The 56,730-nt window shown below is 44.9% G+C and carries 61 protein-coding genes and 1 tRNA gene (1 of these 62 only partly in view); 16 read left to right on the top strand and 46 right to left on the bottom strand.

The genetic code is table 11. The features are described 5' to 3' along the window. The 17 genes from UFB30_RS12925 to acpS form a co-directional block, all read right to left on the bottom strand. Positions 1-75, bottom strand: a tRNA-Asn gene (locus tag UFB30_RS12925). 399 nt (positions 76-474) lie between these two features. Beyond that, the gene (locus UFB30_RS12930) at positions 475-948 is read right to left on the bottom strand and encodes a SprT family protein (protein WP_322422115.1); all 474 of its coding nucleotides are present in this window, start codon (positions 946-948) and stop codon (positions 475-477) included. A 16-nt stretch (positions 949-964) separates the two neighbouring features. Beyond that, positions 965-1,378, bottom strand: coding sequence for a hypothetical protein (locus UFB30_RS12935; protein WP_322422116.1), 414 nt, complete (start codon positions 1,376-1,378; stop codon positions 965-967). 15 nt (positions 1,379-1,393) lie between these two features. Then, a complete protein-coding gene (locus tag UFB30_RS12940) occupies positions 1,394-3,565 on the bottom strand; it encodes a Tex family protein (protein WP_322422117.1) in 2,172 nt (723 codons plus the stop codon). A 93-nt stretch (positions 3,566-3,658) separates the two neighbouring features. Further along, on the bottom strand, positions 3,659-4,252 hold the full coding sequence (locus UFB30_RS12945; protein WP_322422118.1) for a PP2C family serine/threonine-protein phosphatase: 594 nt from the start codon (positions 4,250-4,252) through the stop codon (positions 3,659-3,661). Then, entirely contained in the window at positions 4,252-5,046 is a 795-nt protein-coding gene (gene sigB, locus UFB30_RS12950; RefSeq protein ID WP_322422119.1) for an RNA polymerase sigma factor SigB, read from the bottom strand. Before sigB ends, UFB30_RS12945 begins: the two co-directional genes overlap by 1 nt. Continuing rightward, complete coding sequence (rsbW, locus tag UFB30_RS12955) at positions 5,024-5,494, bottom strand: anti-sigma B factor RsbW (protein ID WP_322422321.1); 471 nt, start codon at positions 5,492-5,494, stop codon at positions 5,024-5,026. Before rsbW ends, sigB begins: the two co-directional genes overlap by 23 nt. Continuing rightward, the gene (locus tag UFB30_RS12960) at positions 5,494-5,829 is read right to left on the bottom strand and encodes an anti-sigma factor antagonist (protein WP_322422120.1); all 336 of its coding nucleotides are present in this window, start codon (positions 5,827-5,829) and stop codon (positions 5,494-5,496) included. Before UFB30_RS12960 ends, rsbW begins: the two co-directional genes overlap by 1 nt. Before the next feature lie 122 nt (positions 5,830-5,951). Next, positions 5,952-6,962, bottom strand: a complete 1,011-nt coding sequence (locus UFB30_RS12965) for a PP2C family protein-serine/threonine phosphatase (RefSeq protein ID WP_322422121.1) — start codon at positions 6,960-6,962, stop codon at positions 5,952-5,954. Between the two features lie 16 nt (positions 6,963-6,978). Next, the gene (locus tag UFB30_RS12970; protein ID WP_039807354.1) at positions 6,979-7,380 is read right to left on the bottom strand and encodes an anti-sigma regulatory factor; all 402 of its coding nucleotides are present in this window, start codon (positions 7,378-7,380) and stop codon (positions 6,979-6,981) included. 4 nt (positions 7,381-7,384) lie between these two features. Beyond that, entirely contained in the window at positions 7,385-7,741 is a 357-nt protein-coding gene (locus tag UFB30_RS12975) for an STAS domain-containing protein (RefSeq protein WP_039807352.1), read from the bottom strand. A gap of 3 nt (positions 7,742-7,744) precedes the next feature. After that, entirely contained in the window at positions 7,745-8,572 is an 828-nt protein-coding gene (locus UFB30_RS12980) for an STAS domain-containing protein (protein ID WP_322422122.1), read from the bottom strand. A 114-nt stretch (positions 8,573-8,686) separates the two neighbouring features. After that, a complete protein-coding gene (locus UFB30_RS12985; protein WP_039807348.1) occupies positions 8,687-9,037 on the bottom strand; it encodes a type II toxin-antitoxin system PemK/MazF family toxin in 351 nt (116 codons plus the stop codon). 4 nt (positions 9,038-9,041) lie between these two features. After that, positions 9,042-9,323 (bottom strand): CopG family ribbon-helix-helix protein, encoded by a 282-nt coding sequence (locus UFB30_RS12990; RefSeq protein ID WP_039807347.1) that lies wholly within the window; start codon positions 9,321-9,323, stop codon positions 9,042-9,044. A 154-nt stretch (positions 9,324-9,477) separates the two neighbouring features. Next, positions 9,478-10,626: an alanine racemase gene (alr, locus tag UFB30_RS12995; RefSeq protein WP_322422123.1), complete on the bottom strand. Its 1,149-nt coding sequence runs from the start codon at positions 10,624-10,626 to the stop codon at positions 9,478-9,480. 49 nt (positions 10,627-10,675) lie between these two features. Further along, positions 10,676-11,689 carry a LolA family protein gene (locus UFB30_RS13000; protein ID WP_322422124.1) on the bottom strand — a complete coding sequence of 338 codons (1,014 nt, stop codon included), beginning with the start codon at positions 11,687-11,689 and terminating at the stop codon, positions 10,676-10,678. 434 nt (positions 11,690-12,123) lie between these two features. Continuing rightward, positions 12,124-12,483 carry a holo-ACP synthase gene (acpS, locus tag UFB30_RS13005; protein ID WP_322422125.1) on the bottom strand — a complete coding sequence of 120 codons (360 nt, stop codon included), beginning with the start codon at positions 12,481-12,483 and terminating at the stop codon, positions 12,124-12,126. 65 nt (positions 12,484-12,548) lie between these two features. Here acpS and UFB30_RS13010 point away from each other — a divergent pair, with 65 nt between their 5' ends. Beyond that, the gene (locus tag UFB30_RS13010) at positions 12,549-13,145 is read left to right on the top strand and encodes a rhomboid family intramembrane serine protease (RefSeq protein WP_322422126.1); all 597 of its coding nucleotides are present in this window, start codon (positions 12,549-12,551) and stop codon (positions 13,143-13,145) included. Between the two features lie 34 nt (positions 13,146-13,179). Here the strand turns inward: UFB30_RS13010 and UFB30_RS13015 are convergent, their stop codons facing one another. Both UFB30_RS13015 and UFB30_RS13020 read right to left on the bottom strand, forming a co-directional pair. Continuing rightward, positions 13,180-14,691, bottom strand: coding sequence for a PH domain-containing protein (locus tag UFB30_RS13015; RefSeq protein ID WP_322422127.1), 1,512 nt, complete (start codon positions 14,689-14,691; stop codon positions 13,180-13,182). Continuing rightward, the gene (locus tag UFB30_RS13020; RefSeq protein ID WP_322422128.1) at positions 14,684-15,166 is read right to left on the bottom strand and encodes a PH domain-containing protein; all 483 of its coding nucleotides are present in this window, start codon (positions 15,164-15,166) and stop codon (positions 14,684-14,686) included. The genes UFB30_RS13015 and UFB30_RS13020 overlap by 8 nt, the downstream gene beginning before the upstream one ends. A gap of 161 nt (positions 15,167-15,327) precedes the next feature. On the opposite strand from UFB30_RS13020, the gene UFB30_RS13025 reads away from it, so the two are divergent. Beyond that, a complete protein-coding gene (locus tag UFB30_RS13025) occupies positions 15,328-15,885 on the top strand; it encodes a hypothetical protein (RefSeq protein WP_322422129.1) in 558 nt (185 codons plus the stop codon). Positions 15,886-16,283: 398 nt separating this feature from the next. Here UFB30_RS13025 and cshA read toward each other — a convergent pair whose 3' ends face one another. The 4 genes from cshA to UFB30_RS13045 all read right to left on the bottom strand — a co-directional run bounded on the left by cshA (position 16,284) and on the right by UFB30_RS13045 (position 21,772). Continuing rightward, entirely contained in the window at positions 16,284-17,741 is a 1,458-nt protein-coding gene (cshA, locus tag UFB30_RS13030) for a degradosome RNA helicase CshA (protein WP_322422130.1), read from the bottom strand. Positions 17,742-18,100: 359 nt separating this feature from the next. Then, a complete protein-coding gene (locus UFB30_RS13035) occupies positions 18,101-18,814 on the bottom strand; it encodes an alpha/beta hydrolase (protein WP_322422131.1) in 714 nt (237 codons plus the stop codon). 512 nt (positions 18,815-19,326) lie between these two features. Beyond that, positions 19,327-20,688 (bottom strand): UDP-N-acetylmuramoyl-tripeptide--D-alanyl-D-alanine ligase, encoded by a 1,362-nt coding sequence (locus UFB30_RS13040; RefSeq protein ID WP_322422132.1) that lies wholly within the window; start codon positions 20,686-20,688, stop codon positions 19,327-19,329. 13 nt (positions 20,689-20,701) lie between these two features. Continuing rightward, entirely contained in the window at positions 20,702-21,772 is a 1,071-nt protein-coding gene (locus UFB30_RS13045) for a D-alanine--D-alanine ligase (RefSeq protein ID WP_322422133.1), read from the bottom strand. Positions 21,773-22,067: 295 nt separating this feature from the next. On the opposite strand from UFB30_RS13045, the gene UFB30_RS13050 reads away from it, so the two are divergent. Continuing rightward, positions 22,068-23,255 carry a dicarboxylate/amino acid:cation symporter gene (locus UFB30_RS13050; RefSeq protein WP_322422134.1) on the top strand — a complete coding sequence of 396 codons (1,188 nt, stop codon included), beginning with the start codon at positions 22,068-22,070 and terminating at the stop codon, positions 23,253-23,255. Between the two features lie 225 nt (positions 23,256-23,480). Here the strand turns inward: UFB30_RS13050 and UFB30_RS13055 are convergent, their stop codons facing one another. Then, positions 23,481-24,560, bottom strand: coding sequence for an NAD(P)/FAD-dependent oxidoreductase (locus UFB30_RS13055; RefSeq protein WP_322422135.1), 1,080 nt, complete (start codon positions 24,558-24,560; stop codon positions 23,481-23,483). 136 nt (positions 24,561-24,696) lie between these two features. Here UFB30_RS13055 and UFB30_RS13060 point away from each other — a divergent pair, with 136 nt between their 5' ends. Next, complete coding sequence (locus tag UFB30_RS13060) at positions 24,697-26,427, top strand: ABC transporter ATP-binding protein (protein WP_322422136.1); 1,731 nt, start codon at positions 24,697-24,699, stop codon at positions 26,425-26,427. Between the two features lie 252 nt (positions 26,428-26,679). Here UFB30_RS13060 and UFB30_RS13065 read toward each other — a convergent pair whose 3' ends face one another. The 7 genes from UFB30_RS13065 to UFB30_RS13095 form a co-directional block, all read right to left on the bottom strand. Continuing rightward, a complete protein-coding gene (locus UFB30_RS13065) occupies positions 26,680-27,261 on the bottom strand; it encodes a CDP-alcohol phosphatidyltransferase family protein (RefSeq protein WP_322422322.1) in 582 nt (193 codons plus the stop codon). Positions 27,262-27,273: 12 nt separating this feature from the next. Next, positions 27,274-27,939, bottom strand: a complete 666-nt coding sequence (locus UFB30_RS13070; protein ID WP_322422137.1) for a TVP38/TMEM64 family protein — start codon at positions 27,937-27,939, stop codon at positions 27,274-27,276. Positions 27,940-27,962: 23 nt separating this feature from the next. Next, entirely contained in the window at positions 27,963-28,922 is a 960-nt protein-coding gene (locus UFB30_RS13075) for an ABC transporter ATP-binding protein (protein WP_322422138.1), read from the bottom strand. Beyond that, on the bottom strand, positions 28,919-29,710 hold the full coding sequence (locus UFB30_RS13080) for an ABC transporter permease (RefSeq protein ID WP_322422139.1): 792 nt from the start codon (positions 29,708-29,710) through the stop codon (positions 28,919-28,921). Before UFB30_RS13080 ends, UFB30_RS13075 begins: the two co-directional genes overlap by 4 nt. A 9-nt stretch (positions 29,711-29,719) precedes the next feature. After that, the gene (locus tag UFB30_RS13085; RefSeq protein WP_322422140.1) at positions 29,720-30,583 is read right to left on the bottom strand and encodes an ABC transporter permease; all 864 of its coding nucleotides are present in this window, start codon (positions 30,581-30,583) and stop codon (positions 29,720-29,722) included. Next, positions 30,564-31,823 (bottom strand): ABC transporter substrate-binding protein, encoded by a 1,260-nt coding sequence (locus tag UFB30_RS13090; protein ID WP_322422141.1) that lies wholly within the window; start codon positions 31,821-31,823, stop codon positions 30,564-30,566. Before UFB30_RS13090 ends, UFB30_RS13085 begins: the two co-directional genes overlap by 20 nt. 129 nt (positions 31,824-31,952) lie before the next feature. Beyond that, positions 31,953-32,708, bottom strand: a complete 756-nt coding sequence (locus UFB30_RS13095) for a hypothetical protein (protein WP_322422142.1) — start codon at positions 32,706-32,708, stop codon at positions 31,953-31,955. A gap of 232 nt (positions 32,709-32,940) precedes the next feature. On the opposite strand from UFB30_RS13095, the gene UFB30_RS13100 reads away from it, so the two are divergent. Beyond that, complete coding sequence (locus tag UFB30_RS13100; protein ID WP_322422143.1) at positions 32,941-34,122, top strand: FtsW/RodA/SpoVE family cell cycle protein; 1,182 nt, start codon at positions 32,941-32,943, stop codon at positions 34,120-34,122. Positions 34,123-34,163: 41 nt separating this feature from the next. On the opposite strand, the gene UFB30_RS13105 is transcribed toward UFB30_RS13100, so the two are convergent. Together UFB30_RS13105 and UFB30_RS13110 are read right to left on the bottom strand one after the other, a co-directional pair. Further along, positions 34,164-35,072, bottom strand: a complete 909-nt coding sequence (locus UFB30_RS13105; RefSeq protein ID WP_322422144.1) for a diacylglycerol/lipid kinase family protein — start codon at positions 35,070-35,072, stop codon at positions 34,164-34,166. A gap of 114 nt (positions 35,073-35,186) precedes the next feature. Beyond that, a complete protein-coding gene (locus UFB30_RS13110) occupies positions 35,187-35,321 on the bottom strand; it encodes an Lmo0850 family protein (RefSeq protein WP_248782141.1) in 135 nt (44 codons plus the stop codon). 257 nt (positions 35,322-35,578) lie between these two features. Here UFB30_RS13110 and UFB30_RS13115 point away from each other — a divergent pair, with 257 nt between their 5' ends. Continuing rightward, positions 35,579-35,986 (top strand): CBS domain-containing protein, encoded by a 408-nt coding sequence (locus UFB30_RS13115; protein WP_322422145.1) that lies wholly within the window; start codon positions 35,579-35,581, stop codon positions 35,984-35,986. A 167-nt stretch (positions 35,987-36,153) separates the two neighbouring features. Here the strand turns inward: UFB30_RS13115 and UFB30_RS13120 are convergent, their stop codons facing one another. The 3 genes from UFB30_RS13120 to UFB30_RS13130 are packed head-to-tail and all read right to left on the bottom strand — an operon-like array spanning position 36,154 to position 39,187. Beyond that, on the bottom strand, positions 36,154-38,574 hold the full coding sequence (locus UFB30_RS13120) for a heavy metal translocating P-type ATPase (RefSeq protein WP_322422146.1): 2,421 nt from the start codon (positions 38,572-38,574) through the stop codon (positions 36,154-36,156). A gap of 59 nt (positions 38,575-38,633) precedes the next feature. Continuing rightward, positions 38,634-38,840, bottom strand: a complete 207-nt coding sequence (copZ, locus tag UFB30_RS13125) for a copper chaperone CopZ (RefSeq protein WP_322422147.1) — start codon at positions 38,838-38,840, stop codon at positions 38,634-38,636. A gap of 23 nt (positions 38,841-38,863) precedes the next feature. After that, complete coding sequence (locus UFB30_RS13130; RefSeq protein WP_322422148.1) at positions 38,864-39,187, bottom strand: metal-sensitive transcriptional regulator; 324 nt, start codon at positions 39,185-39,187, stop codon at positions 38,864-38,866. Positions 39,188-39,460: 273 nt separating this feature from the next. On the opposite strand from UFB30_RS13130, the gene cls reads away from it, so the two are divergent. Continuing rightward, positions 39,461-40,930 (top strand): cardiolipin synthase, encoded by a 1,470-nt coding sequence (gene cls / locus UFB30_RS13135; RefSeq protein WP_322422149.1) that lies wholly within the window; start codon positions 39,461-39,463, stop codon positions 40,928-40,930. Positions 40,931-41,120: 190 nt separating this feature from the next. On the opposite strand, the gene UFB30_RS13140 is transcribed toward cls, so the two are convergent. The 4 genes from UFB30_RS13140 to UFB30_RS13155 all read right to left on the bottom strand — a co-directional run bounded on the left by UFB30_RS13140 (position 41,121) and on the right by UFB30_RS13155 (position 44,918). Next, complete coding sequence (locus UFB30_RS13140) at positions 41,121-42,104, bottom strand: NAD-dependent epimerase/dehydratase family protein (protein ID WP_322422150.1); 984 nt, start codon at positions 42,102-42,104, stop codon at positions 41,121-41,123. 18 nt (positions 42,105-42,122) lie between these two features. After that, a complete protein-coding gene (locus UFB30_RS13145) occupies positions 42,123-43,013 on the bottom strand; it encodes an ABC transporter permease subunit (protein ID WP_322422151.1) in 891 nt (296 codons plus the stop codon). Continuing rightward, positions 43,010-43,954, bottom strand: coding sequence for an ABC transporter permease subunit (locus UFB30_RS13150; protein ID WP_322422152.1), 945 nt, complete (start codon positions 43,952-43,954; stop codon positions 43,010-43,012). Before UFB30_RS13150 ends, UFB30_RS13145 begins: the two co-directional genes overlap by 4 nt. A gap of 148 nt (positions 43,955-44,102) precedes the next feature. Beyond that, positions 44,103-44,918: a M15 family metallopeptidase gene (locus UFB30_RS13155; RefSeq protein WP_322422153.1), complete on the bottom strand. Its 816-nt coding sequence runs from the start codon at positions 44,916-44,918 to the stop codon at positions 44,103-44,105. A gap of 340 nt (positions 44,919-45,258) precedes the next feature. Here UFB30_RS13155 and UFB30_RS13160 point away from each other — a divergent pair, with 340 nt between their 5' ends. The 3 genes from UFB30_RS13160 to UFB30_RS13170 all read left to right on the top strand — a co-directional run bounded on the left by UFB30_RS13160 (position 45,259) and on the right by UFB30_RS13170 (position 47,199). Further along, positions 45,259-45,675 (top strand): organic hydroperoxide resistance protein, encoded by a 417-nt coding sequence (locus tag UFB30_RS13160; protein ID WP_322422154.1) that lies wholly within the window; start codon positions 45,259-45,261, stop codon positions 45,673-45,675. A gap of 146 nt (positions 45,676-45,821) precedes the next feature. After that, positions 45,822-46,961 (top strand): MFS transporter, encoded by a 1,140-nt coding sequence (locus UFB30_RS13165; protein ID WP_322422155.1) that lies wholly within the window; start codon positions 45,822-45,824, stop codon positions 46,959-46,961. A gap of 64 nt (positions 46,962-47,025) precedes the next feature. Continuing rightward, complete coding sequence (locus UFB30_RS13170; protein WP_322422156.1) at positions 47,026-47,199, top strand: hypothetical protein; 174 nt, start codon at positions 47,026-47,028, stop codon at positions 47,197-47,199. Positions 47,200-47,420: 221 nt separating this feature from the next. Here UFB30_RS13170 and UFB30_RS13175 read toward each other — a convergent pair whose 3' ends face one another. The 4 genes from UFB30_RS13175 to UFB30_RS13190 form a co-directional block, all read right to left on the bottom strand. Beyond that, a complete protein-coding gene (locus UFB30_RS13175) occupies positions 47,421-48,020 on the bottom strand; it encodes a pyroglutamyl-peptidase I (RefSeq protein ID WP_322422157.1) in 600 nt (199 codons plus the stop codon). Positions 48,021-48,126: 106 nt separating this feature from the next. After that, positions 48,127-48,426 carry a DNA primase gene (locus tag UFB30_RS13180; RefSeq protein WP_322422158.1) on the bottom strand — a complete coding sequence of 100 codons (300 nt, stop codon included), beginning with the start codon at positions 48,424-48,426 and terminating at the stop codon, positions 48,127-48,129. Positions 48,427-48,542: 116 nt separating this feature from the next. Continuing rightward, on the bottom strand, positions 48,543-49,283 hold the full coding sequence (locus UFB30_RS13185; protein ID WP_322422159.1) for an SDR family NAD(P)-dependent oxidoreductase: 741 nt from the start codon (positions 49,281-49,283) through the stop codon (positions 48,543-48,545). Between the two features lie 188 nt (positions 49,284-49,471). Further along, the gene (locus UFB30_RS13190) at positions 49,472-50,371 is read right to left on the bottom strand and encodes a diacylglycerol/lipid kinase family protein (RefSeq protein ID WP_322422160.1); all 900 of its coding nucleotides are present in this window, start codon (positions 50,369-50,371) and stop codon (positions 49,472-49,474) included. Positions 50,372-50,497: 126 nt separating this feature from the next. On the opposite strand from UFB30_RS13190, the gene UFB30_RS13195 reads away from it, so the two are divergent. Both UFB30_RS13195 and UFB30_RS13200 read left to right on the top strand, forming a co-directional pair. Further along, positions 50,498-51,310 carry a DUF368 domain-containing protein gene (locus UFB30_RS13195; RefSeq protein ID WP_322422161.1) on the top strand — a complete coding sequence of 271 codons (813 nt, stop codon included), beginning with the start codon at positions 50,498-50,500 and terminating at the stop codon, positions 51,308-51,310. Positions 51,311-51,668: 358 nt separating this feature from the next. After that, a complete protein-coding gene (locus tag UFB30_RS13200; protein ID WP_322422162.1) occupies positions 51,669-51,989 on the top strand; it encodes a DUF4870 domain-containing protein in 321 nt (106 codons plus the stop codon). Between the two features lie 2 nt (positions 51,990-51,991). On the opposite strand, the gene UFB30_RS13205 is transcribed toward UFB30_RS13200, so the two are convergent. Continuing rightward, a complete protein-coding gene (locus UFB30_RS13205; protein WP_322422163.1) occupies positions 51,992-52,615 on the bottom strand; it encodes an FMN-dependent NADH-azoreductase in 624 nt (207 codons plus the stop codon). Between the two features lie 239 nt (positions 52,616-52,854). On the opposite strand from UFB30_RS13205, the gene pulA reads away from it, so the two are divergent. The 4 genes from pulA (at position 52,855) to UFB30_RS13225 (ending at position 56,418) form a co-directional block, all read left to right on the top strand. Further along, a complete protein-coding gene (pulA, locus tag UFB30_RS13210; RefSeq protein WP_322422164.1) occupies positions 52,855-55,389 on the top strand; it encodes a type I pullulanase in 2,535 nt (844 codons plus the stop codon). 33 nt (positions 55,390-55,422) lie between these two features. After that, complete coding sequence (locus UFB30_RS13215) at positions 55,423-55,608, top strand: YqaE/Pmp3 family membrane protein (protein ID WP_322422165.1); 186 nt, start codon at positions 55,423-55,425, stop codon at positions 55,606-55,608. Between the two features lie 245 nt (positions 55,609-55,853). Further along, entirely contained in the window at positions 55,854-56,081 is a 228-nt protein-coding gene (locus UFB30_RS13220; protein ID WP_322422166.1) for a DUF2164 domain-containing protein, read from the top strand. A 79-nt stretch (positions 56,082-56,160) separates the two neighbouring features. Next, the gene (locus UFB30_RS13225) at positions 56,161-56,418 is read left to right on the top strand and encodes a metal-sensitive transcriptional regulator (RefSeq protein ID WP_322422167.1); all 258 of its coding nucleotides are present in this window, start codon (positions 56,161-56,163) and stop codon (positions 56,416-56,418) included. A 292-nt stretch (positions 56,419-56,710) separates the two neighbouring features. Here UFB30_RS13225 and UFB30_RS13230 read toward each other — a convergent pair whose 3' ends face one another. Further along, positions 56,711-56,730, bottom strand: the 3' end of a protein-coding gene (locus UFB30_RS13230) for a DUF6366 family protein (protein ID WP_322422168.1). Its footprint extends 172 nt past the window's final position; 20 of the gene's 192 nt are visible here — the last part of the coding sequence; its start codon lies off the right edge, out of view; it ends in the stop codon at positions 56,711-56,713.

The following is a 56,730-nucleotide window of genomic DNA, read 5'->3' on the forward strand; positions in this document are numbered from 1 at the left end:
TGGCTCCACAGGTAGGACTCGAACCTACGACCGATCGGTTAACAGCCGATTGCTCTACCACTGAGCTACTGTGGAACGATGTAATTAAGTTGTTTGCAGCAAGCCTTTATGTAAGTGTTTCTCTTGGCGTCTCTCTTGCCGACGTTTAACATCATAACAGACATCCAAAACAAAAGTCAATCGTTTTTATAAAATAATTTTAAAAACATTTTCTCGTGTATGCCGTCCGCTTTAAAGGCTAGTGAATGTAATTTACCACATTTCACGGGTGATGTCAAAACGAATCCTTCCATTTCGTCAGGCTTTATTAAAGTGAGCTGTTGATGTCAGGTTCAGTCATACGGATGCTCCCCCACACCCTCATCTGATTCTTCCTGAAGCTTTATTCACTCTACTGTTATACCACCAGCTATTCAGAAGCCATAATAAAGAAAAAGCTGACGGAATGCTTTACGCACTTCCGTCAGCTCTATTCTATCCGATCGACTGATCCACACCTAAAAACCTGAGCTTCCCGCTGCACTTACCGCAGCGGTACTTACTTGTATCAAACCTTCTCTTCCGGTGATACATCTGACCGCAGCCAGTGCATTCATATACCTTATTACGAGGAAGACGTTTTTTCTTCTGTGATGGTAATGGCGTACAGAACCTTGGTGCGCCGACCTGTTTGATTAACTCCCTGAAGTCGCGGTCACGATGCTGATACCCTCTTCCTTCTATATGAAGGTGATAATGCGCGAGCTCATGCTTGATGATTCCGACAAGTTCATCGTAGCCGTGTTCATCAAGGTACTTCTTATTGATTTCGATATGATGGCTGACAAGCAGGTACCTCCCGCCTGTCGTTCTGAGCCGCCCATTGAAATACGCCTGGTGCTGAAACTTCTTCCCGAATGATTCGAGTGAGATCTGTTCAGTTAACTTTTGCAGCTCTTCGTTCGTCATGAACCGGTACCTCCTTTTAGATGAAAAGGAAGATGATTGCGATCAGCGGCATGGAAGTAATCAACTGCATACTGATCAGGGAAAATGAACGCACCTGACCTTTTGCTTCCGCCGGTACATCCTGTCTCATTCTCATCAGTACCTGCATGACGCCGAAAACTGCTGAGCCAATGATAATGATAAGCGGAATAACCGGCAGTCCCGTATCCGGTCTTTCCATTAGGGCATATACAAGTACAATCACGGCAAGCGGGACAAGCTCGATGATCATTGTTGAAAAGAAGAAGCGGGTAAGTACAGTTTGTACTGTCATTCCTTCATCACCGCGACCCTCGGCAGTCTTGATGATTGTGCCAAGGTGAGCGATATAGTTAAAAGTAATACCGAGTGTTGCTACCGCAGCTGCGATGGCAATAATATAATAAGCCATTTTGATTCCTCCAATTTAGTTAGTTTGTTCGGCAGGAGGAAGCATGGTGAGTGCAATTCTTCCCTTTTTCGCATCGACCTGTTCGATCCATACGGTTACGACGTCACCCAGCGAGACGACATCTAGCGGATGTTTGACGAATCCTTTTTTCAGCTTGGAAATATGAACAAGTCCATCCTGTTTGACGCCAATATCAACGAATGCGCCGAAGTCTACTACATTTCGCACGGTTCCCTGCAGTTCCATGCCCGGTTTCAGGTCTTCCATTTTCAGAACGTCTTTTTTCAGGATCGGCTTATCAAGTTCATCACGCGGGTCACGTCCCGGGCGGATGAGGGCCTCAATGATATCTTTCATTGTATGAATCCCGATACCTGTATCTGCTGACCATTGTTCAGGTGTTTTCTGGATAATCGCCTGCTTCAGCTCTTCTGAACCGATTGCATTCAGATCGAATCCAGCCTGTTTGATCATTTTTTCTACATCCTGATAATTTTCAGGGTGGATGGCTGTGCGGTCGAGCGGGTTTTCACCTTCTGCGATGCGCAGGAAGCCGATACACTGTTCATATGTTTTTGCACCAAGGCGCGGGATTTTCTTCAGCTGCTTGCGGTTGATGAATTTTCCTGCTTCGTCACGTGCTTTAACAATATTCTGTGCCACTGTTTTTGACAGGCCGGCTACGTATTGAAGCAGCGATGGTGATGCTGTGTTTACATTGACGCCAACTTTGTTAACAGCTGTTTCAACGACGAATGTGAGCGATTCGTTTAACTTTTTCTGAGAAACGTCGTGCTGGTATTGTCCGACTCCGACTGATTTAGGATCAATTTTGACAAGTTCAGCAAGCGGATCCTGAAGACGTCTTGCGATTGACACTGCACTTCTTTCCTCTACCTGAAGATCCGGAAATTCTTCGCGTGCGATATCAGAAGCCGAGTAAACACTCGCTCCCGCTTCATTGACGATCAGATAATACACTTCCTGGTCGAGTTCCTGCAGCTGGTCTGCAACGAATTGTTCGGTTTCACGGGATGCTGTACCGTTTCCGATCGCAACAAGCTCAATGCCAAAGTCTTTCACAACTTTTTTAAATGTAGCAGCGGCTTTCGATGGATCCTTTGTCGTGTGCGGGTAGATCACACCAATATAAAGCATCTTCCCAGTTTCATCTACCACTGCAAGCTTACAGCCGGTGCGGTAGGCAGGATCGACGCCAAGTACTTTTTTACCTTTAAGCGGCGCCTGAAGCAGCAGATTTTTCAGGTTCTCTGAGAAGATGTGGATTGCCTGATTTTCTGCTTTCTCTGTCAGCTCATTTCTGATCTCCCTTTCAATAGAAGGAAGAATCAGGCGCTTATAGCTGTCTTCGATCGCTTCAGCCACCTGGTCTGCTGAGACGGACTGTGGATATTTGACATGCTTTCGCTTTAATTCAGAAAGAATTCTCTCCTGATCCGGCTGAATGGATACGCGAATTACTTCTTCCTTTTCACCCCGGTTCAGCGCGAGCGTGCGGTGTGGCACGATCTTTGAAACGGGTTCTTCGTATTCATAGTACATTTCGAAGATTCCTTTTTCATCAAGCTCTGCTTTTTTAACAGCCGAGGTGATTTTCCCGTTTCTGAATGTCTGATTTCTTATGTATTCACGGATTTTTGCATCGTCTGCAAGCATTTCAGCGATGATATCTCTCGCGCCGGCAAGTGCTTCCTCTGTATCAGCTACTTCCTTTTCTTCTGAAATGAATTCAGAAGCTTTTTCTTCTACGCTGCCTGTTTTCGGGAAAGATAGCAGCCATTTTGCAAGCGGCTCAAGTCCTTTTTCCTTTGCTTTTGTCGCACGGGTTCTTCTCTTTTGCTTATAGGGACGGTAGAGGTCTTCCACTGCCTGAAGCTTATCTGCTTTTATAATGGATTGCTTTAATTCTTCCGTTAACTTGCCCTGTTCTTCAATGAGGCGAAGCACTTCTTCTTTTCTGGTTTCAAGGTTTTGCAGGTAAGCCCAGCTGTCCGAGATATTTTTGATCTGGACCTCATCCAGCGCACCTGTCATTTCTTTTCGGTATCGTGCAATAAAAGGCACTGTGTTTCCTTCATCTAAAAGCTGAATCACTTTCTCAACTTTAGCGGCATCAATTGAAATGTTTGCTGCCAGACGGGTGATCTGTTGTTTGTGCTGTTCCATCTGATTCACTGCCTTTCTATAATCTGTTCCGGGATTAATTGTACCACATGGACTTCAAGTCATCATTTTCCAAACAAAAAAAGAGACTCCTATTTAAGGCAGCCTCCCAATAATAAATGTTGTATCGTCGCTATCTGAAACAATTGAATCGAGATAGGTTGAAATATAGTCAATCGAGCGTCCTGACTGTAGCAGTGGTCGTACACGTGTGATCTGAAGTCCATCTGAATGAATCAGAAATGAGGCTCCGTCTTCATACTCAAAGCTTTGGGTCTTATACTGCTGGGGTCTGCCGGAAAGATAACCGGTTACCGGCAGCGGATAAGTGAGCTTACCTGCTTCTGAGTAAAAATAAAAGCGGATATTTCCAACACAGCTATATGTAACCCTTCTGGCTGCATAGTCAATTTTGATAATCGCTACGGCTGCGCCTCTCTTTTTCAATAGAGACTGATTCGCCCGTTCCATCAGCTGGTTCACATCTTCATCCTTGTTTTCTTCAACTGCAGCACATACTGCCTGGGAAGCCTCATGGGCATATTTCCCGCTTCCTAAACCGTCTGCGACTACACAGATGAAATAGTCGTCAGTTGAAGTGAAAAAGTAGCTGTCACCGCAATCCTGCCGGCCATTCTTTGCATACTGTCCAGCGTGTACTGTTACTAAACTGTGGTCAAGTACTTCCATCAAGTAAAGTCACCATCTTGTGAGTTTTCTTCCTGGATCGCATCACGCAGTTTTTTAATGGCTCTTCTCTGCAGTCTGGACACATGCATTTGAGAAATACCGAGCATATCACCCGCGTCTTTTTGACTCATATTTTCAAGATACGTATATTGAATAATCTGTTTTTCTCTGTCACTCAGCACATGAAGGACTTTTTCAAGTACCATCCGCTGATCTGTTTTTTCATAGTTGTCATCCATACTGCCGACAATATCAAGCAGCGTAACTGTGCTGCCGTCAGAGTCAGCTTCAATTGAATGGTCAACTGAAAGTGCCTGATAGCTTTTCCCCATTTCCATTGCTTCTAAAATTTCTTCTTCAGAAACTTCAAGGTGCATGGCAATTTCACTTACCTTTGGAGATCGCTGCAGGTCTGTTGTCAGTTCTTCAACTGTCGCTTTGATCTTTGGACCGAGTTCCTTGATTCGTCTTGGAACGTGTACGCTCCATGTCTTATCACGGAGGAATCGCTTGATCTCACCGATAATGGTCGGGATAGCGAATGCTTCGAAGCTTTTCCCGAACGTATCATCATATCGTCTGATGGCACCGAGCAGACCGATCATACCGACCTGTGCGATATCCTCATGATATGACTTTCCTTTCGAGTACTTTCTTGCAATGGATTCCACCAGGTTTTTATAATGAACAACAAGCTTATGCTGCGCATCCTCATCCTGCGTTTCCTGATAGGCTTTGATCCACTCAAGTACTTCGTCTTTGCTCGGCTGGTTAGGTTGAGACAGTTTCCGCATCCCTCTCCACCTGCTCTTCCTCAATGTACTTTGTCATGAAGACCGTTACACCCTCTTTTTGACTGATCTTCACGTCATCCATCAGGCTTTCGATCAGGTAAAGACCAAGCCCCCCTTCACGGAGCATGTCAACCTGTGAACCCTCATTGTAAGGTCCAACTTCTTCCTTCACTTTCATAAAATCAAAGCTTGAGCCATGGTCTGCAACAATGACTTCAAGACGATCCTCATAAAGTGCGAAACCAACGACTACTTCACCTTCATCATTTTCTTTGTAGGCGTGCTGTACAGCATTCGTAATCGCTTCACTTGTTGCTATTTTAAGGTCTTCAATGTCGTCATATGTGAAGCCCATGCGGCTTGCAACACCTGAGATTGTCAGGCGGATGACACCGACATATTGGGCTTTGGCGGGAATTTTCATTTCAATATAATCAAATGGTTTCATCATTCCATTCCACCTTTTACTTCGGGATTAATATCCATGATGTCTGCAAGTCCAGTGATGTCGAAAAGGCGCTTCAGACGATCTGATAGACCAACAAGCTGAAGGTGTCCGCCGTTTGCTTTAATCCCTTTGAACAATCCTACAAATACACCAATACCTGTGCTGTCCATATAGCTTACTTCCGACAGGTCAGCGACTACTTTCATGCCTTCCTGTTTTGAAAGCGGCTCCGTTTTTTCTCTAAGGACAGGTGCAGTATACGCATCAATTTCACCTGCAATTTCAAGCTTCGCAAATTCTTCTGTCTGCTCTGTTATATCAACTTTTATATTCATGTTAGTTCCACCTTTTTTCTAGTGTCCTGCTCAGGCAGCCCGCCTGAACTTTCTCAGAATCTCCGTAAGACGTACTTGTAAACTACCCTAACTCCGAGCTGTTAAACGTGATTCACATAAAACTATTTCGTTCTTTTTAAAATAATGATCGTGAAATCATCTCTCAGCTGAAAGTGCTGCAGGCGCTCCAGGTCACGGAATATTTTATTGACGATTTCCTGCGGCGGCAGCTCAATGTATTCGTTTATATAGGAAATGAGCGTTTCGCGTTCAATAAAACCTTCATCAGTACGGCATTCTGTGACACCGTCAGACATCAGAATAATCATATCTCCTATTTCAACAGCCTGTTCGTAGCGCTTATATTTGGCGTTTTTATCCACACCAAGAAGAAGACCTCTTGCTTCAAGGTCCAGAAATTCTTTATCTTTATGGCGGTAGAAGAATCCGGGTTCATGACCTGCTGAAGCAAAGTGAAGAATATTGCTGCGCAGTTCATACATTCCATAGAACATTGTGATAAACATGGAATCATCTACGTTTTGCTCGACCACTCTGTTCAGACTTTCAAGTACAGCGCTTGGGTCCTTCCTGTATTCAGGCAGGCTGTCCATCGCGTATTTGATCATCGACATGCAAAGTGCTGCCGGGATGCCTTTCCCAATAACATCAGCAATTGCAACGTTAACCGAGTGATCCCCGTCGTGAACAAAGTGATAGTAATCGCCGTTCATCTGCTTTGCCGGAACACTGAGCGCACCAATTTCAAGCCCGTCAACAGAAGGGACTGAAGTGCCGAGCAGTGTATCCTGCACGTTAGAGGCAATTTCCATCTCATTCTTTAACTCTTTCTGCGTATCAAGTAAGCTTTGATGCTCTCTGAAAGCAAAGCCGTAAGCAGTCATCACTTCAAGAAGAATATCAAAAGAATGCCAGACTTCCGGTGAGAGGTCAGGCATTAGCTGTTGCATGGCATTTTTTTGAAGACTGATTACTTCCTCCGGCGGCACCTTTTTTTCAAGTGCGGTCCGGCTGAATTGCTGAGCAGCATATAAAGCCTGCTCAGACTGGTTGTTCATATATTCCTGTAAGATTTTACTGTATTGCGCTTCAAGTGTTTCCTGTTTATTCATTCGTCAAATGCCCCTCCTATCGGAGCCACTTTGTTGCGCGGATGTCTGTACCTTCACCAGGGTTTGAGTCAATGTTGAAATCATCCATTAATCTTCTCACACCCGGCAGGCCAGCACCCAGACCCCCTGAAGTTGAAAAACCGTCTTCCATTACTTTTCTGATATCTGGAATACCCGGACCTTTATCCAGTGCGATAATCCGAAGCCCTGCTTTACCATTTTCATTCAGCCGGTCAATACATAACTGACCTTCTCCTGCATAGAGGTAAATATTTCGGGCAAGCTCACTGATGGCTGTTGTAATTCTAGCCTGATCTACGGTTCCAAATCCCAGCTCCTTGGCTACATTTCTACCGAGCTGACGTGCAGCTACGATATCCCATTCATTCAGAATGGATACACAGGATTGGATTTCCATATGGTCAGTCCCCCAATTCCTGTTGAAGTTTCTCTAAACCTTTTTCCAGATCAAGTGCAGTCATGACGTCATCAAGTCTGATGCCAAGCTCGATCAGTGTAATGGCAACTGCCGGCTGGATTCCTGTAATCACGACTTTTGCACCCATCAGTCTGGACATATTAATCACATCGCCAAGTACTTTTGCGATGAATGAATCAATAAAGTCAATTGATGTAATATCAATCACGACACCGCGTGCATTGGTTTCGTGAATTCTTTTTAGCAAATCTTCCTGAAATTCAAGGGCAGTCTGATCATCCAGCTCCCATTGAATCGAAATCAAAAGGCAATCATTCAGTTTTAAAATAGGAATCCTCACTGCTTACCCCTCCAATTCCACTATTTTTCTGCCTGTCATCTCAAGCGCAAGCTCTACACCTTTTTTCATCGTGCTTGTCGTAATAAAACGGTCCAGGTCAATGCCCAGGTTCACGATTGTCTGAGCAATCTCAGGACGGATGCCGACAAGCATGCATTTTGCTCCAACTAGGTGAACAGCTTCCGCCGCCTGTATAATGTGATGCGCAACCATTGTATCCACAACCGGTACGCCTGTGATGTCAATCAGCACGACCTCAGAGCGATGGCTGACCACCCCTTCGAGCAGATTTTCCATCACAAGTCTTGCCCGTTCAGTGTCAATCGTGCCCACAAGCGGCATCACAGAAATCTGGTCAACCACCGGAATTAACGGTGCTGACAGCTCCTGAAGCGCCATTTTCTGCAGTGATACAGTTTTCTCCCACGTTTCTGCGTACGTCTGGATAATTTCGTTTGATATTGGTGTCATCCACTTATCAAGCAGCTCCAGATAGTCGCCTTCTCTCTCTTTATCTATACTTCCATATTGGACTAAGTTTTCCTGCACAGTATGTACAAATTCTCTCAATCCTTTTACAACAAGCGCAACCGGCCATCCAAGTCTGACAACTTTGTCAGAGAAGTGGTTAAGTTTTTCCTTATATTCTCTTTCTTTATCTTTCAGATTCAATAGAATAATATCGAAAAACTCTGTGCTGGTTGATTCAAATATATGCTGTGGCATGACGTCGATAATGCGTCCGTCCGCGTCATTCATCAGCTTTTCTTTCCAAATTGTTTCGAGCTCTTCCCGATGATCTTCAATATGCCCGGTTATCTTGTTATACAAAAAATTCACCTCTGACCTATCATTCTGTTTTCGTACTTGTGTTCTATTATAGAGGAGTAAAACTCATTGGTCTATTCATAAGAAAAAAACGCTCCACAAAGAGCGTTTTCCACATTAGAGGTCTACTAAGCCGAGGCTGATCTGAAGGGCCTCGTCTACCTTCTCCATCGTCTCGTCATCCAGATGGGTTATTTTGTCTGTTAATCGTTGTTTGTCTAATGTCCTGATCTGTTCCAGCAAAATAACTGAATCACGTTCAAAGCCGTTACGCTTCGAGCTGATTTCAACGTGGGTAGGAAGCTTAGCTTTTTGAATCTGTGCTGTAATTGCTGCGACCACTACTGTGGGACTAAACCGATTTCCGATGTCGTTTTGGATGATGAGAACGGGGCGGACTCCACCTTGCTCTGAACCGACAACGGGAGATAGGTCAGCAAAAAATACGTCTCCACGCTTCACTATCAAAGCGTTATCCTCCACTTACCAATCGTTCAATGGTATGGTCTGCTTCGTATTCTGCCTGAAGTGCTTCCGAAGCCATTGACAAGTTGATCTTCGCCATTTCCATATAGCCCCGGCGCATCGCATCCTGAGTTTGTTTACGGCGTCTGTCACGGACATAAGCTTTCGTTGCGCGATAAATACAGTCGCTGCAGCTCAATTCTTCCTGTTCGGCAAACGCTTCCAGTTCTGTAAGCAGTTGCTTTGGTAATCGTACCAAGATTTCTGATGTTGCGCTGGATTCCGACACAAACTACACCTCCACCATCATATGCATACCTATTTTTTGTGAAACAATTATTCTTTTGTTCATTCATCATTCAAGTCCATGTTTATATTAACACTAAATGTGGAACCTGAAAAGGTACTCTCAGAAAATATCTGACAATTCTTTGCAAAAATGATTAATTAAGATGATTAAAGACCTTTTTGATTACACCATTTTTCCTATACATCCTTGGAACTCTCGCTGTCAGTAGACAGGCGGATTCATAATGAATGGTGCCGTTATGCGCTGCGATATCATCAAGCAGAATCCGGTCATTCAGAACTTCCCCGACAAGCGTGACAACAGACCCTTCCTGCATTTCAAACGGAAGTCTGATCATACACTGATCCATACAGACGCGTCCGATGATTTCCGCACGATGCTCGCCGGCAAGCACTTCAAAGCCCTGCATCTGTCTGATCCACCCATCAGCATAGCCAATCGGCAGCGTTGCAATCCATTCATCCTGTCCGGCAGTATAAGTAGCCCCGTAGCTGACTTTTTCACCCTGCTTCAGTTTTTTCACCTGAACCATTTTTGTATACATTGACAGAGCCGGCTTCAGCGGTGCAGGCATCTCATGACGGATATCACCTGAAGGCACAAGCCCGTACATGGAGATGCCAAACCGCACAGCATTAAAGGCTGAATTATCACGCAGAAATGCACCTGCACTGTTCGAAGCGTGGATCATTGGGGGCTTCTGCTGAAAGACATCCAGGAACTCAAGAAACCGCTCATGCTGCTGATCGGCATACGTCCGGTCCGGCTCGTCCGCCGTTGCAAAATGCGTAAAAGCACCCTCGATGTTGATCAGACTATCATCAGAGGCAAACGCTTCAGCATCAGCTAACCCGTTTTGATCAGTAAAACCGAGACGGCCCATCCCGGTATCAATTTTCAAATGAATATGCAGCACGTCAGCTTCAAGAAACTCACGTGCTGACCTGATCCAGTCTGCTGAAAAGACAGTCAGGCGAATCCCATGCGCTGCAGCAAGGCCTGCATCGTCAGGGCGCGCAGCACCGAGCACCAGAATCGGAGCGGTAAAGCCATGCTTTCTCAGAAAGAGCGCTTCATCTAAAAACGCAACTGCCAGCCATTCCGCTCCGGCTTCAAGTGCTGCCTCCGCTACTTCAAGATAGCCATGTCCGTACGCATTCGCTTTTACAACAGCCATAATAACTGTATCCTGCTTCAGCTGTCCGGCTAACTGGCTGATATTATATTGAATCGCATCAAGGTCTACTTCAATCCATGTATCACGGTGAAATTCATTCTTCATCATCTGGCACCTTCTCTTGTCACAGGATACTCTCCTGTTTCGGATGCCGTTATTTTATCATAGACCCCTGAACTGAGCGAGCAACTTCGAGCATTTCTTCCTGCGTCAGGTCGTGGGAAGCAAGCAGATAACTCACACCATTATATGTCCACTCCAGTGAATTCTCTGTCATTGCACCGACTGCAAACCCGAGATCCGCCATTTCACCAGTTGCATCAGACGTTGTCAGCATCACCGGCGCCGCATCCAGCTTCTCCTGAATAATGGTATAATTTTTCGATCCTTCATACGTCAGGATCATCCGGCTTCCATTATCCGTCTTCACTTCTTTCTCCTCTATCAGCGCAGCACCCTCGATTTCAGCTGTCGGATAAAGAACGGCCCAGTCCTCCGTTTCCTCTCCATCACCTGATACCGGCATCTCAAGCTGGGCACCCATCATATTCTTTTCAAGGTTAAAGTCACTCTTGTCAAATGATGCTTCATAATCAACCTCACTGAAGCTAAGCTCAATCTTCACGTTGCCTTCCTGATCCTTCACTTTCACATCCGTCGGCGCGAGCGTTTTCTTATCAAATGTCACCTGCTGAAGCGGGAACATCTGCTGATGCTTGTACCTTGTTTTCGTATCAAATACATACTTTCCGTCCTTTTCAGTAAAGACTGCTTCCTTATCCTCCTGAATATCCTTTACAAGAGACTCCGTGAGATAAGCCTGACTGCCATTTGATGGCCAGTCACTCTGGAAACGGAAGCTCTTATTCAGTGCAGGTGTCAACACAAAGACGCCCTCATCATTCCTGATAATCATCTGGCTTTGCTTGTCTTCCGCATGCTTCAGATGAACACGGTAAAAGTGCGGTTTCATATGCCAGACCTCAACATCATATTCCTGTGGCTGTTCACCAGTGTTAAAGACCATTTTTGCTTTTGCCTTATAACTGTCCGCCTGCTCCACCTTGTCCATTAAATCCTGAGCCGCTTCCTCCCTCGTTTTCTCACCGCACGCAGCTAACACCATCACTAAAAGCACCGTTATCAAACAGAGAGCGATTTTCTTCATGGTTTCCTCCCCTTCACTCATTCAGCGTCGTTGCGAATGCACTTTAAGTGTATGAGTGGGGGTGAGCTTGTATGACATGGAAAAGCGGAAGTCGGCGATTAGGGGCGTATGCATTGGCGCTTGGACTGGCGCAGCGTGCGAAAAATTCAAAAGGTGATGGATTTAAGTCAACAGGTGATAGATATATCGCGGGAGGTGTCGTTAAAATCGGACGGCTACCCCTGAGCGGCAGAAAAAACTAAAAGGTGAGTGAATTCCCTCTGGAGGTGATAGATATATCACAAAAGGTGGTGGATATAATGATGCCTTGCCTCGTCCCCTGCACTATATGCCCTTAGGTCACAGGCTTTAAATCTTTTGTTGCCCAAGTGCATAAAGAGGGATAGCTTTTCCCGAACCCTTAAACCGTCCTCAAACAAAAAGCAGACGTCCATCTAGACGCCTGCCTTCTTCTCCACCACGACCTGCGCAGCTGCATATTCTTTTGTATGGGTAATGCTCACATGCACATGATATTTCGGATGCCTGATATAAGGTCTGCCCGATGCTTCTTTTACAATCTCGATATCCTGAAACGAGAGCTCGCGGCCGATCCCGCAGCCGATTGCTTTTGCGTATGCTTCTTTAACAGCAAAACGCCCTGCCAGGAATTCAATTTTTCTTTTCTCCCCCAGCACGTTGAACTGTTTAAGCTCTGATGCAGTCAGCACACGGCGGGCGATTTTCGGCTGCCTTTTTAAAAGTGTGGCAATCCGTTCAATTTCTACGATATCTAAGCCGATTCCATGAATCATCTGAGTCACCTTTTTCGTATAGAATCCTGTATGATAGAAATAATCAGTTACAGGGAGGATTTCAATTGTTTGTACGTACTGAAAGCTTATCACAGTTTATCAGGTTTTACCCTGTCGTATCACTGTTGATCTTGATACATGCAGTTGTCTTTATTGCGACTTCTATTCCGGGTGGCATTGGAAACTCTGTCCTTTTCACACTTGCCGGTATTAATGGGTTGGTTTCTGAAGGCGAGTACTGGCGACTGGTTACCCCGATATTTGCGCACGCTGACCTGTGGCACGTGCTGTTTAATACGTTTTCGCTCGTGCTGTTTGCCCCTGCGCTTGAGCGGTTACTCGGATCGTTTCAGTTCGCTGTTGTGTATTTGCTCGCTGGTGTGATCGCAAACGTTGCGACCTGGGTACTCCAGCCGCCGTTTTACACGTCTGTCGGCGCCAGCGGTTCAATCTTTGGATTATTCGGTCTGTACGCAGCGATCTGGCTGATCTATAAGCAGGCTGCCCCGCTCGAGATCAGACAAGTCATGGTTCCGGTGATCGTCATCAGTGTGGTGATGACGTTTTTCGGATCAAATATTAATATTACGGCGCATATCGCGGGTCTTGCAGCGGGTATCTTTATCGGCCTGTTCATTTTCCAGCAGCGCCGGCGCGAATAAAAAATGCCTGGAGCAACATTGCTCCAGGCATTTTTTAATATCCTTCTAATTCAGTTTCATTCATTAACGGTTCATGCACCTTTTTCACTTCTGCTTCCGGGCTGTACCAGTCCATCATTAATTCAGCATCCTCTTTTGAGATGTGTGGAATACTGCTGTGGCTTCCGCTTGTATAGGATTTGATGGTTGAGTGGATGGTGGCAACGTCTCCTCTGCGCTGGAAATAGGTCTGCGTCCATTCAAGTGACTGGATCCGCTTTTTCTTCATGTACACGATCTGCTTGCTGATACCGCGGAACTTCAGCGTTAACTGGTCGCGCGATGCACTCCAGCCGGCAGTTTTATACTGCCACCAGCCAAGAATTGCAGCAAGCGGAATCAGGATCAGTGACAGCAGGCCTAGCGGGAAAAAGAAGTAGGTGACCGGTCCGATGATCACAAGTGAAAACAACATTTTCCAGAATATATAGCGTTTTAATGCACGCTTTGGAACGCCGGTAAATTCTGTTTTCCAGTGATAGTCAGGCAGGATTCTATTCAAAATCGCATACGTTTCTTTTTCACGGATCATCGGCAGCAGCCGGATGGCATTTGAGTCCTTTTCAAGTACGGATCCACCTGCACTTTCAATTGTGACGGACGTATATCCGAACGGCTCTCTCATTACATTTTGATCAAAGGTAATGCCCTGAATCCTTTTCAGCGGGACGGTTGTCTGCTTTTTCTCAAGCAGACCTCTCGTGATCACGATGTCCTTTTCAACGAGCTTCACGGTGAAATGGGCATAGCGTAAAAATGTCAGTCCGACTGCAATCAGCCAGGCGATAAAGAACACCAGGACAGCAATCATTCCTGCAAGCAGGAACCCGGCCTCTACAAATTCAACGAGTTCTGTAAAGACTGCTTCGTATGGAATGACCTCCCCGAATTGGGACAGGAAGATCAGTATCCCCCCGATTACGACGCCAGCCCCGCCTGATGTAGTGGCCATGACGATCAGATCTTTCGGGCTCATTTTATAAAGAATATGCTCTTCAGGCTGCGGCTCAACCACTTCTTCACCTTCAACAGTACCTTCTTCCTTGAGCTTTTTCTTTGCTGCTGAAATAATCCGGTTCAGTTCATCCGCTTCCGGCTTCGTAATCGCAGTGAGCTCTGCTTCTGAATCCAGATTCGAAGAGCTTCCGGCTGTTTCCACTTTGATTTTCACCAGTTTTAACGGACGGTGCAAAACGCCTTCCGTATAGTTCAGACTCTGGATCCGTTCAAATGGAATATAGCGCTTTTTCTTAACAAAAAGCCCCTGTTCAATTCTGAGCTCGCCTTCTTCAATCCAGTATTTAAATCTCCACCATTTGATGACACCGAGGAAGATAAATAGAATAATCATGCCGCCCATAATGAAAAACGGCAGGTAATCCAGGATTGATTCAGCTTCTCCGCGGTTTAGGAAAACCAGAATGACGATTGGTATAAATGCTTCTTTCAATGTTTTCAGTGCGTTCATGACTGCAGTTATCGGATGCAGGCGTTTTTCTTCAGACATCGTCCTCAGCCACCCTTGCTAAAGCAGAGATCGAATCTCTCAGCTCGTCTGCTTCATCGATATCGAGCGCAGGAATCTGATGAAGTGTTGCTGCTGTTGAAATACTGATTGTCGCAAGCCTGTACTTCCGCAAAATCGGACCCTGTTCAGTATCAACGTGCTGCACACGGACCATTGGTACAAGCGTTCTGGTCACAACAAAAATGCCGTGCTGCAGTTCAATCTCCTCTTCTCTTACTTCATAACGCCAGCGTTTCCATTTAAGCGTCGGCAGTACAAATACAAATAATATAATTTCAAGCACCAGTGCAATTGCCGACCCGATGATGAACCAGACGGACCAGTCAAATAATATTGCTAGTGTCGTGACACCGGCTCCAGCCAGCAATGTAAAGGCTGCAGATATCCAGCCGTAAAGTCTCCAGACGGTTAAGGCCCGCTCTGAAATTCTCATTTTTGGCTCCTGTCTCCCCATTGTTTTCTCTCCTATCTAATGTCTCTTATGTACTTACTCTATCATACGAACTCCTTTACACATATGTTTCAAAAGTTTTCGCTGTAAATTTTTGAAAAAGTGAAACTTTTTATGGAAAAATTCTGTATAGTAGATATGTAAAAATTGTAAGGGGGAGCTCTATGAACCGCGAATTTCATGAAGGAAGTATGGTATGGATCGTATTCAGTATCATCACATTCATATCCACCGTTCTATTTTCTTTTGTCGGACCTAATTTACTGCACTACCTGTTTTTCTCCTATGGGGACATTATTATGATTCAGACGCCTTTTATCTCCAATATCCTGTTTGCCATCTTTGGGGTACTGCTATCATTATTCTTCTTCATGATGTACAAAGAAGGGAAAAAATACAAGGCGACCGGTTTTGTTGCGTTAATCCTGTCAGTGGCGATCTTTGCGCTGAGTGTGACGAATTTTTCTGTATTGAGAGAAGAAAAAATCATCCACAATGGTTTGCTTTCTGTCAGTTCTTCAGAATACCAGTGGAGTGATGTTGAAAGCGCAGTGATGATCAGAAGTAATGATGAAAAGGATTATGAAACCTTCATTTTTAACATGAACGATGGAGAAGACATTTCCTTTATCAGAAACGATCATCTGGTCAGTTCTTTTAACAAAATTGATGCGATGCTGCAGATGAACGGAGTCAGATACACATCTCAAGAACGCGAATAACGAGCTGTCCCGGGAGATTTCCTGGGCAGTTTTTTATTGTGTTTATTGGAGAATTGAAGGGCGATTAGCGCGTGGCGTTCAATTATGTGTGGTGGTGATTCAATTAGCGTTCCCGCTGAACCAATTAACGGAGAAGATGATTCAATTAATTCGAGGCAGAGTACTCGGAGCCTCCAGAAAACAGAAAACTGCCCAGGCGATGAGATCGCCTGGGCAGTTTTTAAAGATTTCAGCTTGTGAAGCGTTGGGCGGAAATAGCGCCTTTCGCTTTTCTATGTTGCCCAGCTTCAGCGCCCAACCCCTCGAGTCATAAGCTACACTGAGAAAATGGGAAAGGTCACCCATTTCTCTCAGTGCATCTTATGCTTGTCGGGGTTAAACGGGGCGCTTACGCTTTTCTAGCCTTCGCGTGATTGACGTTTTGGCTGACGCTGACGGCTGTTGTAAGGCTTGCCGCCTCCACCTTTACCGCCACGGTTTCCACCGCGATTTCCGAACTTTTTGTCGTCTTTGCGGTATGATTTCTTTTTAGATGCAAGTGGTCTTTCAGGTGTGATATCGATTGGTGTTTCGTCCGGCTCTTTTGTAAGAATCTTAAGAGCAGCAGCGATTAGGTCCAATGATTCCTCACCGTCATTTAATAGCTCACGTGCAAGTACTTTGTACTCTTCAAGGTTGTTCTTTTTAAGCGTTTCTTTCAGCTCATCAACAGCTGCGCGCTGAAGACCTTCAAGTGCTTCAGATGAACTTGGTGGACGCATTTGCTCCATCTTCTTCTTCGTTGTTTGTTCAACAACACGAAGGTAGTTCATTTCACGTGGTGTAACGAATGTCATCGCCATACCTTTTTTACCTGCACGACCTGTACGTCCGATACGGTGAACGTAGCTTTCAGGGTCCTGAGGAATGTCATAGTTATATACGTGTGTAACGCCTGAGATATCAAGACCACGTGCAGCAACGTCTGTTGCAACTAGTACGTCAATACGGCCTTCTTTGAACTTCTTCAGTACGCTCATACGCTTCGCCTGTGTCAGGTCACCGTGAATTCCTTCAGCCATGTAGCCGCGGATTTCAAGTGCACGTGCAAGCTCGTCAACGCGGCGCTTTGTACGTCCAAATACGATTGCAAGCTCAGGTGACTGAACGTTGATCAGGCGGGAAAGAACGTCGAACTTCTCGCGCTCATGTGCTTTTACAAAGAACTGCTCGATGTTTTCAACTGTCATTTCCTTCGCTTTTACTTTTACCACTTCAGGATCTTTCATGAAGCGTTCAGCGATCTTGCGGATTGGTCCAGGCATTGTTGCTGAGAACAATAGCGTCTGGCGTGTTTCCGGAAGATTTTTAAGGATTGATTCGATGTCATCGATGAAGCCCATGTTCAGCATTTCATCCGCTTCATCAAGTACAAGTGTCTGTACTTCATCAAGCTTCAGTGTGCGGCGGTTGATGTGGTCAAGCAGACGGCCAGGCGTTCCAACGATGATGTGTGGACGCTTTTTCATTGCGCGGATCTGGCGCTGAATGTCCTGTCCTCCGTATACTGAAAGCACGCGTACACGCTTGTCACTACCGATTTTGTAAAGCTCTTCAGATACCTGGATCGCAAGCTCACGCGTTGGTGCGATGATCAGACCCTGAATGTTTTGTGATTTTGTATCCACTTTTTCAAGCATCGGAATACCGAAAGCAGCCGTTTTACCTGTTCCTGTCTGCGCCTGCCCGATAATGTCTTTTCCTTCTGTTGATAGTGGAATTGTGCCAGCCTGAATTGGCGTTGCCTCTTCAAATCCCATACGTTTAATTGATTTCTGGATTACTGGACTAATTGGTAATTCTGAAAAAAGTGTCAAATCCTTCATTCTCCTTTGTTTTGTGAATCATCTATTTCATACACATAGCTAAGATCGCTCAGAAGACTGCGACAGCCTTTATTCGTTGTCCTTAACGGTTAAAGTAACAGGGGCATTTCTTCCCCAAAAAGAAAACTCGGACCTAGGCCGAGTGCGTCAGAGATGCCAATTGTTCAATTGGTCTTTCATGCTGGTTAAAGACAACCATCAAAAATACGCAGGACGCATTCAGTCCTTAACGGAAAATTCCGTTTAACGCATTTAAAAGTTATATCACACTCTTCTTATAAATAAGAGAGCTAATTGCTAATTGTAGCAGATGTCTTACGTATCTTATCATGTCTATTTTCAAAACACAATCATCCATTGTCGGGAACTTTCTCCTGTTTTAAAAAGAAAGCGATCTCATGAAAAAGCCTGTCACAGTCGGACCCATAGCATATCAGGTGTTTCGACGATTTTGATAAATATAATCTTTTTTGGTAAGTCCCGACGCGATCATAGACGAATCGTGCCGCTTTTGGCGGAACAATTCCATCCATCTGCCCCTGTGCTATGAAAACAGGCACCCTGATCTTCGGAAGCAGCGGGACGACATATGATGCAAGCCGTCTGAACTCCCTTGTGGAACGGATCGGTGTATGAAAAAGCTTATACTTATAATGACCAAACCACTCATTTTCATTCAGTTTTCTTCGAATGGTATCTGACATTACCGTTTTCATATCGCTGAAGATCTGTTTCGGGTTAATGTAAAGTGCCGCTGCGCTCAGTAAAACCAGTTTTTTCACCGGATAGTGGATGGTCAGGTAAGCAGCAATCAGCCCGCCCATTGAAAAGCCTATGACATACACTTCATCACAATACATATAAAGTCTTTTTAATTCTTCTTCAGCATAAGTAATCCATTCAACTGCGTTTGTATCATGCAGCCTCAGATTTCTGCCGTGCCCCGGAAGCACCGGCACTGAAATAATCCAGTCAGTATGTTCCCGCAAATATCTCGCCAGCGGGTTGACCTCATAAGCGCCGCCTGTAAATCCGTGAAGCAGCAAGCATCCTGTCTGTCCCATGACTTCCCTCCGTTCAATCTTCTACCGTTTTTATACCCATAATCGGGGTTTTTGAATCTGTACGCGACTGGCGGATGCCGCGTTTTTGCCGTTGAGGTACGTATAGCGGCAGTTGAAGTATGTATATCTCAGGTTGACGTAGCGATACACCCGGGTTGAGTGCTGTGACCGAAGGATTGAGTGCTGTACATCTCCGATCGAGTTTCGTAAAAGCAAGACTGGTTGCTGCAACCGTCTTCTTACTGCCTTTTGGAAACTAAGGGCTTGTTTCTCAAGGGCGTCAACAGGGCGTGGTACTTGAATGCTGTGTTGGTGCCGTTGACGTAGGTGCACTCCGCTTTGACGTAGCGACACACCCGGGTTGAGTGCTGCGTCCACGTGATTGAACGACGTATCAGCACAATTGAACGTCATGCCAGACGATCTGGATGTCGCCCTACTCCGAAAGAACGCTACCCTGCCATCACCAAACACAAAAAAGCCGCCACCAAGGACGGCTTTTCTCACTCGCTTTATTTAAAAGCCTCAATCACTTTCTCAAGCTCCATGCCGCGCGATCCTTTTACCAGTACAAGATCTCCTGTACACAGATGCTTCTTCAGCTCCGCTACAAGCTCTTCATGATCATTGAACCAGTATACAAGCGGGCTCCGCTCCAGCGCTTCTTCTGCGAGCCATTTGGAACGCGGACCGAATGTCAGCAGCACCGGAATCTCGTTGAAGTTAATCTTCTGACCGATTTCACGGTGGAACTGTTCTTCGTTGTCACCAAGCTCCAGCATATCGCCGAGTACTACGATTTTTTTGCCTTCTGCTTTCGCTTCTTCAAGGAACTGAAGTGCAGCGAGCATTGAAGTCGGGCTTGCATTGTAGGCATCGTTAATAAACACTTCGCCATTTGCACCTTCAACACGTTCCATTCTCATGGATGTCATCTGCGTTTTAGCGAAACCTTCTTCAATTTCTTCAAGTGTCAGACCAAGATGAATCGCTGTGCGGATGGCAGCGAGCCCGTTCAGCACGTTGTGTCTGCCAAGAACAGGGATGGATACCCATGTTTCTTCAGTTCCAAGCTGAATGCGGCTGCCTGCATCATCAATTTCAGTTTTTCTCGGATAAAGACCGTTTGTGTCTCCATAGCCATATGACGCGGATTTAAGACCTTCCGCCTGATTCACAAGGTCTGTCAGTAACGGCTCGTCTCCGTAGTAGAACAGAATGCCGCTGTCATTCAGACCTGAGATGATTTCAAATTTTGCTTTCGCGATATTCTCCCTTGAACCGAGGTCCTGCAGGTGCGATTCACCGATATTGGTGATGACCGCAATATCAGGCGTGGCAATGTTACTCAGCAGTTCGATCTCGCCAAAACCGCTCATACCCATCTCAAGTACAGCCACGTCTGTGGACTCTTTGATATTGAGTAATGTCAGTGGCAGACCAAGGTTATTGTTAAAATTGCCTTCTGTTTTCTGAACGCTGTATTTCACGGAAAGTACGCCTGCAATCATGTCCTTAGTCGTTGTTTTTCCGTTACTGCCGGTAATGGCGACGACTTTAAAGTGGTTTTCACGTCTATACGCAGACGCCAGCCGCTGAAGTGCTTCTTCAGGATCATCGACTGCAATGACCGGTAAATCTGTCGGCATATCCGGCACACCTTTTTGCCATAAAGAAGCGCCTGCTCCTTTTTCAAAAGCCTGTCGGACGTACTTGTGTCCATCTGTTTTTTCTCCCTGGAATGGGACAAAAAGGTTGCCCGGCTGGATCGTCAACGTATTGATACTGGCACCTTCAACTGTTGCGTCTGCAAATTCTTCTGAAGGAGCTTCTGTCTCTAAGATGTCAGCGATTTCGCGTAAAGTTTTTTTCATGACTGGCTTCTCCTTAAATTGACGTTTTTAATTTCTGTTTATCTTCATACCGTTCAATGCCGAATTGCACCAGCTTTTCGATCAGCTCAGCATATGGGACACCAGTGTTTTCCCACAGAAGCGGGAACATACTGTAAGGAGTGAATCCCGGCATTGTATTGATTTCATTAATAAAGATTTCATTTTTATCCGTAACAAAAAAGTCTGCACGGACAAGCCCTGAGCAATCCACTGTCTGGAATGCTGTTTTCGCCATCTGCTGAAGCTCTTCAGCCATCCCTTCAGGCAGTTCTGCAGGAATAATCATGACTGAATCTCCGTCAACATATTTCGATTTATAGTCATAGAAATCTTTTTTCGCGACAATTTCACCCGGCACAGATACTTCCGGGAAGTCGTTTCCGATAACGCCAAGCTCGATTTCACGCGCTTTCACACCCTGTTCAATGACAATTTTACGGTCGAAAAGGAATGCTTCTTCAAAGCCTGCTTCAAGCTCTTTACGGTTTGTACATTTGCTGATACCGACACTTGAACCGAGGTTAGCCGGCTTAATGAAGCATGGATAGCCGATCTCTTCCTCAGTTTTTACATAAGCAGCTTCTCTGTCCTGCTCCCAGGCTGAACGGATAAAGGACGTATAGTTGACCTGCGGAAGGCCTGCATCTCTGAACAGGTTTTTCATAATGACTTTATCCATTCCTGCAGATGAAGCGAGTACGCCATTTCCAACGTATGGCACATTTAACACTTCAAGCAGACCCTGTACTGTACCGTCCTCACCATTCGGACCATGCAGCAGCGGGAATACAATATCGTACGTTGCTCCAGGCGCTGAAGGTACATGTGTCAGACCTTCAGCAGGTGATACTTCAGCCTGCTCCCCGAATTGCAGTTGTTTTACATCTTCAACCGGCGAAGAAAGAGATGGTCCTTTTCTCCATTCCCCTTCTTTTGTGATAAATACCGGGTCTATCTCAAATTTTGTTAAATCGAGTGCTTTAATTACGGCTTTCGCTGTCTGAAGTGATACCTCATGCTCAGCAGACTTACCGCCGAACAGTAAACATAATTTGGTTTTCATCTATATAATCCTCCATTTAAATGATTGATAGCGTAATCTATGTAAAGATTTATTTTCAAAAGAATCCTTCTCCATCTTATCACGTTTTTCCTTTTGAGAAATGAGTTTGACGAATCGAATTTTTGTTTTTTTGCTATAACAAAAAACCTACTTTTCCGTTTAACACCCCTTTATTTAACTGACAATTCTAAATTATTTTATTATTGATTTTTAAGCTTTTCCTCTTAACAAGCACAAAACATCGCGTTATAATCCATCTATCAAATACAACTGTACACAACAGGAGGACTTTACCATGAAAAAAATTGGATTACTTCCCCGTATTGTTATTGCAATTGCACTGGGTGTTGCGGTCGGCAGTGTCAGTCCTGAATGGCTGATCAGAGTAGCTGCAACATTTAATGATATTTTCAGTGGATTCCTGTCATTCGCAATTCCTTTAATTATCATTGCATTTATCGCACCGGGAATTGGCGCAATGGGCCGCGGTGCCGGAAAAGCGCTTGGTCTGACTGCAGGTGTTGCGTATGCATCTACAATCATTGCAGGTGTGCTCGCCTTTTTAAGTGCTACAGTGCTATACCCCATTCTCTTAGGGTCTCAAGCATCAAGAGCATTTGAAAATCCTGAAGAAGCACTGCTTGGCGGATATTTCGGAATTGAAATGACACCGGTGATGGGCATTATGTCAGCTTTACTGCTGTCATTTGTTCTAGGAATCGGTATTTCAGCTTTTAAAAACAGTGTTTTACAAAAAGGTCTGGAAGAATTCCGTACAATCATTCAGAAGCTGATTGAAAAAATCATTATCCCGCTCCTTCCTATTCACATATTCGGTATCTTTGCGAATATGACTCAGGGCGGTCAGGTCAGTGCCATTATTAATGTCTTCCTGCTTGTATTCGTAATGATTATCGTACTGCATGTACTGTATCTTGTGGCAATCTACTCAACAGCAGGCGCGCTTCACAGCAAAAATCCGTTTGTGATGCTGAAAAATATGATGCCGGCTTACTTCACAGCGCTGGGTACTCAGTCTTCAGCTTCAACAATTCCGGTTACACTTGAACAGTCTAAAAAAATGGGCGTGCGTGAAAAGACAGCAGACTTCTGTATTCCGCTGCTTGCCAATATTCATTTAGCCGGCAGTACAATCACACTGGTCAGCTGTGCGATGGCGGTTATGCTCATTCAGGGTGAGACTGCTACATTCTCACAGATCTTCCCATTCATTCTGATGCTGGGTGTGACAATGATTGCAGCTCCTGGCGTACCGGGCGGCGCGGTTGTTGCGTCACTTGGTCTGCTTGAGTCAATGCTCGGCTTCTCAGGTGCAATGACTTCACTAATGCTTGCATTATACCTTGCACAGGACAGCCTTGGTACAGCAGCAAATGTAACTGGCGACGGTGCCATCAGTTCAATTGTTGACCGTTTTACGAAGCGTAAGGTGAAAGGTGAAGCGGTGACGAAGGCTGGTTGATTCGGGTTGGTTGTGGTGTATGTTGAATGGTTCAGGAGATTATGCCGTATGTTCGGGAGATTACCTTTGGTGTTCATGAAATAACCTGAAGTGTTCAGGACATTTCTTCGGTGGTTCAGGACATTCTAAAGATGTTTCCGGAGATCCCGACTATATACCCACCCCTTAAAACTGACAAAATAGAAAAACCGGAGCGTGCCCCAGGCATGCTCCGGTTTTCTATATTCACTGATACTTCTTCATATAACCCCGATCAATATAATTCTTCCACAACCAGGCCCAACTTCCAAACTGACGCCACTTTCCGTATAGCATCAATGCCTGTTTGCCTCCAGTTGAAAGCAGGATAAGGGCACGCCGCTGAGGTGTATAGTCTTGCATCCCTTCACGCTTGAGACTCGCGATCAGGTTGTGATGAAGCACTTCCCCCTGCCGTACTGCATAGACGCCGCTTTTTGGCAGCTGCGGACGCGTGATCAACGCTGCGCAGTCTCCAGCTGCGAAGACCTGACTGTCATCAGTTGTCTGCAGGCATGCATTTACTTTGATAAATCCTTTTTCATCAACCGGCAGCCCGGATTTTTTTAGCAGTGCCGGTGCCTGGGCTCCTCCAAGGAAGATCACTTCATTGAACAGGATTTCAGCGCCGCTTTCAGTGGTGACATAACGGTCTGCTACTTTGACGGCCCCGTCATTTTTCACATAGCGGATGCCTTTATGTGTAAAAAGAGCTTCAACAACTGAGTCTGTTTTTTTATCCACCAGATTACCTGATGCGATCACCGTGACACGGTCATACTTACGGCCATTCTGCTGCTTCCACTGATGGAATGAAAAAGCCATTTCAACGGCTGCTGCACCGCCGCCGATGATAACGAGTTCTTTTGCTTTGCGGCATGCCTCAATCCGTTCCGGAAACAGATGAGCGGGTTTGATCTGAACCTGCCTTTCTGCAAGCCCTTCTATCTGATCAGGCGCAGTGTGTGAGCCGATATCGAGTGAGAGACGATCATAAGACAGTCTTTCTCCTGATGACAGAACGACTTCCCTTTTAGCGGGATCAAATGATTGAAGCGTTTCTTCTATAAAATCAATTTTCTTATTTTCACATATTTTCTTTAGATCAATCCGGATTTCTTCAAGGGTGTAGAGCCCTTCGGCAAAGCCTGAGAACATACCGGAATAATAATGATAGCGGGATGCTGACACAAGGATCCATTTTACCTGCGTGTCACGTTCAGCAGTAAGCCGGCGCAATACTTCAAGGTGCGTGTGCCCACCCCCGGCAAGTACAACAGTTTTCATAATTTCCTCCTGAGCGTTTTCTCTATCATATCAGGCAGGTGTCGGGAAAATAAAGCGTACATGCTTCTGACACAGTGTACACCGGGAAAATAGGATATAATTTTGTTAAGGAAATTTTATAGAATGGGAGTTTCTTATGACACAAAATGAAGCGGGTATAAAACCTTTTATCCAATTGATTTTATCAACAAAAATTCCACGGCTGGCACTGACGTTTGGGCTTGTGGGGAGTATTCTGACCACGCTTGTCGGTCTGACGATTCCATTACTCACACGCGAGCTGGTGGATGGCTTTTCAGTTTCATTAAGCGGCTGGCTGGTTGCAGCGATTGCAATTGTTTTTATTGTACAGGCGCTGATTGATGGCGGTTCGACGTATCTGCTCGGGTATACCGGACAGGTGGTCGTGGCGCGTCTGCGGGAACAGATGTGGGAGAAAATGATCCGTCTGCCTGTCAGTTATTATGATCAGAAGGCGAGCGGAGAATCTGTGAGCCGTGTTGTCAATGACACGGGGATTGTAAAAGATCTGATTTCACAGCACTTCCCTCAGTTTATTACGGGGATTATCACGATCATTGGTGCCGTGATTATTCTTTTAGTAATGGACTGGCGGATGACACTTCTTATGCTGATCTCAGTGCCGGTCACTGTCGGGATTATGATTCCACTCGGCAGGCAGATGTCTAAGATTTCACGCGGACTGCAGGATGAGACAGCTGATTTTACAGGTAAGATCCAGCAGACGTTGAGTGAAATCAGGTTAATGAAAGCATCCAATGCAGAAACATTTGAAGCGGCAAAAGGAAAAGGCGGCATCCGGAACTTACTAATGTTCGGTCTGAAAGAGATGAGAATTTTTGCGATTGTCGGACCCCTGATTTATCTGGTAATGATGGCTGTGATTGTAGTGATTATCGGATATGGCGGGATTCGTGTCGCTGAAGGATCAATGACGACAGGTTCGCTGGTTGCATTCCTGCTGTATCTGTTTCAGATTGTCTTCCCGATTACGTCATTTGCGATGTTTTTTACACAGCTTCAAAAAGCAAAGGGTGCAACAGAACGGATTATTGGCATCATTGATCTCACGCCTGAGGACGGACGCAGCGGGGATGAGTTGGATATCAGCGGGATGCCGGTTCATGTCCGCAATGTTTCGTTTGCATATGAAGCAGGTGAGCCGATCCTCTCAAATGTGTCTTTTGACGCTGAGCCCGGTGAGATGGTCGCTTTTGCAGGACCGAGCGGCGGCGGAAAAACAACGATGTTTGGCCTGCTTGAACGCTTTTATGAGCCGTCAGACGGTGGCATTTTTATCGGCGGCACACCAGTAACGGACCTTTCAATGGATGCGTGGCGCAGTCAGATCGGCTATGTGTCACAGGATAGCCCAATGATGGCGGGGACGATCCGGGATAATTTAACGTATGGATTGAATGATGCTGATTCGATAGGTGATGAGCGGTTGTGGGAGGTTGCTGCAATGGCTTATGCTGAACCATTTATCAGAGAGTTTCCGGAAGGGCTCGATACTCAGGTTGGCGAGCGCGGTGTGAAGCTTTCAGGCGGTCAGCGTCAGCGGATTGCGATTGCAAGAGCCTTTCTGAGAGATCCGAAAATCCTGATGATGGATGAAGCCACTGCCAGTCTTGACAGTCAGTCTGAAGCGATTGTGCAGCAGGCACTCAGCAGGCTGATGGAAGGACGTACTACGTTTATTATTGCGCACCGGCTGTCGACGATTGTGGATGCTGATAAGATTATTTTTATTGAAAAAGGACGGATCACAGGGATCGGCACGCATCATCAGCTGATCCAGACGCATCCGCTTTACAGAGAGTTTGCGGAGCAGCAGCTGGCATAGAAAAAGGATGGCGATTGTGCCATCCTTTTTTAATCGTTGCACTGCGCTTCGGGCGGACGCGTTCCGGACGGCGGGCGCTGAGCCTCCTCAACGCTAAGCGTTTCCGGGGTCTCAGCTGTCCCGCTTTTCGTCCCGGAGTCGCCGCCCTCCGCTCCGTTCCACTATGATCGTTTTCACTCAAATGAAGCTGATATCATTTGCGCCACTATCGATCTTTTCAAATGCAGCAGTTCTTTAAACCCTGAATCATACTTATCCCAGCAGTCTCTTCGCTTCCATAAACCGCTGACCTGCTGTAAACAGCTCGACTGCAAAGAAGGCGAGCGTTGTCCATAAGACAATGGACGGTGCGAGCATCATGACGCTCAGGAAGATAAATCCTTCTGTCCGTTCTGCAAGTCCAGCCTGATAGCGGAATGATTTTACGCCGTTATTTTCAGAGACGCTGCCTACAGTCAGGAAGATCGTCATTGAAATCACAATTGACGCCATTAAAAGCAATGCAGCCCACATAATATCCGGATAGAGAAATGCTACGCCAAGGATGACGCTGATCTCGACAATCCGGTCAAAGGTGACGTCCATGACTGTGCCGAATGGTGAAGTTTTAGTGGCACGTGCCATTGAACCGTCTACTGCATCTAAAAACCCGGATAACCATAATACGATCACAGCGATCACAGGAAACCCAAGATAATAAATCAGACCTGAAGCTGAGCCGATGATAAAAGCGCCGATTGTGACCTGATTGGCTGTCCAGCCAAATGTCAGGAAGCGGTCAGCTGTTTTACGGATAGCCGGTTCGGCGTACTTTCTTCCATATGTATCAAGCAGTGTCTACACCCCCTACTCCTTTTTATCTTCTTTTTGGAGGCCGAGCCAGACGGCCATTCTTTTCCTGAATATAATCGGGATGGTAATGACCACCACGAAGAATGTCAATCCAAGGAGGATAACCCTCATATCCCCTTCTGCCAGACTTGATCCCAGAAAGATATAGCCAAATGTTCCGGGCAGAATTCCGATAATCGTCGCCAGCGTAAAGGCTTTGAGCTTTACATTTGCAAGACCGGCAGAATAGCTGACCAGATCGAAGTTTAACAGTGGCGCAAGCCTTAAAAGAAGAACATATAAAAATCCCTTCTCCTCCATTTTAGCGGTGACCAGCTGCACCCTGGGGTCCTGAATTTTCTTGATAAAGGAATGGTTAAATCTTCTGGCAATCAGATAAGCGACGATTGCACTGAGCACCGCGCCAATCATTGTATAGATAAACCCGAAAATCGCTCCAAAAGCAAGTCCCCCTGCAATCGAGAGGATAGAGGCAGGAAACAATATAATCGGCCTAAACGCGTATATGACGATAAACAGCAGCGGTCCCCACCAGCCGATGGACTGGATCCACTGCTGAATATCTGTTGGCGACACATTCAGATAGGTCCTGTTGAACCAGAACAGGAAGATAGCGATGAGACATACGCTTACTGCCGCTGTAATTGTTTTTCTTCTCATCCCCTCTCCCCTTTCTGATTCGTTTAAAACTCTTTAAAATACAGGATTTCATCCCGCGGGATTACAACGAACCCTTCCTTTTGTGACTGAACATCATCTGCCGGAATTGTAACGCGGCGGCCGGACCTGAGCTTCACGTGTGCGAATCTTCGGCCGAAGTTGTATGTTTCATTTACCCATTCTGCTGCAAAGCATTCCCCGGTCTCAGTTTTTTCTGCAGACCATGCTGCTTTTTCAGCGGGACAGTACCGCTTCTCATCCAGTACAATCACATCTGAATACAGGGAGGCTACGAGTGCATTGTGGGGCGTGTGATACAGCTCACCGGGAGATCCGATCTGCTGGATGCGCCCTTCTGCCATGACTGCCGTTCTGTCTCCGAGCAGCATGGCTTCTTCCTTATCATGCGTCACAAAAATAGATGTCATCTGCTCTTTTTTCAAAAATGTTCTGACCCATTCTCTTAACTCTTTTCTAAGACCCGGGTCAAGGCTTGAAAAGGGTTCATCAAGGAGAAGGAGCTTCGGCTTCAGCAGCATAGCCCGGACGAGTGCTGCCCGCTGCTGCTGTCCGCCGGAGAGTTCATGCGGATATTGATTGACCTGTTTTTCAAGTCCCACTTCTTTTAAATAGCTGCGCGCCATGTCATTGGCATGCTTTTTCCCATCCGTAATCTTTTTACCATAAGCCACATTTTCAAGCAGTGTCATATGCGGAAAAAGTAAAGCCTGCTGAAACACCATGCCGACCGGACGCTTTTTGACCGGCTGATGTAAAAGGTCAGCGCCTTCAAGCAAAGCCTCTCCATCTGAAAAGAAATCAAGACCTGCAATGCAGCGGAGAAGCGTTGACTTTCCTGTTCCGGATGGTCCAGCCAAAGAAAGAATCTCTCCTTTTTGCAGGGAAAATGAGAGATCTGAAAAAATGTCAGTTGTATCAAACTTCTTTGAAACGCGGTTAACCTGTAAATAGGGGAGACTCACAATACGCTCCTCCTTTTCATAAAAAATCTGCCTGCAAGCAGGGATGCAGCTGCTTCTGCGATGAGGATGGCTGCTGCAGGAATGAGTACAAATGCGATTGAAAATGCAGCCATGACGGTATCGTCAGCTGACTGGAGAAACGGATAGTAAATAATCGGCATTGTCAGTACACTGCCGCCTCCAATGATTGCAGTGAGCACGTATTGTCCTGCACTGATTGTCACTGCAAGAAAGATTGAACTGCGGATACTCGGAATCAGCATTGGCAGTTCAATTGTACGAAATGCGTGCCAGGCACCTGCCTTCAGCATCCTTCCCTGATTCAGCATATCCTGCGGGATCCGGTCGTATCCTGCCTTTAATACTTTAATGCTATAAGGGATTGTTGGAACAAGGTGGACAATTGTGACACCCAGCCAGGTGTTGGCTAGACCGAGGCGGATCATCGTGATATGAAGTCCGATTGCCGCTGCCATAATCGGAAGAAATAATGGGAGCATCAGGATGGCTTCAAGCGTATTTTTCAATGGAAAAGACCGGTGGGATAGCGCCTTTGCGATCGGTACGCCTGCTAACAGATTGATCAGTGCTACAGCAAGTGCGATCAGCAGTGTCATCCACATAGACTCAATCACCCTGCTGTCCTGAAAAACGACTTCCCATCCTCTGAGTGTCCAATTAAGAGTCACCCCTGAGCGCCAGGGTGTTGTGACACTTTTAAACAGCATTAAAAGGACCGGAAAAATAAAAAAGATCAGACAGCTGATATAAAAAAGATACTTTTTCATTGTCTCCTCCTAATAACGGTGACTGCTCTTTGACAGCAGCATTCTTCTTTTATTCATCAGGGCAAAGCCTGCGAGTGCGATTGTTCCAAAGATCAGCGCAACAAACATTAGTAATGCAAATGCCATCGCCCGTTCATCCTGTGAGGCGCTGTAAAACCATTCATAAGCAAGAACCGGTGTCATCTGCGGATATGAAACTCCGAGCAGACCCGGCACTTCGTATGCAGTGAAAACAAACGCGCTGATGATCAGCGCAGTTTCAAACATTACAGGCTTTATCCACGGCCATTCAATCGTTTTAAACCAGTCCGCTCCGCTGCCGCCAAGTACAGCATTTACTTCTTTGTACTGTTTTGGAAGCTGAAGGTACACAGGCAGCAGCATCAAGATCACAAAGGGAATTTCCTTCCAAACATACGTTATAAAAATCCCGACACCTGCCTGATCCTGAACGAGTATAGGAAATAATGTTCTGTCTTCAAGCAGGCCGGCCTGCACGAAAAAGGTTGAAATCAATCCACTCTGTCCAAGTAAAAGCAGCACAAAATATCCCCAGACAAAATGCGGAAAAAGCATCGGGATCCATACCATCCACTTTCCATTTCCATCAATCAGCTGATAAAAGGTTCTGACGATCAGCCAGCCTGCAATGAGTGAAACAAGCGTTGAACTGAGCGTGATGAGAATGCTATACAGCAAACTGTCAATCAGTTCACGGCGCTCAAAAAGTGCGCTGTAATAAGTCCAGGTAAAACCGTTTTCTCCTCTGCCGCTCTCCATAAATGCGAGCATCAGACTTCCTCCTGCAAGCAGCAAAAAAGCGCAAGCCGGAAGCAGCAGGAGGATCAGCCGGTTAGTCTGCCGCCACTTCATTACGCCACTCCGATTCAATCCACTCAACGTACCCCGCATCTATTTCAGAAATGTATGCGTCCGCAAGCACCTCTGCATCCAGCACCGTATTCCCGCGCTCAAGCTCTTCAAAGCCTGCACGCGCCTCATCACTCAGGCTGCCAAGATCGATCGGCGAGCTTTCTCCCCAATAATCAGGCTGTAACTTTTCAAGCTGAGCTTCAGGGCTTAAGAAAAAGTCGATCGCAGCCATTGCGGCTTCTTTGTTCGGGCTGTTATAAGGAATTGACAGGAAGTGCGTATTACCGATTGAACCTGGATCTTCAAGCACAAAAGATTCAGTTGTCTCAGGGAACACACCGTCACGCACAAGTGATTCTGCACGAGCTTCGTTATAGCCCATCGTCATCCACACCTCTCCCTGACTGTAAAGACGATCCAGTTCTTCAAGTGAAGCCGGATACGTTTCCCCGCCTCTCCACAGATCAGGTTCAATGTCATTCAAATAATCCCACATCGCAGCCGCCTGACCCTCTTCAAGCGGTGCATACGGCTCACCAAGGAGCTCATCAGCTTCCACTGCTTCTCCCAGCATCACATGTCTGATGAATGCATTTCCTGTAAAATCACTCGCTTCCGGATACGTAAATCTCCCCGGGTTCTCGCTGATCCATGTTTTCAGTTCATCCAACGTAGCAGGCGGATTGTCTATTTTGGAAGTATCATAGTTAAAGACGAATTGAACCTTCCCCCACGGTGCTTCATATCCTTCAGTAGCCGTCCCGAAATCAAATTCATAGTCTTCAGGCAGATAAAATTCCTGATAAGAAGGGATTTCATCAACGAATGGTCCGAATAGTAGATCGCCTTCCTGCGCCCGCTTGAAGTTTTCACCATTCATCCAGATCAGATCAATTGTTCCTTCATCCTGATCCGCTCTTTTTTCTGTTTCAAGCTTCTGAATGATTTCATTTGTATCAAGCGGTATGCGCTCAAGCGTAACATCATACTTCTCCTGCAATGCCAGAATCGCATAATCATCAATATAGCTGTTAATTCCGGGGTCACCGCCCCACATATAAAGACGGACTGTTTCACCCGCCGCAGTTTCAGTGATGTCCTCCCATGAGGATTCGGACAGGTTCAAATCTTCCTGTTCTGTTTCCTGCGCGCTGCAGCCTGCAAGCAGCAGCCCCGCTATAAAAATGGTGCTTTTTTTCATATAGATATTCACCCTGTTCTTTGTATAATCGTTACCCATCAATACAATAAATCCAAGTATCCCCCGCAGGCATATTTTATTCCTTTACCCTCAGTTGATCTGTTAGATGCCTTACAAATCATTTTTATTATTAAAATAAGCACTTGCCTGATGCAAGTGCCTGTGTGTTCAGATCGCCGCAGACCATTCCTTTGTTTTCCTGTCGTAGGAAAACACGGCTGACGGCTCTCTCTTATATTTCTTCTGCATATCTTCCTGCAGATCATCCATGTTAGCGTAATCACCGGCTACCCATACCGGCACTTCGACTTTTCCTTTATTTATGACGCCGTGCTGGAAAGAGATGACCACACCTTCTCTTAACAGATGTGAGATGGTCATGACGACTTCTTTTGAAATAGGTGGAAGCTGTTTTTCTTTTTTCCACTGAAGTAATTTCGGATTTTTACGTCCCGCCATTCTCTCCGGAATTACTTTTCCAATCATCAGAAAGAAGTCTGTCCAGTCTTTGTAATATGTACGGTTCAGCATCCCGTCTTCAGTCGATAAGTAAACAAAGCGGTTGTTTAACTTTTTATAAAACGGAATGTTCAGATGATATTTCATGTGTCCCATATATAAAAGCTCAGCCAGCTCCTGGGCACTCATCTCATCAACGCCTGCTTCATCCTCAAAATCAATCCAGCAGAATTCCCCGTAAGCCGGAATGTCTTCTTTAACCAGATCCTGAACTTCCTGCTCATGCACATATTCAAGATAGGTATGCATATTGAAAGAAGCCTGCTCAAACTTATGCTTCAAAAGGAGCAGATGATTGACCCTGTCTGATAATGCATGATAAAAGTCTTTCATATCAATTCCGCTGGACATTGCAAAGTCCTGAGCAGTATTCAGGTGTAGGTAAATCCAGCCCTGGTTTTTCACGTCTTCATCCCCTCACATCAGCCTCTTATTTTTCCATTGTATCAAATAGTTTGAAAAAGGAGAAAAAGAAACTTTTCCGGATACTCATACGTCTATTAATTGTGACAGGTGTGACAAAAGTATTGAAGCATTTTGATGCGTTGTGACTTCTAGTGAATTGTGAAACAGTGAATAATCTGATACGCTGAAAGCATTGTTTAAAAGAGGAAAAATTAGAATTCAGGTGAATAGATTGAATACAAATAAACATTTTTCAGACAGAATAGACTGGACACTTGCATCACTGCTGATCTTATTCATGATTGCAAGTGTGCTGGCGATTTCTTCAGCTCAGACGACGGGACAATATGCTGCCATTGGTACGAACTTTGCAATCAGACAAGGGATGATTTATCTGGTTGGGTTCGTCCTGATCGGTATGATGATGTATTTTGATATGGATCAGTACCGGAAAATGGCATGGTTTTTATATGGTTTCGGGATTGTGCTGTTAGTAGGACTGCTTGTATTGCCGGAGAGCCTGGTTCCATATATTAATGGCGCTTACAGCTGGTATAACTTCCCGGTCATTGGTACACTTCAGCCTTCTGAATTTATGAAGACCTTTACGATTATCGTGCTGGCAAGAGTTGTAGCAGGTCATAATGAGTCTTTTGTGAATCGGGATTTAAAAAGTGATCTATGGCTGCTCGCGAAAATCGGTTTAGTTTCAGGAATTCCATTTATACTGATCAATGAACAGCCTGACCTTGGTACGATGCTTGTATTCATTGCCATCACAGTGGGGATTATTCTTGTATCAGGTATTACGTGGAAGCTGCTGCTGCCTACATTTACATCAGTTGCAGTGATCGCTTCTTCTGCGATCTACCTTGTTCTATTCAGACAGGACATCATGGAGCGTTTCTTTGAAGATTATCAGCTGCGCCGGATTTATTCATGGCTAGATCCTTACAGTTATGCGTCAGGAGATGCCTATCAGCTGACCACTGCCATGAGTGCGATTGGTTCAGGGGAAATTTTCGGAAAAGGCTATCAGGATCGCCAGGTATATGTGCCGGATAACCATACTGACTTTATCTTTGCTGTTGTCGGTGAAGAATACGGATTTATCGGCGCCAGTGTAGTGGTCAGCTTGTTCTTCCTGTTGATCTATCATTTAACGAAAGTGGCACTTGAGACAAAGAGCCAGTTCAATGTGTATGTATGTGCAGGCGTGATCAGTATGATTACATTCCACGTGTTCCAGAATATCGGAATGACGATTCAGCTGCTGCCGATTACCGGTATACCACTGCCGCTGATCAGCTACGGGGGAAGTTCACTGATCGGGACACTATTTGCACTCGGACTGCTGTTCTCAATGAAATTCCACCACCGTACGTATATGTTCTCAAATGAAGATGACGATTAAAAAAACGTGTTAAAAGCTGAGTGCTTTTAACACGTTTTTTGTTATTCCTCTGCACCTTCAGGCTTAGGTACGATCACTGATATGTGCTTTTTGAGCACTGCGATTTCATCGTATTGACCCTTATAATGCTCCCCGTCAAGGTCGATCGTTTTTTCTTCATCCAGAACCACTTTACATCTGGAGGTTTTATACTGGGTAATCGTCGTTTCATCTTCTTCCCAGTCCACAGAAGTTTTTGCGGTAAAAATCTCTTTTAATAATGTAAAGCCCGCTTCTTTAACGACAATCACATTCAGCAGACCGTCATCCATCTGAATGGACTCCATCGGAAACTCCGTGGCACCGATTGATTTCCCATTCATGAACAGCAGCATGACACCCTCTTCTTCAACGACCCGGTCATCAAGCTCAAGCTTAAAAGGAAATGTATCCTGTTCAGATAGCGTTCTAAGCGCACTCATATAATAGCTGAAACGCCCGAACATGCCTTTAGATGTTTCATCTATACTTTCGGAAGCATTTGCAATCAGTCCGGTTCCCCAGAAGTTGCTGAAATAACGGCGATCTGTCGCAACAAGATCCACCTCTTTTTCTATTCCGCTAAATGCAATCAGCTCAGCAGCCTGCTTCAGGTTCAACGGAATATTCAGCGATCTGGCAAAGTCGTTGCAGGTACCCGCCGGCAGGATGGCAAGAACCGGTCTTTTATCAAGTGGTGCAAGGCCGTTAATTGATTCATGGACAGTCCCGTCACCACCCATCACAATGACCAGTTCAACCTCTTCTCCGTGCTGCCGGCAAAAATGTTCAGCATCTCCCGGCTTTTGCGTCTGATATAAAAACAGCTTGGGAATTTTTGAAGCCAGGATCGGTGCGGTCTGACTCAGTATTTTCTCTGCATCCCGCTGCCCTGCATTACCGTTGTAGATGAGCATTGCTTTTTGAAACATTTCTGCACCTCCCCTGCCTTTCTTATTTAATATGTATATTCCCACAATTTGTGCAAAAAATCCTCAAATAAAAAAAGGTCCTCTATCAATGAGCACCTTTTACCGTTCAGCTGATCATGTACCTGAGACCTGATGGGGTTCCTTAACAGCTTCCAGTATTTCAAGACGTGATTTTGTAGTGGTGATCTTTACGCCTACTTCAGTCATTTTTGTCATCAATTCCTTGATGCCTTCCCTGTTTCTTGACATGTGTGAGCACCTCTCCCGCAATATAGTCTGTATGGTTAAATATACGATTGAACTTTTCGTAAGGTTTCAGTACATTTAAATTTTTTTCGTCACTAAATAAGTTTCATTACGATTATCATACCACCTGAACAGATAGATTAACCTTAAAAATCAAAAAAATTAATGAAATCAACATATTTTTCAGAATGGATGAGTTTGTGCATAAACATCCATTTAGGTGAAATAATAATGGCGTACAAAATATGGAGGTGGAACAAATGAATATCAGAGAAGTCATGACAGATGAGATTGTTACATGCAGGATGAATGATACGGTTGAGACTGCAGCCGGCCTGATGAAGCAATACAATATCGGCGTCCTCCCGGTGCTTGATGAAAACGGCACTCCGGCAGGTATGGTAACCGACCGCGACATCGTCATTCGCGGGGTTGCTGAGCATAAAAACCAGACAGTAGACCAGGTAATGACACATGAATTAATTCATGTCACACCTGAGACAACAACTGAGCACGCAGCTGATTTGATGGCGTCCGCTCAGGTGCGCCGTCTGCCTGTCATCGAAAACGGTCAGGTCATCGGACTTGTGTCACTTGGAGACTTAGCTGTGAATCCGCAGTCAGATGATAAAGCCGGCGACACGCTGAGCGATATTTCACAGCCTTAATTCATTTGTATGGAAGTCAGATGTGATATGAAGGCAGTCAAACGGGGTGGCACTGCACTCAAACGAGATAGCGCTGCACTCAAACACCCAATACACAGCTTTCCCCAATCCTACTGACACCAAAAAAGCCTTTCAGCTCAACTCAAGCTGAAAGGCTTTTCTTATTTTTAAAGCTTTACTCTCTGGAGACGCAGTGCGTTTAGCACAACTGAAACAGAACTGAATGCCATCGCTGCACCTGCTACCCACGGGGCAAGCAGTCCGACGGCTGCGATTGGTATGCCGAGTGTGTTATAGCCGAACGCCCAGAACAGATTCTGACGGATATTTTTCATCGTTTTGCGGCTCATCATGACGGCATCTGCAATGCTGTTCAGATCGCCACGGATTAATGTGATATCTGCCGCTTCCATCGCGACATCCGTTCCTGTACCGATTGCAAGTCCTGTGTCTGCCGTAGCAAGTGCCGGTGCGTCGTTAATGCCGTCACCGACCATTGCGACAATACGTCCTTTGTCCTGAAGCTTTTTAATCTCATTTGCTTTTTCATCAGGCAGCACCTCCGAAATGACCTGGTCAATGCCTGCTTCATGTGCAATGGCGCGTGCTGTACGCTCATTGTCACCTGTCATCATAATGACATCAAGGCCCATTTCCTTCAGGCGGCTGACTGCTTCTTTTGATGTTTCCTTAATCGTGTCAGCGACCGCTACGATGCCGGCGATTTCACCATCTACAGCGATCAGCATCGCTGTACGCCCATTTTCCTCAAGCGACAGCATTTGCTCTTCTACTGCTGCAACTTCAATGTTCTCCTGCATCATCAGTTTTCTGGTTCCGGCCAGTACATTTCGTTCATCCACATTTGCACGAATACCAAAACCTGATACTGCTTCAAAATCAGCTGCCTCTGATACAGGAATATTTCGTTCCCGGACGCCGGTTACAATTGCCTTTGCCAAAGGATGTTCAGATCCCGCTTCAGCTGCGCCTGCAAATGACAACAGCTCTTCTTCAGACCAGTCATTTAAAGGAATCACGTCGGTTAGGACAGGCTCACCCTTTGTTACTGTGCCGGTTTTATCAAGCACAACTGTGTCGATTCCCTGCGCTGCTTCGAGGTGTTCGCCACCTTTAAACAGAATGCCCGCTTCTGCCGCACGACCTGATCCTGCCATGATAGAGACAGGTGTCGCAAGGCCAAGCGCACAGGGACATGCGATAACCAGAACTGAGATCGTGGCTTCAAGAGCCGGTGCCACTTCACCAGGTGAAACGAGTGTGATCCATACGATAAAGGTAATGATCGCGATCCCTACAACGATCGGAACAAAAATTCCTGAGATCCGGTCTGCCTGGCGCTGGATTGGTGCTTTGGAGCCCTGCGCCTGCTCAACAACACGGATAATCTGTGCAAGGGCAGTGTCTTTTCCTACCTTTACAGCCTCCACTTTCAAAAACCCCTGCTGGTTGATTGTTGAACCGATGACAGAATCACCTGCTGTTTTATCAACAGGAACACTTTCCCCTGTAATCATAGATTCATTTACAGCGGACTGGCCTTCCCGGATCACACCGTCTACCGGAATTTTTTCGCCGGGACGCACTGCAAGTATATCTCCAGCTTTGACCTGCTCAAGCGGGATTTCAACCTCTTCGCCGTCACGGATGACAAAAGCGGTTTTTGCCTGCAGTCCCATCAGCTTTTTAATCGCTTCAGATGAGCGGCCTTTCGCTTTTGCTTCAAATAGTTTACCGAGGACGATCAGTGTAATCAGTACGGCACTCGTTTCAAAATAGAGTCCCATCATATGCCCCGGCATGGACAGACTTTGAATAGCAAGGTACACACTGTAGAAATAAGCTGCTGATGTACCGAGGGCAACGAGCACATCCATATTCGCACTGCCATTTCTCAGCGCTTTATAGGCACCTGTATAAAATGGACCCCCGACGATAAACTGAACCGGTGTGGCAAGCGCCATCTGAATCCATGGATTCATCAGAATATCCGGCACATACATCCACTCAGTGAATGAGAAGTGTCCGACCATCGTCCACAGCAGCGGCACTGCAAAAATCAGGGAGAATAGGAACCGTTTTTGCTGACGCTTAATCTCTGTCTGGCGGTGATCCTCTTCCGGTGCACGGTCTTCTTTACGTGTGGCACCGTATCCGATTTTCTCTACTCTTGCGATAATATCTTCTGCTGACAGAACACCTTCAGTATATTCAACGGTTGCCTGTTCGAGCGCAAGGTTCACGGTTGCGCTCTTTACCCCTTCAAGACGGTTCAGACCTTTTTCAACACGTGCCGAGCAGGCTGCACAGGTCATGCCTGTAATATCGAATTCCTCTTTTTTGACTGATACACCGTAGCCAAGACTTGAAACTTTATCCTGGATGTCATTCAGCGTCAGTTTTTCAGGATCATAGGAAACGGTCGCACGTTCTAAAGCAAGGTTGACGTTTGCTTTTTCCATTCCTTCCATTCTGTTTAATCCTTTTTCTACTCTTGTTGAGCATGCTGCGCAGGTCATGCCTGTAATGTTTAATTCTTTCTCTGCCACAGTACACCCTCCTCTCATACCTATATGGGGTATATAATTTTCTTAAGAAAATGCGCAGAGTGACTGCGCATTTTTATTTATTTTACGTCGTAGCCCTGATCTTCGATAACATCTTTAATCTGGTCAACAGTCACAGATGACTCCTGATAATTTACGTCTACTGTTCCCTGATCAAGGTGAACTTTTACTGAATCTACCCCGCTCATTTCGCCAACGTTAGATTCAACTGCCTTTACGCAATGCTGACATGACATTCCTTCTACATTCAATGTTACTTGAGACATACTGTATTCCTCCTGTAAATGGTTTATTTTTTCATTAATCTTTTCATTGTAACAAGCAGTTCATCGACAACCTCGAGGTCGCCCTCCTGAATACGGTCCACGATGCAGCTTTTCATGTGTCCTTCAAGAAGCAGTTTTGATACGCTGTTCAGTGCAGACTGAGTTGCTGCGATCTGGGTAATCACATCATCACAATACGTATCTTTTTCAATCATTCCTTTAATTCCGCGAACCTGACCTTCAATCCTGTTCAAACGGGTCTGAAGGTTTTTCTTCATATCCTCTGAGTGGTGACTTTTACGCTCATTGCCGCAATGTGTATGCTCATTCAGTTCAGTCGCTTCCAAACACATTCCCTCCCTGCACTGCATTCTATATTTCTTATATTAACATACCCCTATAAGGTATTCAACATAAAAAGTCTGAATGCTCTTTTTCTTCTATAACAAAAGTATCCTATCATGTATGACATTTCAATACTTTAACGCAGATATCATTCAAATAATTGTAAATATTGTGAATCGGCATGATGAAACTTTTATTCTATTCATTCGTTATTAGAGATTATCACTTATTATGCGTATAATGTAGGAAAGAAGAATTTATCAGATAGGCAGGGGATGAATATGGACTTAAATTCCTTTGATTGGATCTCCATATTTGTAGGATTTGTATTTGTATTGAACTTTATTTTTGCCGGGATTCTGATCTTCCTGGAAAGAAAAGATGCCAGTGCGACCTGGGCATGGCTGATGGTTCTGTTCTTTATCCCCATCGCAGGGTTCGCTTTATACCTGCTGTTTGGACGAAGTCTCAGGAAAAAACATCTGTTCAACTGGGAAGGCAGAAAGCGTGTTGGTATTGAACAGCTGATCCGTTATCAGATTGATGCAATACACGAACGGAAATTCCATTTTAAATCAGAGGAAACTGAAAAGATGAAGGACCTGATTTATATGCAGCTGGTGAATAATGCGGCTGTTCTGACCCAGGATAATCAGGTTGACATTTTAGTAGATGGCAGGGAAAAATTTAAGGTGCTTTTTGAAGATATTGAAGACGCAAAGGATCATATTCATATCCAGACGTATATTCTGAGACGTGATAATCTCGGACGCGAGCTTTACAAACTGCTTGTTAAAAAAGCGAAGCAGGGTGTGAAAGTCAGGGTGCTCTATGATGATATGGGGTCACGTGGTCTGACGAAGCGTTACTTCCGAGAGTTGCGTGCTGCAGGGGGTGAGGTAGAAGCATTCTTCCCTTCTAAGGTACCTGTTATTAACCCACGGTTGAACTACCGTAACCACCGTAAAATCTCTATTATAGATGGGCGCGTAGGGTATATTGGCGGTTTTAATATCGGGGATGAATACCTTGGCCTTGATGCACGGTTTGGTTATTGGCGTGATACACACTTAAGAATTGAAGGAAGTGCCCTTCACCCGCTTCAAACGCGATTTATCCTGGATTGGAATCAGGCATCACACCGCTATGATATCGAATATTCTGATGTATACTTCCCACCGATTCCACAAAAAGGTGACGTCGCGATGCAGATTGTCTCAAGCGGTCCGGACTCTGACTGGGAACAGATTAAGACCGGTTATCTGAAGCTGATCAATAATGCGGATAAATACGTGTATATCCAGACACCATATTTTATTCCGGATGTGAGCTTGCTTGATGCATTGAAGGTTGCTGCGCTTTCCGGAATTGACGTCAGAATTATGATCCCAAATAAGCCTGATCATATGTTTGTCTATTGGGCTACCTACTCTCACGTTGGTGAGCTGATGAAAGCGGGCGCCAGGATCTATATTTATGAAAAAGGCTTTATCCATGCAAAAACGCTTGTCACTGATGATGAAGCAGCTTCAGTCGGAACCGCGAACATTGACCTTCGCAGCTTCAGTCTGAACTTTGAAGTAAATGCATTCCTGTATCACCAGGAGACTGCCACTTCACTTGCGATGATTTTTGAAGAGGATATGAAGGATTGCACAGAATTGACGCCTGAGCTTTATCAGGAGCGCTCGAATCTGATTAAGTTTAAGGAGTCTATATCAAGACTGCTGTCACCGATTTTATAAAGCAAAAGAGCTGATTCCCTTTGAAGGAGTCAGCTCTTTTTTCAGTAAAACATGATGAAATCGAAAGTCAGGTTAAGGAAAAATAACGTATGCAAAGCCGTGAAGATATATCCAGCACGAGAAATACGATTCATTTTTTCCACCCCCGTGAATAGTTAATCCCATTATATCACGTTTTCAGAAAAATCAATTAATTTTTATTCAGCAGTTTTCGCTCTCTTTCTTCTGTGAGTCCGGCCTGCCATTCATGGTTTTTCCGCTCATTCAGCCAAAGAAGTGTATCACTGATCGTTTCTTCAAGCGGTCTGAATGTCAAACCTTTGCTGATGGCTTTTGAAGCATCTGCAAGGAGAAAACCATCCGGGTGATGCTCAGAAACAGGCAGCCAGAATGGAACTTCCACAAATGGACCAGCTTCATGTTCTGTCAGTACTTCATCACTTACCCACTGGTACCTCACATCAGAATTGGCGACCTTTTTTGCAGTTTCAAGATATTTTTCCATTGTCGGAAGCGGATCACCACCGGCAGCATTAAATGTTCCGGATTTTTTGTTTTCTATCATCTGAATTGTCCATTCACTTAAGTCCCTGACATCAATCCACTGAACTTTCCGCTCAGGCTTCCCAGGAGCCAGTGCTTCCCCGCCCTTTTGAGCCCGCCATACCCAATAAGTAAAGCGGTCTGTCGGATCATGCGGTCCCACGATTAGACCTGGTCTGATAATCAGTGACCGGTCTCCATACTGTTCTTTTACGACTTCTTCACACTGCTGCTTTAACGGACCATATGTTGCACCGTTGACTTCTTCTGTGTCTTCTTTCAGTTCGGCAAGCTTCGTGACTCCTTCCACTGCCGGACCGTTCGTATAATCTTCATAGACAGAGATGGTTGAGATCAGCGTGTAATGATTTACCCTGCCTCTTAACAATTCTGCCGTTTTTCTGACCTGGGAAGGTGTATAGCCTGAGACATCAATAACAGCATCCCATGTACCATTTTTAAGAGCAGACAGATCCCCATTCCTGTCTCCAGTCAGCTTTTCAGCATCCGGGAACAATGATGTATTTGTCTGTCCGCGGTTAAATAACGTTACCTCATGTCCTTTATTGACTGCGCTCTCTGCAATGTGTCTGCCAAGAAATTTTGTTCCGCCTAATATTAATAGTTTCATATTGTTATACTCTCCTTGTTAGTTAGACTGGTGATACTTTTCCTGATAGTATCTCCTGATTCCATTACTGAGAAGATAAAAAGTCAACATTGTAAAAGTAATCATCCCAACAGTTGATAAAATGACCCATTCAGCTGTAAAAACATCCTGATGAATATCTTCTAATAATGCCGGCCATATATAAGATCCGTTTTCAGTTGTTACTGTTCCACCGCGGACTGACCAGAATTCATTCTGAAAAAATACACCTACAAGTGTAAGCTGAGCAATCAAAAAGAGTGTTTTTCCCAAATCATTTATAAAGTTTGTTAAGGCTGTGAGACGAAGTTCCGGCCAGAAGTAGTATTTAAAGAGCGTCCAGTTTGAACACCCCGTAACAATACCAGCTTCAAAATAAGCCTTTTTGGCACTTTCATCCATTGACGTTTTGATCAATTCCGCTGTTCTGCCTACTTCTACTGCAGCAATAATGAATATAAGCCATAAATAACGATTTTCAGAAAACATCACAAATGGCAGTCCTGCGAAAAAAATAACAAAAAAGATAGATGGCATAAATGAAAACAACTGGCTCCATAGTGAAAGCACCCCTCTAATGGACTTAGAGTAATAGCCTCCAATTCCAAGCAATGCTGCCAATATGAATCTGATGGCTACAATGGACAGGATAATGTACAGTGTTTCCTGCGCTCCATCTACCAGTAGACTGAGCACATCTCTCCCTTCCCTGTCAGAACCAAGTGGTGTTTCCGCTGAAGGCGGGAAAGGAGCAACTTCAAACCCGTTATCTGTATAGCGTGCTCCTGCGATCGTCCGGTCATTATCAATGATTGGAAATAATGGTCCTATAAAAGTCAGGAATAGTAAAAACAACAGCATAATGCCGCCAGCAGTCAGGTGTCTATTCATCCCTTTTCACCTCTTTCATGTGGCAGAAGAAGTCCTCTGGCGATCTGACTGATCACTCCGGCGATTAAAATAATGACCGTAAAGAAAAATGTATAGGCAGCAATCGCAGCTGTATTTACACTGAGTGACTGCGCGTCGACAATGTGATTGACAACAGATACATATTCTTTAAAATAATAAGCCGCTCCTCTGTACTGAGTCAGAAATTCAATCACAAACAAATTCGAAAGCAGATAAAGGACGATGATGTTTGTATGGATAAATAACTTTGCAAGACCATTTCTCAGCATATGTATGTATAGCAGCTTAAATGGTGATACCCCTTTTGCTCTAGCCGTTTTGATATATTCAGCACCATGTTGATCGCTCAAAGCTGAAAACGTCACGTTAGCGATATAAAACAGTGGGAAGATTGACAGGTAAATGATATTCATGATGACTGCCTCCGGACTTCCGGCGCCATACAGGCTTAACCCTGTTATAATGCCTTTTACATTTAAATACATCAGCCCCATCTGGATCATAATGATATAGAATAAATCAGGCACTGAAAGTCCTAACCATGTGGTTTGTAAACCTATCACTTTACGCTTGCCATGCCGTGTCTGAAAATCGAATACTCCCTTTGCCACTCCAAGGAAGATGCTGAGAAAAAACGCAGGAATCACTAATAACAGGCTGCGCTGCATCATGTCCCACGCATGAGTCAATAATGGCTGATCATATCTGTCATAACCGAGCCCTTCTCCATTAAAGAGCGGTTCAAAAAACTGTTTGATATTGTCGCCATGTAAGCTGATTGAATAATGATAATGTCCTGTAATAAACTCACCGGAAGGACCATATTCAATCTCCATTTCTCTTGGTATTAAGATAAATAACATTAGTAATGTAAACGCAAGTACCCATTGAACAATCGTTTTAAATATGCTGAATAACAATTTACTAACCCCCGTTATGCCACTCTTCTGAATATTAGTATAACGGAAATATTTGGGTAACGAAACTAAGAAAATAATGAAGAATAACAAAAAGACTGAAAGATAATGGAATCCTTTCAGTCTTTTATCACATTTCCCAGGAAATATTTTAGATCCCGAGATATTCTTCCAGTGTCAATCCACTGTTATATACTTTTGTCGCAAGGTCTTTGCCAAGGTAGCGGAAGTGCCATGATTCATACTGATAACCGGTGATGTGCTCTTTTCCGGCAGGATAACGCAGAATAAAACCGTATTGATGTGCGTTTTCCGCAAGCCATTTCGCTTCATCAGTATCTTTAAAGCTGTCACTTGCCCAGTGTTCCTCCTGGTCTTCAGCACCGATATCAAAGCCAAGTCCGGTCTGGTGTTCAGAGTATCCCGGTCTTGCACTGAATCTGTCAGCTTCCTCCTGACCATGTTCATCTACGTAACGGTTATACAGGTCAGTCTGGTAGTCATATGACCGGTATGTACTGAATGCCACAAGGCTGAATCCTGCTTCTGATGCGGCTTCCTGCATATCATCGTATGCGGCACGCGCTTCAGGATTTTCTCCCGGTGCATAATCTGTCGGAAGCGGGTATTGTTTATTTGCAATGAGTACACCTTTTACGTAGGTTGGTTCATCCATTGTCTCAGGGGTCCTTTCCGGTTCTTCAGGATATGCAGTTTCACTGTCTTCAGTGAGCTCTTCTGCACGTGTAATTTCTTTTACATCTTCATCTATCGTGCGTTCTTCATGATTGTTTTGTGAAATTGATTGCTGTAATGATATGCCAAACAGACCTTCAATTGCTTCTTCAGGAGACCAGTTATATGCGCTTAAAGCACCTAATGAAGCACCGGCAAAAATTGTGACGGCTGCACCGAGTGCGATCCACCATTTTGTTCTTCTCTTTTTTTGGTTATTTTCCAGTCTCATGCTGTTCAGGACCCTTTCTAATTGCGTTTCTGTACATTCTTTCAGTTTATCAAAAAAGTCGTGATCTATGTAGTGATTCGGAAAATGTCTTTAAATGTTTGGAATTTGATTTTGGAACCGGTTCACTGCGCTTCGGGCGGGCGCTTTCCGCGGCCGGTCCGGTGAGCCTCCCGCCTTACGCTCCGTTCACCTCTATAAAGCACGACATTAAGATGAAGACTCTTCATTCATCGTCTTAACAATTCTTAGTTCACCTTCAAAAATGTTTAACAACACGTTCAAAAGTGAATCATACAAGAGTAGTTTAAATTCTTTAATACATGAAATGGAGATGAGATTGATGGCAATTTTGACGAGTACTGCAACTGCTAAGAATGGTAGAAATGGACATGTGAAATCTTCAGATGATTTAATCCAGCTTGATCTGGCAATGCCGGGTGACGGTCAGGATCCGGAAGGCAAGTCAAACCCTGAGCAATTATTTGCAGCCGGCTACTCAGCATGCTTTGATGGTGCATTTAATCTCATGGCGAAAAATGCGGGTAAGAAAGTTGATTCTACGACGACTGCCCACGTAAGCCTGAATAAGGATGAAAAAGATGATGGTGTGAAGATTTCTGTGAAGCTTGAAGTTGAAGTAAGTGGTGTATCACAGGATGAAGCAGAGGAGCTGCTGAAGAAAGCACACGATTTCTGCCCTTACTCAAAGGCTACACGTGGAAACATTGATGTTGATTTAGAAATTAAAGCGGTATAATACAAAACAGCTGCCGGAAGTGAATCATCACTTCCGGCAGTATTTTTTTGATAAAAATTCTGCTGTATTCCCGTTCATTATTCTGTTTTCAAATATGCTATACTAGCTCATGGCAAACTTTCATTTGCCGGATGGAGCGTGATTTGATGAAGGCACAATCCTGGCTTTCTATTAATTTCTTTACTTTCTTTTTTACATGGGGCATTTTCCTTCCTTATTGGACAGGGTGGCTTGTCTATGAAAAGGGTCTGACGGTTGCTGCGGCAAGTTCAATTATTGCAGCAGGATTATTTGCGCGGTCATTCTCTACATTATTTTTATTCCCGGAGCTCAGCAAACGATTTTCGCTGGCCTTTTTAATGAAGGCACTGCCGGTTCTTTCAACGTGTATTCTGCTGCTGTTTTTACCTGTAGACAGTTTTACCGGGCTGATGCTTGTAATGATTTTATTCAGTTTGTTTTATCCTAATATATTGCCAATGATGGAGAGTAACGCTTCTCTGTTGATGCGTACAGACAATATCCACTATGGAAGAAGCCGTTCATGGGGGTCAGTCGGTTATACGGTCGGGTTGATTGTTGTCGGACTTGTAGCAGCAATCTGGACTGAATCTTCTATTTTTGCTGTGATGGCTGTCGGATCTGTGATGATGATTGCCGGGGCTTTTCAGTATGCGCCTGACGCACTTCAGGAAAAGGTCAGTCCGAAACGCGGCAGTTATAAAGCTGTATTCAAGACGCCCGGGTTTATACTTGTCATCACCATTTGCGTGTTGATCCAGGGTGCTCATGCTTCTTATTATAACTATGGATTTATCTACCTTCAGGAATTAAATGTCTCCAATGCCTACATAGGTTTCATTTTAAATATCGCTGTTTTATCTGAAATTGTGTTTTTCGCTGTTGCGGATAAGTTTTTCAAAAACCGACCCGCAGCATTTATGTTTTTTATCGCGTCCATTGCGGCTGTTGTCAGATGGGCGCTTGTCGGCCTATTCCCATCACTGTGGATTTTCCTGATTACACAGCTGTTCCATTCTCTGACGTTCGGCCTTGCACATTACGCATTTATCCGCTATCTGTACAGGTCAGTGGATAAGCAGCTGATTCCGACTGCACAAGGTGTGTATGCGTCACTTGGCATGGGGCTCAGTGCCGCCGTGCTGACACAGGTTGGCGGCCTTCTGTATGACATTGACTCAGGTCTTGCTTTTACAGGTATGAGTATCGCTGTGGCACCGGCCATTCTGCTGTCAATTGTTATGTATCAGAAAAGAATTGCGTAATACCCCCATATAATAAAAAGCCTGCCGTATATTTTAGTAAATCAAACATACGGAGGCTTTTTTTATGAAAAAAGAATCTTCTTTTAATAAAGAACACGTACTTTCACTGATTGATTCAATTGACCGGATGGTAGCTGCAAGACAAAGAGACCGTGAAGCACTTGTTGCGTCTCTTGATGAAATCCAGAAAACGCTGGATGCTTGTGATAAGCGGATTAATAAGATTAAGAATGCGTAAGAAAAGCTGGGACGGTTGTTCCGGCTTTTTAATCGTTTCACTGCGCTTCAGGCGGATGCTTTCCGGACGGTGGTTGCTGAGCCTCCTCGCCTTCGGCTGTGGGGTCTCAGCTTCCCACTAATCGTCCCGGAGTCACCGCCTTCCGCTTCGTTACACTAAGATTTTACTATTCAGATTATGTAACTTTCCATATCTCATTCTTTATTATAAATCTATTAAATTCATAGAGCCTCAACACACAACCTGATCGCTGCATTCAAATCCGCCTGGGACCAGCTTGGGAGTCTTCTTGATTCGACTGCCATGTCATGGGAGGCAGGGATGTGAATAAAGCCGGATGGGATGTTTCTGCCTTCTTTCTGAAGGTGATAAAGCATTCTGTACATGACATGATTACAAAGATAGGTTCCGGCAGAGTTTGAGATACTTGCCGGATATCCATGCTCGTGCAGACGCTGGACCATCCCGCTTACCGGAAGCGTTGAAAAGATGCCGTCTGGCCCGTCTTCCGCTATTTTTTCACCTGATGGTGCATATCCGCTGTTATCCTTTTCACCGTCGTTACAATTGATTGCGATTCTCTCCGGTGTAATATGCGTGCGCCCGCCGGCAAGTCCAAGAGAGATGACAGCATCCGGCATTACTTCTTCATAAAACCCAATGACCTGATCTCCTGATTTATTGAAATCCACTTCCATGATGCGGCCGGCAATCTTCCAGTCACCGATCACCTGACCATCCAGTTCTTTAATGATTTCCATGGTGGGATTCTTTTTAAAATGAAGAAATGGTTCGAATCCTGTGATTAAAAGTGTTTTCATATGATGTACTCCTCTTTTTCTTTCAGCTTATCACTTTATTTCGCCAAACGAAAGAGCGAACAAAAAGCTGGATCTGTCTGATCAGACAGATCCAGCTGTATTCATTTTATTGTTCAGTGTCTTCTTCAGCGTCGTCTTCCATTTCATCTGTTTCTTCTTCCATTTCGTCACCTGCGTCTTCAGCACCGTCTTCCATCTCATCGCCGGCGTCGTCCATACCTTCTTCCATGTCCTCACCAGTATCCTCAGTATCCTCTTCCATGTTGTCATCAGTGTTTTCATCCATCGGTGCTTCTTCTTCTTCCATGTTTGAATCCATTTCCTCGCCGTCATCACCGCATGCTGCTAATACACCCAGACTCAATACGCCTGCTGCGCCAACCTTCATCAACTTTTTAAAATCCATGTAGATCCTCTCCTTTTGGGTATTGCGATTTTGTTCATATCTATCTTTACCCAAAAGCGGTTTTCAGAAACGCTGGAAGCACATTACATTTAAGTAAATATTGTTTCTCCGGTGTATTACTTTGTTGACGGCAGATAATCATTGACGTGGTAGAGTTTGCCGTTTACAAGCTTTTCTTTTAGCAGAATGTTCACCAGAACGCCTGCTACATCTTCCGGCTTTCTCAGCTTTCCCTGCTCCTTATACTGCTGGAACGTTTCTACTGCCGCAAAGGAAGCAGCATCTGTTGATCTGATTTCCTCCTGCATACCAGTGTCCATAATACTCGGACTGTAGGAAATGATGGTATGACCTTCATCACCCTGCTCGAGCGCTGCTGTTTCTGTGAAAAGGTTCAGCGCTGCTTTTGTACTGCCATACACACTCCACCCGTGATTCGGTTTATCCGCAGCGCCTGATGTGATATTGACGATCACCAGTTCAAAGCCGATTTCATCTGCCAGCCTGAACGCAAGGTTTGCCCATGCAGCCGGTGCTGTATAATTGAGCGCAATTGCGGTTTCGATAGCTGAAGGATCCATATTTCCTACTGTTTCCATCGGCTGAACTGTGCCTGCATTCTGGATCAGATACAGCTTTGTAAGATCTTTCTGCTCCTCCGTCCAGGACCTTAAAAAGTTAAGGGATTCAGAGAGAGAAGTCATATCCACCTGCTGATGCTTGTAGAACTGATTGCCTTTCATACTGCTGTTTCCGGATCTTGAAACATCTGTCACTTCTATATCACGGTCAATCAAATGAGTGACGATTGCCGCTCCAAGTCCTTTTGATCCACCTGTTACCATTGCTTTAATCATTGTTAGCCTCCTTTAATTCTTTGCTTTGTTAAAATTGGCTGTTGATTTCCGCTTCAGGAGGACGCTTTCCGTGGACGGGCGCTGAGCCCGAAGGCTTCGCCATGCCTGATCTCACCTGTCCCTTCCGCTCCAATCATCAGCTGTGCAGAAACAATAATGGGCATTAATATAGCGTAACCCTTGAACATTTATTTCTGATTATCTTCAACCGGACATAGAATCGGGATATGGCTGCTTAGTACTTCTACTGTTAATGGTACATGCGCACCCTCGTCCCCATCTACATTTGATATCAGGTCTGTCTCTGAATTCACGTGTACTTCTTTTGCTTTAAAATACTCGACATTTTCATCTTCTTCAAGCTCACCCTTCAGCAGTGCCGTCATAATACTGATCAGCTTAAAGAGAGGTACGTCTTTGATGACAAAACAATGCAGATGACCATCATTGACTTCAGCGTCCGGCGCAAGTTTTTCAAAACCGCCGACTGAGTTGGTTAGCGCCATTAAAAATAACAGTGCACTTCCCTCCCATTTCTGACCGTCGTATGTAATATCCGCTTCAAAGGGTTCCTTTTCACGGATCGTTTTGAATCCTTCGATCATATAAGCAAGCGGTCCAAGCTTTGTTTTCTGTTCAACTGATACACCAAATGTCGCTTCTGCAATCCCGCCGAGTGCAATAATATTCATAAAGTAGCGGTCGTTAATCCGGCCGATATCCACACGCTTTGTCTCAGCTGTTTTTAATTGCTGTATCGCTTCTTCCGGGTTCATTGAGATATTCAACGCACGTGCAAAGTCATTAACTGTGCCCAGCGGAACGATCCCGAGCGCCGGCTGGTATTCCTGTTTTGCAAGCCCTGTAATCGTTTCATTTAATGTCCCATCGCCACCCATCGATACAACGAGGTCAAAGCGTTCACGACATGCCTCTTCTGCAAATCGTGTGGCATCGTCTTCTTTTTCTGTTTCCTTTAATGTAATGTCAAAGTTCATTTCCTTTAACACTTCAAGTACAGATTCTTTATGATCAAGCGCTTCTTCTTTACCTGAAGAAGGATTTAAAATCAGCATCGCTTTCTGCATTCTAAAGACCTCCTATAATTGTGAACGTTTTCTCTATATCTTTCCTTTTTTCATCCATGACGAAACCGGTTTGTTGCCGTATAATGAATATTGTTGATTTTACCAACTTAAAAGGAGCATGTCTGTATGTTTGACTGGAGAAATATATTCCGCGGGATGGCGATGGGTGCAAGTGATGTTGTGCCGGGTGTCAGCGGCGGTACGATTGCCGTTCTTCTTGGCATTTATGATCAGTTTATCAATGCTTTGAGCGGCATTACAACGAGAGAATGGAAAAAGCACCTGCCTTTTTTAATTACACTTGGGGCAGGAATGGGTATATCAATTATTGCATTAAGCAACCTGATTGAATGGCTGCTTGAAGTTCATCCACAACCTACTTATTTCTTTTTCATCGGATTAATTGGCGGTATTTTACCTTATCTGCTGAAAGAATCTAATGCAAAAGAGAATTTTAAGGGCAAACATATTGCGATGCTGATTGTTGGTGCAGTGATTGTACTGATTATCGGTTTTTCTAACCCTTCTGAAGATGGGGCAGTTATTACAAACCTGACTGGTCCGAATATGCTGTTACTGTTTGGATCCGGCATTCTGGCAAGCTCAGCGATGATGCTGCCTGGTATCAGCGGATCGTTCCTGCTGCTTGTCATTGGTGTATATAACACAGCCATTGCTGCTGTGAGTAACTTTAATCTTCCTGTTATTGCTTTAATCGGTGCGGGTGTGGCATTCGGTTTTATTTTTACAAGTAAGCTGATCCGCTATCTGCTGAACCGTTATCCGGTGATGATGTATGCATTTATTATCGGGCTTGTCTTCGGCTCACTGTTTGTCGTGTACCCGGGACTGGCGCTGACAGCCGGCAACATTATCATGTGTATGATTACACTTGCTGCGGGCTTCTACGCGGCAGTCCTGCTTGGCAGAAGCAGCTGATCAAAGGACCTTTTCCTGTTATGGGAAAGGTCCTTTTTGTGTGTTGTGAAGCTGGTTGCTTTGCCGCGTGCTGACAATGATGGTGAAAGAGAAATTTGGACTTTACCATCAATTGCAGCACCTATTCCATCAATTTCAAATAAATTCCTTCAATTTTGAAACAGATCCCTTCAATTTCAAATTAATCCCTTCATTTAGTGAGTGCTTGCCTATATTCCCATCAATTATGACAATTATCCCTTCATTCAGCCAGCTGATTCCCTCACCCCTGATTACTTTTACATCAGCAGATCTGAAACTTATCAGCCCGCAGTACGTATACTCTACTACACAGACTGTTCTTGAAAGGAGCATCATCATGCATTCAGAAGACCGTCTCGTTGCTGCAATGATTTATTTCACAAGTACCGTTACGTTTATTGTCGGGCCGCTTATCCTCTGGCTGATCAAAAAAGATGCCCCCTATGTCAGGGAGCACGGTTATGCCTATTTAAATTTTGCTGTCAGCTACTTTTTATATCAGGCAGCTGCAGGCTTTTTATACTTCATCGGCATTGGAATCGTGATTAATTCCGTGCTGACTGTGTTATGGATCGTGTTTGCGATCATCGCCGGAGTGTATGCGTTAAAAGGTGAAGTATTTAAGATTCCGCTTGTGATCCGTTTTTTCACACCTTAACACTACTCAAGTCTTGCAAGCTTTTGGGCCAGTTCTCTTGCTTCGGCTTTGGATTCATCGAGAATCTTTTCAGCCATATCAGGGTACTGGCTCATTCCTTCACAGATCACTGAATCATATTCTTTAATGCCGAGGAAGCGCATTACTTCGCGCAGATAATCCTCTGAAAAGTTGAGTCCTGTTCCTTTATAGACGCCGCCGACTGACTCGATGTGTACGGCACGCTTGCCTTCAATCAGCCCTTCCTGACCGCTCGCTGTATAACGGAATGTTTTACCCGGAATACATAGTGAATCAATGTAAGTTTTCACTCTCGGCGGGAATAATAAGTTCCAGAACGGTGTCACAAATACGTACAGATCTGCTGCCAGGAACTGATCCAGCACATCATCCATTCTTTTTACTTTTTCTTTTTCTACCTCTGTGAACGCCTCACCCGTACGATGTTTGCCCCAGGAGCCCAGCACATCCTCATCAATTTCCTGAAGATCCATTTCATAAAGGTGTGCGTATTCAACGTCTACACCCTGCTCTGCTTTTTTCAGTTCTTCTATAAACGTATCCGCAATCTCTTCGCTGACTGACTTCTTCGTACGCGGATTCGCATTTATATATAATACTTTCATCACAATTCCTCCCTAACCTTAATATCCTGCTTCTTCTATTTTAAGCGATAATGTTCAGGTTGCCACGTATCAGTGCTTAATCTTTGTAAAATTCAGACCTTTAGCGGAGAAAATGCTTATCTTTACATACTGACAGCAACTTAAAGTGCCTCTTTTATGAAATGTACCGTATAATGAATAGAAAGAGATTGAATGTTCAAAACTTTTAACAGCACACCACAGAGAAAGGTCTGATATCCATGGTGAGAATCGAATCTTACGAAAAACAGCCGCCACTTTTAAAAGAAGTGACCGTCACACTCCATTATCATCGCTATGACCATGACTATGAAGGGTGGAATCTGTGGGTATGGCTTGAAGGTGAAACCGGACATATGGTGGAGTTTTCTGAAGAAGACAGCTATGGAAAAACAGCTGTTTTTGCCTTACAGAGCACTGAAGAAATCAAGCGTGTCGGTTTTATTATCCGAAAAAGCACAGAAGAAAATGACTGGGCAGGCAAACGCTTTGATGACCGGTTTATTACTTCATTTGACCCGTCAGGCCATGCAGAAGTCTGGCTGATGCAGGGAATGGAGCGAATCTATGAAAACCTGAATGATGTGACTGTTTTTCCCGGCATTATCAGCGCAAAGATTGATAAATGGGATGAAATTTCCGTTCTCACTAACCTTTCCTTTGATTGGGAACACGACAATCTCCACGTCGCCCTTCATGGAGCTGAAATAAAAAAAGTCCGCGTTGAAAAGGATAACGCCGGCTCAGATCTTGCAAACCGTCTGGTCATTAAAACGAAAAACAGACTTTCCCTGACAAAGCAATATCAGGTGAACCTCTCCCATTTCGGTTATTGTGATGTTACATTCGGTGACATTATGCGTACGAAAAAGTTTGATCAGACGTTTAAATATGATGGTTTTCTCGGGTCTCAATATTCACCTGAACAAACTTCCTTCTGTTTCTGGGCACCCTCTGCCCGGCAGGCTGAAATAAAGCTTTTTAAGAATGGTGAAGTCTTTTTATTCAAGATGAATCATGGTGAGTGCGGAACGTGGCATATCGACCTTGCAGGTGACTGGGAGGGTGCCCACTATCTGTACCGCGTCCGCATCGGGAAAGAATGGCGTGAAACGCAGGATCCTTATGCAAAAGCCGTCAGTGTGAACGGCACCAGAAGTGCTGTAGTAGATCTGGGAAAAACAAACCCTGCATCCTGGAAACCTGTTACGCGTACACTTGAATCTCCCGTGGATGCGGTGATCTATGAGCTGCATATCCGTGATGCGACGATACATGAAGACAGCGGGGTATTCAATAAAGGGAAATACCTTGGTCTTGCTGAACAGGGAACTGTGACAGCGCATGGTTTTTCAACCGGACTCGATTATTTGGCAGAGCTTGGCGTCACACATGTACAATTACTGCCGTTTTATGATTACTGGACAGTGGATGAGACGAAGCTCGATCAGCCTCAATATAACTGGGGCTACGATCCGAAGCATTTCAACGCACCTGAGGGATCGTATTCTACTGATCCGACTCACCACGCACTCCGGATCAAAGAACTTAAGACGCTGATTCAGGCCATTCACGACCGTGGCATGAGTGTGATCATGGATGTCGTCTATAACCATGTTTATGATGTTGCAAGGTCTCCTTTTCACCAGCTCGTTCCGGGTTATTACTTCCGATATACCCGAAATGGAAAACTGTCAAATGGGACTGGTGTAGGAAATGATACAGCCTCTGAGCGCGCAATGATGAGGCGATTTATCGTAGATTCTCTTGTTTACTGGGCAACGGAGTATCAGATTGACGGCTTCCGGTTTGATCTGATGGGTATTCATGATGTAGAAACCATGAGAGCTGCCAGAAGTGCTCTGGATAACATTGATCCTGCCATCATGATGCTCGGTGAAGGCTGGGACCTCCAGACTGCACTCCCTGATCATTTAAAAGCAAATCAGTATCAGGCGGATCAGATGAAAGGCGTCGCCCATTTTAATGACGCACTGCGCGATCATTTAAAGGGAAACACCTTCTCAAAACAGGATAACGGCTTTATCAACGGCAGAATCGGCATGAGATATCACCTGCTTCAGGGCGTGTCTGCCGGCATGAAAGTGCCTTATGACAGAAAAACATTTATCTCACCCGAGCAGGTCGTCAATTATGCAGAAGCCCATGATAATCATACACTTTGGGATAAACTCTGCTTTACAACACCAAATGCAAACATGAGCGATCATAAAAGGATGCACAGGCTTGCTACCTCGATCATTCTGTTATCCCAGGGCGTTCCTTTCCTGCATGCAGGTCAGGAATTCATGCGGACAAAATACGGAGTTGAAAACAGCTACCGTTCACCTGATGAGATCAACAAGCTCGACTGGCACCGCCGTGAAGAATTCAATCAGACCGTTAACTTTATTAAAGGGTTAATCAGGCTGAGAAAAGCACATCCCGCTTTCAGAATGAGAACGAAAGATGACATCGTGAATCAGATGCATTTTCATGCGACGGACGAGAGGTTAATTGCGTATGACCTGACCCCTGCTGAAGGACGCTATGAACGTTATACCGTCATCCACAACGCGCACGGCGGACCGGTAAAGTATCACCTTGATTCAGCTGGTCCATGGCATATCCTTGCTGACGGGATCCATGCAGACAGTGAGCCGCTCGGTGTCTTAAGGTCAGACGTGGTTGAAGTGAGCCGTCACAGCACCTATGTCCTTGCCCTTCCGTTTAATTCAATGGATAGTCGGGAATAATCTACTATCCAATTGAGAAGGGTTGATGATCAAATGCTTTATATACTTGCTATTTTCCTGCCGCCACTCGCGGTATTATTCACAGGCAGATTCGGTTCATTTCTGCTGAATATCCTGCTGACGATCCTCGGCTATATTCCAGGACTGATCCACGCAGTGATTGTTGTACGCGATGAAAAACATAAAAAAGATATGCAGCGCTATATGCAAAAATCATAGTGAGATCAATGCCGGGAGCATACAATCTATTTTGTGATGAAAAATGAATTTTATATTGAAATCTAAGTGCAGCGGAGCGTAAGGCGGCGACTCCGGGACGAATAGAGGGAAGCTGAGACCCCGGAAAGCAAAGCTTGAGGAGGCTCAGCAACCTCCGTCCGGAAAGCGTCCGCCTGAAGCGCAGCGAAACGATTGGAGGATGAGACATTTTTGTCCCATCCTCTTTTCATTCAGGAGGGAAAAAGATGACAGACCCGTTTTCTTTACATGCTGACGTAAAACATGACATGACCAATCAGATTCAGACATACTTTCTTAATGAACACGATGAAGAAATCGGTCAGCTGAAAGCCACACTGATTCTTGATTTCTTTTTAAAAGAAATTGCCCCTGCCGTATATAACCAGGGAATTGCTGATGCACATCAATTTTTAGAGAAAAAGCTTGAGGACCTGTTTTCCATCCAAAAGTAAGACGCGTCCTTCTTTACAAATCCCGAGTAGCCTTATACGATATAAGTAGTTAAATATTTTAATCAAAGGAGCTCATCCTATGGAATATGATAAGCAGCAAATCAACCGTCTGAAACGTGCTGAAGGGCAGATAAAGGGTATCTTACGCATGATGGAAGAAGGCAAAGACTGCAGAGATGTTGTGACTCAGCTTTCTGCTACACGTACGGCACTGGACCGCACAATTGGTCTGATCGTGGCACGCAACCTTGAGGAGTGTCTGCGTAACGCTGAAAAGGGTGAAGATTCAGCGGATTATATTAATGAAGCTGTTCAGTTACTGGTGAAGTCGAGGTAATGCATGAGGCTGGGACATAAAAAATGTCTCAGCCTTTTTTAAGTCGTTTCGCTTCAGGCGGACGCTTTCCGGACGGAGGTTGCTAGGCATCCTCGCCTTCGGCTGCGGGGTCTCAGCTTCCCTCTAATCGTCCCGAAGTCGCCACCTTACGCTCCGCTGCACTAAGTTTCATTTTAATAATAAGAGTTGTCAGAAACTCATTTCTCACCTTTTGTCCCAACCACTTTATTTTGCACGGCCACGCTATGCGGGATTTTTTGAGGAGGAATAGACAATATGGCAACACAGCGTCTCAATTAAAAAAGTATGACG

Source organism: Jeotgalibacillus haloalkalitolerans (assembly GCF_034427455.1).
Taxonomy (GTDB): domain Bacteria; phylum Bacillota; class Bacilli; order Bacillales; family Jeotgalibacillaceae; genus Jeotgalibacillus; species Jeotgalibacillus haloalkalitolerans.

What these genes read in the sequence shown, in the direction of transcription:
- UFB30_RS13170 (WP_322422156.1), top strand. Translation starts at nt 47,026, where the DNA reads ATGAAAAAAGAATCTTCTTTTAATAAAGAACACGTACTTTCACTGATT.
- UFB30_RS13025 (WP_322422129.1), top strand. Translation starts at nt 15,328, where the DNA reads ATGAACCGCGAATTTCATGAAGGAAGTATGGTATGGATCGTATTCAGT.
- UFB30_RS13060 (WP_322422136.1), top strand. Translation starts at nt 24,697, where the DNA reads ATGACACAAAATGAAGCGGGTATAAAACCTTTTATCCAATTGATTTTA.
- UFB30_RS13175 (WP_322422157.1), bottom strand. Translation starts at nt 48,020, where the DNA reads ATGAAAACACTTTTAATCACAGGATTCGAACCATTTCTTCATTTTAAA.
- UFB30_RS13050 (WP_322422134.1), top strand. Translation starts at nt 22,068, where the DNA reads ATGAAAAAAATTGGATTACTTCCCCGTATTGTTATTGCAATTGCACTG.
- copZ (WP_322422147.1), bottom strand. Translation starts at nt 38,840, where the DNA reads ATGTCTCAAGTAACATTGAATGTAGAAGGAATGTCATGTCAGCATTGC.
- UFB30_RS13040 (WP_322422132.1), bottom strand. Translation starts at nt 20,688, where the DNA reads ATGAAAAAAACTTTACGCGAAATCGCTGACATCTTAGAGACAGAAGCT.
- UFB30_RS12965 (WP_322422121.1), bottom strand. Translation starts at nt 6,962, where the DNA reads ATGAATAAACAGGAAACACTTGAAGCGCAATACAGTAAAATCTTACAG.
- sigB (WP_322422119.1), bottom strand. Translation starts at nt 5,046, where the DNA reads ATGCGGAAACTGTCTCAACCTAACCAGCCGAGCAAAGACGAAGTACTT.
- UFB30_RS13200 (WP_322422162.1), top strand. Translation starts at nt 51,669, where the DNA reads ATGCATTCAGAAGACCGTCTCGTTGCTGCAATGATTTATTTCACAAGT.
- UFB30_RS13180 (WP_322422158.1), bottom strand. Translation starts at nt 48,426, where the DNA reads ATGGATTTTAAAAAGTTGATGAAGGTTGGCGCAGCAGGCGTATTGAGT.
- UFB30_RS12940 (WP_322422117.1), bottom strand. Translation starts at nt 3,565, where the DNA reads ATGGAACAGCACAAACAACAGATCACCCGTCTGGCAGCAAACATTTCA.
- UFB30_RS13205 (WP_322422163.1), bottom strand. Translation starts at nt 52,615, where the DNA reads ATGAAAGTATTATATATAAATGCGAATCCGCGTACGAAGAAGTCAGTC.
- UFB30_RS13085 (WP_322422140.1), bottom strand. Translation starts at nt 30,583, where the DNA reads ATGAAGTGGCGGCAGACTAACCGGCTGATCCTCCTGCTGCTTCCGGCT.
- UFB30_RS13035 (WP_322422131.1), bottom strand. Translation starts at nt 18,814, where the DNA reads ATGGGACAGACAGGATGCTTGCTGCTTCACGGATTTACAGGCGGCGCT.
- pulA (WP_322422164.1), top strand. Translation starts at nt 52,855, where the DNA reads ATGGTGAGAATCGAATCTTACGAAAAACAGCCGCCACTTTTAAAAGAA.
- UFB30_RS13020 (WP_322422128.1), bottom strand. Translation starts at nt 15,166, where the DNA reads ATGGGGAGACAGGAGCCAAAAATGAGAATTTCAGAGCGGGCCTTAACC.
- UFB30_RS13225 (WP_322422167.1), top strand. Translation starts at nt 56,161, where the DNA reads ATGGAATATGATAAGCAGCAAATCAACCGTCTGAAACGTGCTGAAGGG.
- UFB30_RS13145 (WP_322422151.1), bottom strand. Translation starts at nt 43,013, where the DNA reads ATGAATAGACACCTGACTGCTGGCGGCATTATGCTGTTGTTTTTACTA.
- UFB30_RS13190 (WP_322422160.1), bottom strand. Translation starts at nt 50,371, where the DNA reads ATGCAGAAAGCGATGCTGATTTTAAATCCTTCTTCAGGTAAAGAAGAA.
- UFB30_RS13160 (WP_322422154.1), top strand. Translation starts at nt 45,259, where the DNA reads ATGGCAATTTTGACGAGTACTGCAACTGCTAAGAATGGTAGAAATGGA.
- UFB30_RS13220 (WP_322422166.1), top strand. Translation starts at nt 55,854, where the DNA reads ATGACAGACCCGTTTTCTTTACATGCTGACGTAAAACATGACATGACC.
- UFB30_RS12935 (WP_322422116.1), bottom strand. Translation starts at nt 1,378, where the DNA reads ATGGCTTATTATATTATTGCCATCGCAGCTGCGGTAGCAACACTCGGT.
- UFB30_RS13015 (WP_322422127.1), bottom strand. Translation starts at nt 14,691, where the DNA reads ATGTCTGAAGAAAAACGCCTGCATCCGATAACTGCAGTCATGAACGCA.
- UFB30_RS12960 (WP_322422120.1), bottom strand. Translation starts at nt 5,829, where the DNA reads ATGAATATAAAAGTTGATATAACAGAGCAGACAGAAGAATTTGCGAAG.
- alr (WP_322422123.1), bottom strand. Translation starts at nt 10,626, where the DNA reads ATGAAGAATGAATTTCACCGTGATACATGGATTGAAGTAGACCTTGAT.
- UFB30_RS13045 (WP_322422133.1), bottom strand. Translation starts at nt 21,772, where the DNA reads ATGAAAACCAAATTATGTTTACTGTTCGGCGGTAAGTCTGCTGAGCAT.
- UFB30_RS13055 (WP_322422135.1), bottom strand. Translation starts at nt 24,560, where the DNA reads ATGAAAACTGTTGTACTTGCCGGGGGTGGGCACACGCACCTTGAAGTA.
- UFB30_RS13195 (WP_322422161.1), top strand. Translation starts at nt 50,498, where the DNA reads ATGTTTGACTGGAGAAATATATTCCGCGGGATGGCGATGGGTGCAAGT.
- UFB30_RS13120 (WP_322422146.1), bottom strand. Translation starts at nt 38,574, where the DNA reads ATGAGAGGAGGGTGTACTGTGGCAGAGAAAGAATTAAACATTACAGGC.
- UFB30_RS13165 (WP_322422155.1), top strand. Translation starts at nt 45,822, where the DNA reads ATGAAGGCACAATCCTGGCTTTCTATTAATTTCTTTACTTTCTTTTTT.
- UFB30_RS13090 (WP_322422141.1), bottom strand. Translation starts at nt 31,823, where the DNA reads ATGGGTAACGATTATACAAAGAACAGGGTGAATATCTATATGAAAAAA.
- UFB30_RS12945 (WP_322422118.1), bottom strand. Translation starts at nt 4,252, where the DNA reads ATGGAAGTACTTGACCACAGTTTAGTAACAGTACACGCTGGACAGTAT.
- UFB30_RS13215 (WP_322422165.1), top strand. Translation starts at nt 55,423, where the DNA reads ATGCTTTATATACTTGCTATTTTCCTGCCGCCACTCGCGGTATTATTC.
- cls (WP_322422149.1), top strand. Translation starts at nt 39,461, where the DNA reads ATGAATATGGACTTAAATTCCTTTGATTGGATCTCCATATTTGTAGGA.
- UFB30_RS13000 (WP_322422124.1), bottom strand. Translation starts at nt 11,689, where the DNA reads ATGAAGAAAATCGCTCTCTGTTTGATAACGGTGCTTTTAGTGATGGTG.
- UFB30_RS13110 (WP_248782141.1), bottom strand. Translation starts at nt 35,321, where the DNA reads ATGTCAAGAAACAGGGAAGGCATCAAGGAATTGATGACAAAAATGACT.
- UFB30_RS13070 (WP_322422137.1), bottom strand. Translation starts at nt 27,939, where the DNA reads ATGAGAAGAAAAACAATTACAGCGGCAGTAAGCGTATGTCTCATCGCT.
- UFB30_RS13080 (WP_322422139.1), bottom strand. Translation starts at nt 29,710, where the DNA reads ATGAAAAAGTATCTTTTTTATATCAGCTGTCTGATCTTTTTTATTTTT.
- UFB30_RS12930 (WP_322422115.1), bottom strand. Translation starts at nt 948, where the DNA reads ATGACGAACGAAGAGCTGCAAAAGTTAACTGAACAGATCTCACTCGAA.
- UFB30_RS13140 (WP_322422150.1), bottom strand. Translation starts at nt 42,104, where the DNA reads ATGAAACTATTAATATTAGGCGGAACAAAATTTCTTGGCAGACACATT.
- acpS (WP_322422125.1), bottom strand. Translation starts at nt 12,483, where the DNA reads ATGATTCATGGAATCGGCTTAGATATCGTAGAAATTGAACGGATTGCC.
- UFB30_RS13115 (WP_322422145.1), top strand. Translation starts at nt 35,579, where the DNA reads ATGAATATCAGAGAAGTCATGACAGATGAGATTGTTACATGCAGGATG.
- UFB30_RS13155 (WP_322422153.1), bottom strand. Translation starts at nt 44,918, where the DNA reads ATGAGACTGGAAAATAACCAAAAAAAGAGAAGAACAAAATGGTGGATC.
- UFB30_RS13105 (WP_322422144.1), bottom strand. Translation starts at nt 35,072, where the DNA reads ATGTTTCAAAAAGCAATGCTCATCTACAACGGTAATGCAGGGCAGCGG.
- UFB30_RS12970 (WP_039807354.1), bottom strand. Translation starts at nt 7,380, where the DNA reads ATGGAAATCCAATCCTGTGTATCCATTCTGAATGAATGGGATATCGTA.
- rsbW (WP_322422321.1), bottom strand. Translation starts at nt 5,494, where the DNA reads ATGAAACCATTTGATTATATTGAAATGAAAATTCCCGCCAAAGCCCAA.
- UFB30_RS13185 (WP_322422159.1), bottom strand. Translation starts at nt 49,283, where the DNA reads ATGATTAAAGCAATGGTAACAGGTGGATCAAAAGGACTTGGAGCGGCA.